Raw genomic sequence first — 51,589 nt, 5'->3', positions numbered from 1 at the left:
GGCGGTGCCGCCGGCCGCTGGCCCCGCATCGCCGCCTGCAGCCGGTCGCGTTCGTCCGCGTCGAGCCCGGCCAGGATCGCGCGGCGATCGCTGCCCGCCAGCGCGGCGAGATCGCGCGCGACCGCGGTGAGCGGGTCAGCCGGCATTGGCCAGGTCCGGATCGCGCAGGGCCGCGCGGATGCGTTCGATCATCGCTTCGCGCTCGCCGGCCGACAGGCGCGGCGTCCGCATCGCGGACCGGACCCCCTGCGCCAGCGCCGCCAGCAGAAGGAGAGCGACGGCGATCAGCACGTACAGCCAGAACCCGCCGAAGCGAGCAGCACCGGCGGGGCTCCCGACAGGCGGAACGGCAGCGACAGGAGCCGCCGCCGTTCGCGCCGCCGGGGTGGTCTCGCCGGTCGGGCCGAGCCCGATCTGGAAGGTAAGTTCGTCGCCCGCCGCTTCGTCTAGCCCGACCGCGGCGGCGATCTCGTTGCGCGCCAACCGGCTCTGATCAGGGTCGAGCGGCATGGCGGTCGCGACGATGATGCGCAGACGGAAATTGCGCTTCGGCGCATTGGGCGGGGTCGCAGGCGTCGCGGTGCCGGCCGGGGTCGCGATCGCCACCGGCGTCGCGCTCGCGGCGGGTGCCGGCGCCGGTGCCTCTGGAACATCGACCTCGTCCTTGCCGAGGACGATGACGCGGACGTCGGTCTGCACCCCTGGCAAGGCCGGTTCGACCGCGGCGCGCACCCGCGCGCGATAGTAGCGCTGGACCGCCTGCTGCTCCTCGGCGTCCGGCGCGAGCGTTACCTCGGGCGCGCTCAACTGGCTCAGGACCCGGCCATCCGCGTCGACGATCACGACATCGCCGGGCGCCAGATCGGGCACGGCGAAGGCCACCAGACGCTGGATGCCGGCGACACGGTCGCTGTCGAGCTGGCGCCCTTCCTTGGTGATCAGCTCGACCGCGGCCTTGGACGGGCTGCGTTCGCTGCGGAACAGCGAGCGCTCGGGCATCGCCAGATGGACGCGGGCGGTCTCGACCTCGTCGATCAGCATGATCGTGCGCTCGAGCTCACCCTGGAGCGCGCGCTGGTAATTGATCCGCTGCGCGAAGTCGGTGAGGCCCATGTCGGACTTGTTGAACAGCTCGAAGCCCACGCCTCCCTTGAGCGCGATATCGGATCCGGCGATCAGCAGCCGCGCCTGGTCCGCCTGGTCCGACGGCACCGCGATACTGGCGCCGTTATCGCCGAGTCGGTATGCGATATTCTTGGCGTCGAGCTGGGCCGCGACCGCCGAAGCCGCGGCGGGACGCAGATTGCTGAACACCGGCACGTAGCCCGGGCGGAGGAACAGGAAATAGCCGAGCGCCAGCAGCCCGAAGACCACGGCGAACACGATCGCGATCAGGCGGACCGGCAATTGCCGCTGGGGGGACGCATCACTCATGGTCGGCGATCCGCGGCTAGAGCTGCATGTTCATGAGTTCCCGGTATCCGTCGAGCAGGCGCCCGCGCACCTGCATCGCCAGTTCGACCGACAGCCGTGCCTGTTCGAGCGCGAAGGTCACCTGATGGATCGGCACATTCGGATCGAGCGTGAACTTGCGTACCATGTCGTCGGCGGTGGCAAGCTTGCCTTCGACCCCCTGCATGCCGGCCGAGAGGATGTCGCCAAAACTCGCCGCCGGTGCCGGCTGCGGCGCGGCGGCCACCGGCCCGAGCGTGGTGAGCGCCGGCGGGGCCGCCAGCACGCTGTCGATCGCGGCGATCGCGCTCATGACGACCGCCCGAGATTGAGTGCGCTGGAGAACATCTGGCGCTCGATCGCGAGCGCGGTCAGATTGGCCTCGTAGGAGCGCGAGGTACGGATCATCAAGGTCATTTCCGAGGCCTGATCGATGGCGGGCAGATTGACGAACCCGTCGGCGCCGGCCGACGGATCGCTGGGATCATAGACCCGGCGTACCCCGCCCGGCATCGCCTCGACCCCGAGCACGCGAACGGGTCCGGGCTGACTGACGGCGCCCTTGCGGGCAAGCGCGTCGGCGAAGCTCGCGTCAGGCCCGGAGATGACGCGCATCGGGCGATAGGGATCGCCCGAGGCGGTGCGGCTCGTGTTCAGATTGGCGAGGTTCTGGGCGATGACCTGCAGCCGCTGCCACTCGACATCGAGCCCCGAGCGGCTGATCGCCATGGCGTTACTCATTACTGGCCTCCCCGGATGACGGTGCGCGAAATGTCGAATTGGCGGCCGAGCAAGTCGATCAGCGCCGAATAGCGCCCGGCCGTGGAAGCGGCGGTATCGAGCTCGAGATCGGTCCGCGGCTCGTCGCCGAACGGCGCCCGCGGCAACGCCTCGATCCTCGGCTCGACCGCGGCGATCGCGTCGGGACCCTTGGCGGCGGCGGCCCTCAGGCTGTCCTCGAAGGTCACGCGCGACGGCGGCCGGTAGGTCCTGGAATTGGCATTGGCGATGTTGGTCGCGGTCACCTCGAGCCGGAGCGCGAGGCCGTCCAACGACTTGGTGATGAGCGCAGCTGAGACAGGATCCACGAGTGGGTACCTTATTGAACGAGGATGGCGGCGTGGAGCGCGCCGGCGGCCTTGATCGCCTGCAGCACGCTGATGATGCCGCGGGTGTCGACCTTGGCCCGCGACAGGCCCTGGACGAGATCGGCGACGGTGGTGTTGGGGAAATTGACGACAGTGTCGCGCTTGCGATCCTCGACGGTCAATTTGGTGTTGGTGACGACGAGGCTCCCGACCGAATCGAGATCGCTGGCGAAGCCGCCGGCGAAATTGGGCTGCGACGCGGTGCGCTCGCCGGTGATCGTGACCTTGAGGTCGCCCTGGGCGATCACCACGCTCGAGATGCGCACGTCGCGGCCCGCGACGATCGTCCCGGTGCGCTCGTTGATCACCACCCGGGCCACGCGGACGGGCTCGACCGGCAGGCTTTCCAGCCGCGCCATGAACCCGGCGAACTGGCTGGCCTCGCCACGAAACGCGATCCGTACCTCATCGGCATTCTTGACCGAGGCGACGCCCGGCCCGAACTGCATGTTGATCGCCTCTGCGATGCGCTCGGCGCCTTCGAAACTCGGCTCGCTCAAGACGAAGCCGACGGTGCCGTCGCTCGCCAGCAATTGCGAGTCGACCGCGGTCTCGACCGTCGCGCCGGCCTCCAGCATCGCGGTCGTCGGATAGTTGCGCTGCTCGCGGTTGAGATCGCTCTTGAAGTCGTAGCCCCCAGCCAGCAGTGGCCCCTGCGCCAAGGCATAGACATGCTGGTCGGGCCCAAGCAGTGGCGTCATCAGCAGGGTGCCGCCCGCCAGGCTGCGGGCGTCGCCGATCGACGAGACCGTGACGGTCAGCCGGTCGCCGACATTGGCCGAGGCGGGCAAGGTCGAGGTGACGATGACGACCGCGACGTTGCGGCTGTTGATCTCGTCATCGGTGACGCTGGTCCCGAGCCGGCTGAGCACGTTGCGCAAGGCCTGGCGGGTGACCCCGTTACGCCGCGTATCGCCCGATCCCGCCAGCCCGGTCACCAGGCCGTAGCCAATCAGCGCATTGTCACGCCATCCCTGGAACCGACCGATGCCCGACAGCGGAACGCCGGCCGTCGCAGGCCGCGCGCCCGCGCTCGCGGGCACGGCAAGGCCGGCAAGAAGCAGCGCCAGCAGTGGGAATGCCCCCCGATGCCGCATCACCCCAGCCCCAGGAAGCGAAATACACGGGCGACCAGCCCAGGCTTGGCGCTACGCGCGACGAACCCCTTGCCGTCATAGATGATCTTCGCGTCGGCGATCCGGCTCGACAGGATGCGGTTGTCGGCCTCGATGTCCTCGGGGCGGATGCGCCCCTCGATCCCGATCAGCGTGTTCTCGCCGTTGAGCTTCATCGTCTGCTGGCCCGACACCATAAGGTCGCCATTGGGCAGCACCGACCGGACGGTCACCGTGATCTGCGCGACCAGCTTATCGCTGCGCGTGACCGCGCCGCCGCCCGAATAGCCGCCGCCGAACTGAAGGCTGCCGCTCTCGCTGAGCTTCCCGCCGGAGACGGATCCGCCGACCTGCGTGCTGCGCTTGGAATCGGTCTTCGTCGTATTGGTCGATTCCGCATTCTCGTAAACCACGACGGTCAACAGATCGCCGACCGCGGTGGCGCGGCGATCGGCGCTCATCGCCGACCAGTTGCTGCGCTTGTAGAGATCGTCGGCATGCGCCGCGCCGACAGGCAGCGCGATTAGGGCGAGGAGCGTGATCAGAATCCTCATGGCGTCACCGTCGCGACCGGCGCGGCGAATACATGACCGCGGCTGTCGCGGACGAACACCCGCCTGCCGACGCTGCCCGACTGCAACGCGATCACTGGACGTTCGACCGTGACCGGGCCGGCACGCGACACCAAGGTCATGGAGTCTCCCTTTGCGACGGTCGCAGGTGGCGGCACCACCAGATGGCCGAGCGGGCTTCCAGCAGGAAGATCGCGCCGCGCGACGAGATAACCGCGCGCGGCGCCGTAGCGGATCGCTGCCGCCGCCGTGCACGGCCCTGCCGCAATCTTGTCGCGCGTGATGGCGGTGCCCGCCGCGATTGCGGCGCTGGTCACCTGACACCCGCCTGCGCCCACCTCGGCCCGGCGAACATACCGAAACGTCACGATCCGGGCGTCGCCGCCCTCCACCACCATCCCGGGCACCGCGCGGCGCACCAGGGTGGCGATCGCGCGTCGCGACAGCGACAGGCGATCGCGGCCGACCGGCAGCCGCGCAATCTCCACTACACCAAGGCGCCCGAGACCGCCCCGCCCAGCAACGTCGGCAAGCGTCACCGCCGGCCGCGATAAGACGATCTCGCCACGATCGGCCAACACCAGGGAGCCGCCGCCGGCGAACGCGGCGGCCAGGACGAATGCCATCATCTCAGCGCCGGAGGTCGTTGGCGATCGACATCAGCTGATCAGCTGCCTGGACGATCTGCGCGTTGGCGGCATAAGCGCGCTGGACGAGCATCAGCTCGACCATTTCGCCGGTCATCTCGACGTTCGAACGCTCGACCGACCCCTGCACCAGGGTCCCTGCCCCGTCTTCGCCGGCGACCGCCTCGCGCATCCGACTCTCGTCGCCGATTGAATAGAGGCCGCCGTCAAGCGCGGTCAGTCCGCTCGTATCGTCAGCGGTCACCAGCGAGATCTTGCCGATCTCGACCGGCGCCGCATCGGCAGAGGTGACCGCGTTCACCGAGCCATCGGCGGCGATGGTGAACGACGTCGCGTCGGTCGGCATGCTGATCGCCGCCTTGAGCGGCAGCCCGCTGTCCGCCGCTGCCAGCATGCCGTCATCGCCGACCTTGAGCGCGCCGCCGCGCCACAACAAGGTCTGGCCGCCGGGACCCATCAGTTCGATGAACCCCCGCCCGTTGATCGCGAGATCGTTCGCCTTGCCGGTCGATTGCAGGTCGCCCGGCTCGTCAAGCGAGGGCGCGGCCGAGGCCATCACGCCCGCGGCGGAGAACAGATCGGCCGCATTGGCCGCGGGCACGTCCGGATCATTGCGCGACGCCAGCACCGTCGAGAAGCGGACGTCCGAGCGCTTGAACGCCGGCGTGTTGATATTGGCGATGTTGTTCGAGACGATGGCGAGCGCGCGCTCCTGCGCCTGCAGGCCGACCGCGCCGACATAGAAGGCGCCGTTCATCGACCGACCTGCCCGAAGGTGGAGATCGCCTTGCCCATTAGATCGTCATAAACCTGGACGAGTTTCGCCCCGGTCTCAGCGCCCCGCAGCGCTCCCATCATCGATATCATCTCGTCCCCCAGCGATACGTTCGACGCCTCGACCGCGCCCTGACGCAGCGACGGCGTGGCGATCGCCTCGGCATCGTCGTCGGCGAGCGTGAACAGCGATCCGTCGAGCGGCGTCGCGGACGCCCCTTCGCGGATCGAATAAACCGCGATCTGACCAAGCGGCTTGTCGCCGTCGAGAATGGTGCCATCGGCCGCGATCTTGGCCACTCCGGCGTCGAGCACCAGATCGCCGCCGCCGGCCTGCTGCAGCGTATAACCCTGCGGCGTGATGACCCGCCCATCGCTCGCCAGGGAGAAATTGCCCTGCCGCGAATAGACCAGCTTATCGCCCGCCTTCAGCTGGAAGAAGCCGCTACCGTTGATGGCGAGATCGAGCGGACGCCCGGTCTCGACGAGCTTGCCGGCCTGCATGTCGACGCGCAGCCGCGAGAGCGTCGCAGCGAAGTCGCCATTGACCTGATCACTCGATTGCAACTGCCGCTTGAAGCCCGGCGTCGATACGTTCGCCACGTTCACCGCGGCCCGATCCACGCGCGCCGAGGACGCACGCATCACCGCTGTGGCAGAATCCACTAAACCCGACATTGCCCCGTCCCCTTGTCCCTATATGGGACACATCTCGGGCGAGTCGGTCAACCCTCTCCGGCAAATAAATTCACATTGGATCAAATTCATACACGTCTGAGGGGGCGATCGCAGCGCCCGCGCCGTGGCAAGCGCACGGGCATTAGTTGCCTAATAAACTGAGGATCGACCGGCACCATGGCTTGTTCCGACGATGAAGCATAACGGGCGCTGCCGCGTATGACAGCCGGCCGTTCGAAGGGTTGCTTGACTCGAATAACACCGTCTCGCCGGTCTGGGTCGACGCCGCCTATCGCGCGAGGGCAACGAAACTGCCGCGGCAAATGGCAGGCCTCTCCCCCGCATCCATTTCCGCAAGCCGAGGGACAAGGACCTACCAAAACATCATGCCCTAGCTAATTCCGCAAGATCCCCGGCGCGTTCGGCCATCGAGCATGTCTTTGCCGGGCAGAAGTTGAGGTGAAGACCGGCATGGTCAACCTCGCCTATAACTTCAATCAACTCGCCTAACTCGAAGCCCGACCTGAGCCCGCCCGACCGAGTTTACGCCCCGTTAGGTACCTGAGTAGCGGCGAAACCGCCAACGATCCCGCGATTTCGATGCGGGAGCGATTCAGCGCCGGCCGCTCCGTAACGACCGGCAAAGTCGCATTTTTCGAGGTTGTCCGACCGTTGTTAAATACAACGGACACTTCACTCACTGCGGCTCACACCTCGAATTGCGCCGGCTTTTTAGTGAGAAACGTCTGAATAGCAGTTCTGAAATGGACATTCGGTGTCTCAAAGCAGAAATTATCAGAACTCCCGCTTCCTCCGAGCATGGGGCTCACCAATGGTGCGTAATGCATCCCGGTCTTCAATGGACCAAGTTTATCAAAAACAGCTCTATAGCGATCCTCATCAACCAAGCTGTAGCGATCCGTCATTAATTCTTCAAAGAACTCATCGTCGTTTGTTGCGATAACAAACGACTCAAATGTATCAACCAGAAAAAGTATATAGATGGGCTTTCCATCACTCCATCTAAAACCAATCTGATCTCCAAAGCAATTTTCAGCAAAAAAAACTGGCCCCCCTTGTGCAGGTGGCGGGTACACAGCCTCCCAAAAATCTTTCGTATTCCAGGCAAGCAGCGAATCTCTGGCAGCAGAATCTGAAGCGCCACCAAAAAAGTAAATCATTCTTTCGCCGAAATACCCTACTCCTACATCTTCCCAAAATTGAGCAAGCTTTTTCGGCACAGGGACATGCAATTCCCGCTCAATTAAATCAGAGATATCGGCAAAATCTTCAAGCCCTTCTCCATTTATTTCTTTTGGAAACGCTTGGATGAATCTCTCGAACATTCCAGTCACCCTACCTCGCGCGCCAGTTAACATAGAATCCGTCTAACTTCGTACCGACAGGTAGCCCTTTCGCCGCATTAAATTCCAGCGGGCCCATAAGTTGATTCGGTCGACTCGGTGCCAGATTCTGATTTTCTAGCACTTGTCGCCCCCCCCATTGCCGGGACACAAACTCATCTACATTCATTCCAGGCGCGACATCTCCTATTCTCACGCTTGATATCGTCTGCCCAGGGACTAGCGTGTCCCTAGCAAATTTTTGGCTCAAACGATACGAATACGGCACTCCAGCCCCTACTTCGCTCACTTCGGCGCCGCTTATCGCGCGCACCTCGGCGATCTGATATTTGTAGTTTATCCACGCAACCTCTTCTGGGGTAAAGTCGGCTGGATTCAAGTTAATTTGGGGCCTTATGCTCACCTGAAGCGCTCTCCCCGTCGACACCACGGGCACCTCTGCGGCAGAACTCAATAGAGCCGTCTTCTCTGCGGTCCGCCCGAGCGCCCTTTCACCGATCCCGAAAACGGCTTTTCCGGCGGCTTTACCGAACGGGATAAGGCTGAGCGCCAGTGCTCCACCTTCGACCCAGCGATTGATATGCTCGCCGGTGATGACATCGCGGCCGGTATAGAGCTGCGTGGCGGTCTTGGCCGTGCCCACGAGCGGAACGTTGTCGTATACGAACGAACCGGCTCTGAGGAACGGCGCCTTGATCAGATAATCCAGCGCCGTCGCTCGTTCGGTGGGCAGGATTTCGCGCGTATACCCTGGGTGGCTGTCTTCATAAGCGTCGCGGTCGGCCTGAAGCTTGATATCCCAAGCAGTGAACCGGTCCTTAGTGGCCGTGTCCATCTGATCCATAAAGCTCATCAAGATGCGATCGGCCTTGATCACGATATCGCTGGGTTCGCCCGACCCAGGCTGTATCGACGGTTGCGGAGCGGCGTCCGGCGCCGCAGCCAGCAGCCGCCCCTCGCTTTCGGCGATCCGGCGGGCGATGACGCTCGAACTGTCGCCGCCAGCTTGCCGCTCGATCAGCTTGACGGTCGTCTTGTAATCGCTGCGGAACGACGCGAAGCGCTGCGGGTCGTCCAGGATCGTCGGATCGATCGTTGCCGCCAGCGCTTTTGCTCGCTCGGTCAGCTGTCCCGATGCCGCAATGCGATCGGCCACGAAACCGCCGATGGTATTGGCGATGACGGAGGGCAGCGAAGCAAGCACATTGTCGCCGAAGTCGGTGCCCTGGATGGCGCTACGCGTCGCCGCTTGGGCGATACCATCGGTTGTATTTCGCAGCACCATGCCGCCAAAGCCACCCAGGGGAATCGAATTCGATGCGACCGCGCCGATGCCCGCCGCCGCGACGCCGGTCCAATCGAACTTCGATTGCAGCCCCGTCGCAACGCCGATGCCCTGCGACACCGCGCTGCCGACCGCGCCGTTCAGGCCAGCTTGCAGTACCTTGCTACCGACGCCCAGGCTGCCGGCGAGCCCCGCTTTTCCAAATAGGCCGCCCGCGCCGATCCCAGCGCTGACCCCTCCGCCGATCGCTGCAAGCGCAACGCCCTTCCAATTCAGTTTATCCTGTATCCCCGTCGCCACGCCAAAGACCTGGCTGGCGAGACTACTGGCTGCGCCTACTACTATGCCGCCAACGATCGCCCCGGCGGCGATCGCACCTTTCGCGGTTCCGGCAGTGATCGCCGCCGCTCCTGCCGCCGCGATAGCGCCGGCACTACCAGTAGCACCAGTAAACACGCCGGTGAGGAAATTGGTGACCGGCGCGTGAAGGACCGCGATGACCGCGACGGCGACCACGAGCATCAATATCTGCCCGAACGCGCCGCAGCCGCCTTTCGATGCCGCCGCCGGCGGCGCAGGTTGCGGCGGGAGGGTGGGGAGGGTGTCGCCGATCGCCTCGCCGGGATTGTAGACCCGGTAGGTATTGGCGTTGTTGTGGAAATTGGTGACCTTGTTGGGGATCTGCAGGGTTTGTCCTGCGACCAGCGAAGTGCTTGCGGTCAGCCCGTTGGCATCTGCGATCAGGTACCACAGGCTCGAATCGCCCCATGCCGTCTGGGCGATGGTCTGGAGCGTGTCGCCGGTGCGCACGGTGTAGGTCGTCCCCGACTGGTCGGGATAGCTGCCATTGATCGGCTGGAAGTTCTGGTCGAAATCGGCGCTTGCGACCGGCTTGCCGTACCGGAACCCGTTCTTGCTCGGCGCCGCGTTGCGATCGACCGCCAGTGCCTGCGCGTAATCGGTCAGGCTCGGGGCGGGTCCGTTATTGCCGACATCGCCGATACGATGGCCATCGAAATAATAATAAAGCTGGCGCGGGCCGAGGGTGGTACCGAGCTTCTCCTCGCGCACCAGTACCTGGCCATAGGCATCGTTCTGATAGGTCATCACGCGATTGCCGGCATTGTCGATCGCCTGCGCCAGATGACCGTTCACGTCATAGCTGAGCTGGGTATAGCCCTTGCCCCATTGGCCGGTATTGGGATTGGCGGGATTGGTCGCGCCGATCACGATCCCGATCTGCTTGGCGTCATCCCACCATTGATAGCTGTAATCGGTCTGGGTGGTGACGCCCTGCTTGACCGCCTGGGTGTGGGTGAGCGCGCCCTGGTCGGCACCGCTATAGCCCGACCCCGCGACATAGAGCCGATAGTCGTTGTGGAGCGTCGTCGTGACGTTGCCATTGGTATAGTCGACGTCGGTTTCGTCGGTGACCCGGTTGGCACGATCATAGGTCATCGACCGCGACAGATCGTTGGCGCTGCTGGCGGTATATTGGTTGTAGGCGGTCACCCGACCAAGCGTGTCGTTGGTGCGCTTGGCGCGCAGCACGCCATCTATCGTCGTGTTCTCGAGAAAGCCGTCGGTCGTGTAGCTGTAGACGTCGGTATGCCCGCCATAGCTCGCGGTCTGGCGATTGCCTGCCGCATCATAGCCGATGGCAACGCCGACAGCGCCGGTCGTGATAACACCCCCGGACAGCGCCCCCATGGTCAGGGTGAAACGGTCCATGCTGTCATATTTGTACCAATAGTCCTGGGTCTGCAGCCCGCCGCCCACACCATCATTATAGACGCTCTTCACCTCGCGGCGATTGCCGTTGGCGTCATATTTGTAGCTGATATCGGCCTTGGCGTCCTTGAACTCCTTCACGCGCCCCAGGGCGTCGTAGCTAACGGTCGCGTTCTGATAGAAACGTGGTGCCGCATCGGTGCTGTTATAGGTTTCGAGCGTGCGGTTGCCTTCGCTGTCATATTCGAAGGTCGACTTCATCTTCAGGGCATTGTCAGTGATGCTCGATATATAGCCGTTGGTGTAATAAGTGTAGGAGACCGATTGCCCGGTTGAGCCGGTCTGCTGGACGAGATGGCCAGCGAGATCATAGCCGTAGCCAAAGGTGTGGCCGCCGAAATCCTGGCGCCACGTCACGTGCCCGAAGATGTCGTCATTCTCATAAGAGGTCAGGCCAGCGACGTTGGTGGTGATGGTCTGCCAGCCACCGAAATTGCCGAGGCCCGAGGTGGCGATCAGACCGCTCGCAATGGTGACCCAATTGTAGGAATAGCTCGTCGTGCGACCAGCAAAGTCGGTGGTTGCCGTGACGCGCCCCTTATTGTCGTAATCGGTCTTCTCAACAACCGAGGCGCCATAGAGCGAATTGGTGTGGGTGATGCGCTGGCCGAGACCATCATAGCCGTAATAGTCCTTGAGCTGGACGCCCGCGGAATTGCCGCCGACCCGCATGGGGTGGTCGACCTCGATGAGCCGGCTGGCCTTGTCGTAGCTGTTGTTGGTGACCGCGTTCAGTTCGTCGGTCGAGGTCCGCAGATCGCCGAAGACGTCATAGCCGAAGCTCTTCCTGGTACCGTCGGGATTATATTGAATGAGCGTCAGCGGATCGGCCCCGCCGTGCCCGCTTCCGGCCAGCAGCGTTGCGCGCGCGATCGGGCCGTTGGCGAGATTGCTGTTGGCGTCGCGCTTGCCGATGAGGCGGCCCGAAACATCGTAATAATAGGTCTCGGTCGGATTTTGCAGGCTGGTGTTGCCGGCCTCATCGGTGACATTGACCTGCGGGCTGACCTTCTTGGTGAGCTTGCCGAGCGTGTTGTAGTAAAGGCTCGTGATCGCAGATTTGCCGTCGACCTCCGATGATATCTCGCCGAACGCATTATAGTTCTGCGCGCGATAGATGGAGTATGTCGTCGTTGTCGTTGAGGCAGGGGCAGACCAGAAGATTTCTCGATTCTGCGGATTGGTGTAACTGTCGCTACCCAGCGTCAAAGTACCCTGAACATGGTCATCGCCGTTGAGCGGCGGCAACTTACTGCCGTCACTCGCATAGGCATCGTAATAATATTCGAGGGCGCGCGTGCCGTTTGCCGGTCGCGGATGAGCGGGATCGGCATCTATGTTCCAGACGAACACGCCGTCACTGCCTTTGGTGACGGTCGAGGCGTTGAACGGGCCAGTCGTGCCCTTATCGCGCCAATAGAGTTGAAGCGAGGTCGCGTTTGTCTGCTGTGGGTTGAAGACCACCTTGGCCGGCGTGCCCACCGTATTGGTGAAACCGCTGACGCTCTGGCCAGTATAGCCCAGCTTTAGCGTGCCGGTGCCCTGCGAAACGAGCGTTGAGCCGTTATAGGTTTCGTATTGGATCTGATAGCTGCGATCGCTGTAGAAATCCGCCAATGCGGACGCGTCATACGTCCAACTGCCTCCTCCGGCATGAGTGAACCACTGCGACCAGACGCCGTTCTGTTGATAGCGGAATTGCTGGTTAGTGACCGTGACGCCAGAAGGCGGATTCAGCTGCACGGCGCGCGATCCGTCGGCATATTGCGTCAGGACCGACGGCTGTCCGCCAACCGTAAACGTCCCGTTGAGCTTGGTACCATTGGCCAGTTCGACCCAATATTCGATAGGTCCTCCGAGTCCGGTGACGTCGACCGACTTCAGACCTTGTTGTCCGAATGGCGCGTCGGCGATTCCGATAGTCGTCCAGGCGTTCGCGCTGCCCGCCGTCCGATACAGGAAGCGCGTCGCGTTCGATGGCAGGCCCGACAGGACTAGCAGGTCGCGGCCACCTCCATTAGTCAGCATCGCCTGACCGGGACCGCCTACTGCAACAGGGTCAAACCGCTCGCTTGGGTTGCCGCTCGCGTCGACCGACAAATTCCCCTGCTTGGAATCGTAAATATTTCCCGCTGCATCCATTGCGAGATATTTGATGTCCCAGCTGCTGTTCGCCGCTAACCCGTTGAACGGCGACTGTGTAAGGTCGAGGCTGAACCAGCCGACGACATTCTGTCCGGCCGCGTTTTGTAACTGCGTCGCGTTCAGTTCGGTATAGGCGCCAGTGGAACCATTCGACCGCACGAACACGCGAACCGCAGTGGCGTTTGCGCTTTCGTTCTTGAGTAACAGCGCTGCCGGCGTCGAGACCGTCGCATTCAGGGTTTTCGTCTGATAAGCACCATATATGAAATCAGCCGCCACCTGGGGACTTGCTAACAAAACAAGCGACCCGCCAGTTTCAGGGACTTCTTGGTAAACAGAAAAATTCTGATTTACTGTGCCGCTAACCTCTGGAAATTCGAATCCGCTCAACGGAGATATTTTTAGTGATCCATCAGAAGATTTTACGATATTTACCTGAATCTCGCTTCCGTTAAGGAAGATGTGTACGGCACCACTTCCTTTTAAAGAAGATGCCGGGACGCTCATATCCCAATTGTCGTAATTTCCGTAACTCTGGTCTTGCCCTTGAGAAAACCAGAATGATTCATACCAGTTGAGTACGACATTCGCGCTAGAACTTACGGTCGCCGAACTTACTGAGCTCAATGTTGAAGCTGGGGCACCCGTCAAAACGGTGTTTGAGGCCGACACCACAGACGCGCTGGAGTTATAGTAAGTCGAGCCGGCCGACCCCGTCGTGTCATTGGGCGTCGCCGTGGCCGGGCTGGCGCCATTATTGGTGCTGGTTGGCTGGATCGTCCCGGTCAGCTGGTTGCGCTGATCGAAGATGCTGATGGTCCGCGTGATCGGGTGGTTGAGACCGGAATCTGCGAAGATTGCGTTGAGATTGGCATAGCTCTTGAGGTTTACGCTGCCGGTGCCCTGGAGCAGCATGGTGGCGTTGCCGCTGCGGTCATAGGCATAGGCCTTGGTCACGCCGTCGTTGAAGTTGGTGCGCCAGACGTGTCCGGCATTGTCATATTCGGCAAATTCCTGGGCATTGGCGATATTGCCGCCCGAGTTGGTGCCGCGCGCGATCACTTCACCAAAGGCGTCATAATATTCGTCAGTGGTGTCGCCATAGGTCCAGCTGCCGTTGAGCACGCCCGACTTGCGGCTGGTCTCGCGGCCGGCGGCGTCATAGGTGATGAACACGCCGTCATTCTCGGTCGAGCCATTGGCCTTGAGGCGGCCATAGGTCTGCGCCACGACATTGCCGGCATTGTCGTAGAAATAGCTGGTGGCAAAGCCGGTGGCGTCGGTGGTGCGCAGGAGGCGGCCGCCCGCGCCATAGAGGTTGGTCGTGATGCGGTCGGGGGCAGAGGCGGTGCCGTCGCCATGGACGGTCGTCGTGACGACCTCGTCCAGGCCATTATAGGTCATGTCGGTCGAGGGCGTGACTGTCACGCCACGATAATCGACGAATGCGTTCTGCTCGGTGTGCTTGACCCGTCCAAGCAGGTCATAGCCCTGTTTGGTATAGTCGCCGTTGGCCTCGGTCTTCTGCAGGACCTGGCCGAGCGCGTTGTAGCTATAGGTGATGGTAGAGGCAGCCGAGCTCGTGCTCAGCGCGCCATTGGCATCGAGCGAGGAGGCTTGAAGGTTGAGCCTGCTTTCCGAGACGCGCCGTCCGGCAAGATCGTAGAGGAAGGTGGTGATCCGGTCGTCGTTCGACGCAGCCGGCGCGGCCGGTGCGGTACTGGTGCCGGGTACACCGGTCAGCTGGGTCGCAAACCGCGTCTCCTTCTTGACGTTGCCGTTGTGATCGAGATCCCAGGTCGTCAGGTAGTTGGCGGCATCGACCTGGGCGGTCTTCTGGCCGAGCTTGTTGTAATAGGTATAGGTGACGTTGCCACGACCATCGGTCTGGGTGATCGCATTGCCCGCCGCATCATAGCTGGTGAACGTCGTGATGTCGGTGGAAGCGTAGACATAATTGCCGCCGACATATTCATAATATTGCACGCTCATGACGAGTGTCGAGGTCAGGCGATTGTTGCGATCATAGTTGAGCCGCGTGTCGCGATGCGCGCCAGCGCCTGTGCCATCGGGGGCCGTGCCACCAAGCGTCGGCGATGTGATGGGGGTCGCGTAGATGCTTTGAAGCTTCACGTTGCCCGACGCATCGAACGTGCGCTTGGTCAGCGTGCCGACCGCGTTGATCTCCGCGACCTTGCGGTCGAGATCGTCATAATAAGTATAGCTGCTGGCGTTGTTGGCGTCGGTCACCTTGATGAGGTTGCCGCGAAGGTCGTATTGATAGCTCTCGACCACCGCTTTGTTGGTGGTGGTGAGATTGTCGGCGTTCTGGACGGGGACCGCATCGCCAGTCTTCTTCGTGACGAGGTTGGCCAACGAATATTCGTAGGTGGTGGTACGCTGCTCGGGCAGACCATAGGCCTCGGTCACGCGGATCTTGTTGCCGCGCGCGTCATAGGCATAGGTGTTGGTGATGGTCGTGCTCGCGTCGACCTGCATGGTCTCGCTCACCAGCAGCCCGCGCTTGTCGTAGACGTTGGTGGTGAGGCTGCCGAGCTTGCTGGTGGCCGTGTCGCGGTCGCCGAACACGTTATAATGGAAATGCTCGAGGATATTGTCCGCGACATTGGTATCGACGATCTGCGTCGTGTCGGTGACGTGGTCGAGCTTGTCGTAGACGAAGCTCGACGCCGCATCGCCGCCGGTGTTCACGCCGGTCGTGGAGACGATGGTTGGACGGGTAGTGACGGTCGGCGTGCCGGTCGGCTTGGCGGCATAGCGGGTGACCGTGTCGATCTTGCCCGACGCGGTATAGCTGGTCGCGGTCGCATAGCCTTCGGGGTCGATCTGCAAGACCAGCCGGTCGAGCGCGTCGTAATAAAAATAGCCGGCATTGTTGCGCGGATCGACCAGCTTCACGACATTGCCGAACGCGTCATAAGTCTTGGTCGTGACCGCGCTGGTGCCGGCGTCGAGCGCGACCGTCGTCGTCACCACATTGCCGGCGGCATCATAGCCATAGGTCGTGCCATAGATGGCATAGACATTGTCGATCTGCGCCTGGGTCGGGTTGGCCCCAAGCGCTGCCAGCTGGAGGCTGCCATTACCGTCGAGCGTGCCGGTCAGCCGGCCAAGCGCATCGTAGCGTGACGTGGTGGTGCTCGCTTCGGGCTGGCCGGCGGCGCGCGTGACCGAGGTGACATGGCCGACCGCGTCGAATGTCCGCGTCGTGACGCTCGCATCCTGGGTGCCGCTCGCCACTTCGGTGGAGACCGCGCGGCCGAGCTTGTCGAGGGTGAGCAACGTCACCATGCCGATCGGGTCGATCGTCTTGTAGAGCCGCCCGGCGCTGTCATATTGGCGCTCGGTCACCGCCGCAGCCGCGCTCGGCGTGACCGCGACATTGGTCAGTGCCTGGGCGAGAGTCGTGCTGTCGGTGAAGGCGGCGTAAGCGACCCCGGCATTGACATGCCCGTCGAACTTGTCGGCATAGCGCGTGGTGAACCGCACGTCGCCGATGGCGTCATAGGTATATTGGGTAACGAACTGCTCGGCATCGATCGCAAAGCGGAGCTGGCCGTCCTGATCGTAGATGGCACGGGTGACGCGATCGTTGGTGCTGCCGTTCGCCGCGACCCAGGTCGCCATCGCCCGATCGGTCGGGTCGTCGGTCGCAGTGTAGGTCGTGAGGAGATGCGCCTCCTTCACCGTATTGCCGAACGCGTCGTAGGTATAAGCGACGACGCCGCCGAGCGCGTCGATCGTGTAGGTGAGTTTCCCACCCGTGCTATAAATGTTGCGGGTGATGCGCGCCGCCGCCTTGGCGGTGCTGCTCATCGCATTGATCTGCGTCTGGATCGCTGACAGCGTGTAGGTCGCAGCTGGGGTGATCGCTGTGGTATAGGCAATGCGGCGGATGACATTGCCGCGCGCATCATAATCATATTCGGTCAGGAAATTGCCGGGATCGACCGTATAGCGCAACCGCCCGATGCCGTCATAGACCGACCGCGTCTGTTCGTCGGCAGTGCTGTTTGAGGTGACCAGCGGCTGGATGTCGCTGACGCTGGGTGCGGTCGGCAGGTTGGTGAGCGAGATCGGTGTCGCATAAGCGCGGGTCGCGATGATCCGCCCATCGCCGTCATAGCTGTTCTGGGTGACGTTCCCGAGCGGATCGACCGTGTAGATCAGCCGGTCGAGCTTGTCGTACGCGCGGCGCGTGATGTTGTTCAGCGCGTCCTTGACCGTGACGAGATTGCCGCGGCGATCATAGGTGTAGAAGGTCGCGTTCGACAGCGCGTCGATCGTCTGGATCACGCGTCCGTCGCGATCATAGACGATCGAGCTGGGATTATTGAGGGCATCGGTCGTTAGGACCTGATGGCCCATCGCATCATAGCTGAAGCTGCTGGTGATCGCCTTGCCGCCGCTCCCGGAATCCACCACCTGGCTCTTGAGCAGCCCGCGGCGATCATAATTATAGGTCGCGACCGTGTTGATCGCATTGGTAGCGGTCTGGCGCTCACCAAAGGCGTTGAGCGTATAGGTCTCGGTCTGGTTGAGCGCGTCCGTCGTCGTCAGGACACGACCGGCCTTGTCGTAGGTGAATTTGGTGGTGGTCGCGACCGAAGCCTGAAGATCAGCCACCACGATCGAATCGCCGGCGACTGCCGTAGAAGTGTTGGTTCCTGCGTAGAGATAGATCGATGCGTTATCGTCAGCATGGAAGGTGCGCGTTACCACGACCAGCGTGGGTTGATTGGCATCAAGACCAGTGATCGACCACAAACCGCTATACTGGCTGATCGTACCGCTACCGCTCAGGACCACCGCGGTGTCGCTGCTGTCGCCCCAGGGAGGATTCGTCGAACCCTTGATCCCGAAGGCGGCGAAGTTGACCGTGCCCTTCTTGATCCAGAACGAGAACGTCACCGACTGGCCATTGGCGACCGGGGTCACCGCCGAAGTCATCGCCCCAGGCGCGCCGCCCGCCGAAACCGCCACAGTATAGGCCGGCGCACCGTTGATCGTGTCGTTGGGCGCCGGCGTTCCCGTTATCGTCGAATTGACATGCGTTACAGCGGCCAGATTGGCCGGCCAAAGGTTGGTCCTGTACCGGGAAACCGACGCGACATCGCCCATCACCGTATAAGCGGTGTCGGTCTCATAGCCGTCGGCATCGACCTTGCGCGCCACGCGGCCCAGGGTGTCGTAATAGAGCTTGGTGACCGCGTCTCGCGCTGTATCCGGCGTCGGCGCATTGTAGGTGGTGGCCGTGCCACTTCCCGGATTGCCGCGCCGGATGACGGAAGTCACCTCGCCAAAAGCGTTGTAGCTGGTCTCGGTCGCGTTGTTCTCGGCATCGAGCGTGGCGACGACCTGGCCTAAGCGATCGTAATAGGTATAGCTTTTATTGCCGACCGGATCGGTGACCGAGGTGACCTGACCGAACGCGTCATAGGTGAACTGGGTCTGGGTGACGTCGCTCGACCCATAGGCGTCGTAGCGCGAGACGACGCGTCCTGCGGCATCATAGACATAATAGGTCTGGACCGCGTCCGACGTGCCATAGCCTTCAGTCTTGGTGCTGAGCGTGCCATTGGCATTGTAGACGTAACTGGTGACCGCTCCGACGCCATCGGTCGTGGTCGCGACACGCCCATCCATGTCGTAGCTGGTGGCGATCGCGGTATAGGTGCCCGAGACGAGCGCTGGAATGTCGGTGACGAGCGTTGTGTCGCTGATCGAGGCGAGTGCGACCGGCGTATCCCAGCGGACCGTCCCGACCTGACGGTCCTCGGCATCATAATCATACCGCGTGACATAACCCTCACCGTCGATCGTGAAGGTGAGATCACCACGCGCGTCGTAATAATTGCGCGTGGTGCGATCGTTGGCGGCGCTCGCATAAGCCGTCACCCAGCTGTCCATGTCGCTGGTGTTCGGAAGCGTGGTGGTCGCCCGGAGTGTTGCATAACGGGTCGTCTTGATGACGTGACCCATGGCGTCATATTTATAGCCGACAACCGCGCCGGTCGCGTCGATCGAATAGGCAAGGTTCTCGTGGGCGTCGTAGATCGCCCAGCTTGAGCGATTGCTGGCGTTGGTCGCCAGCCCGCTGACCGCATTGATGGCGGCTCGGACAGCAGTGACCGTCCAGGCACTCGTCGTCCCGATCGTCCCGGCATATTGAATGGTCTGCCGCGACTTGCCCACGACATCCGCCAAGGCCTGCGCCGGATAGACATATTCGGTGACGTGGTTCTGCGCGTCGACGGTGAAGCAGAGCAGACCCTGATTGTCGTAGACATAATGGGTCGTGCGATCAGACGAACTCGTGCCGGCGGCAAGCGTCGCGAACGAGGCGGTCGCCCCGTTCGCCGGCTTGTTCGCATAGGCCGTCTCGGCAATCTTGAACCCGCCGGCGTCGTAGGTGATCGTCGAGAGATATCCCTCGCCATCGAGCGTGCCGACTATACGACCGGTCTTGTCGTAGAAGATCCGCGATGCAGCATCGTGCGCGCTGTCCGCGGTGGGGAGGGTGACGGCCGTCGTTGGCGAGTGGTAAATCGACGGCGAAGCGAGGATGACGGCGTCACCGGCGGTATCAGCGGCACCGTTCGACGATTTCACATAGAAGAAGCCGTAGACATTCTCCGCCGCCGTGAACGTCCGAGTGATGCGGACTCGCGTCTCGGTCGAGGTCGACAGCCCCGTAACAAAGCTCGGGCCGCCATTCTGGACGGTGATCGAACCTGGACCCGAGACGATGGTCGCAGTGGCCAGGCTGCCGTCGCCCCAACCGCTGGCGGGATTGCCGAGCCCGCCATTGCCATAGAGGCCGAACATATCCTGGAGCGTGGTGCCGACACCCTTGAGCGTCACCTCCCAGGTCAAGGTGTCGCCTGCGGAAACGGCATAGTAACCGGTGGTGAGACCGCCACCGACCCCGGTCGTCTGGGTGGTGAATTGCGTGGCGGGGGCGCCACCGATCGTGCCCGCCGACGATGTCGTGACGCCGGCTTTCACCCATTGCGTGTTGTTCGACAGATCCGGCGCCAGATTGGTGCTCGATGTACTGGCCTTGAGGTTGGCGATCTGGGTGGCGGTCAGCTTGTTGGCATAGGCCGTTGTGCCAGTCAGCTTGCCCGACGCGTCATAGCTATAGGCGGTCGCGTCACCCGCGCCGTCGATCGTCTCGACCCGTTGGCCATCCTTGTCGTAGACATTGAACGTCCACAGATCGCCGGCATTGTCAGCAGGACGGTTGGTCGCCAGATCGAACGACGAGGTCGGGTTCTGGAGCGTGGTCAGCTGGGTCGACGTGAGCGCTGTTGCATAGCGAATTGTCGCGATGATCCGATTGCTGGCGTCATATTTATATTCGGTCAGCTGGCCGTAATGATCGACATCGCCGACCTTTCGTCCGGCATTGTCGTAGATCATGTAGCTGTTGTGTTGGGTCGCGTCGTTGGCGATCCGCAGGCGACCAAGCTGGTCGTAGCCATAGCGCGATACGGCAAGAGTAATCTGAGGGTCGGCGGCGGTCGTCTTGACGATATTGGGCGACGCCAGGATGACCGCATCGCCGGCGACTGCACCGGCGCCTGACGTCTTGACGTAGAAACTGCCGAATACGTTCTCGGCGGCCGTGAAGGTTCGGGTGATGCGGATGCGGGTTGCGGTCGTGGCCGACAGCCCGGTGATAGTGCTCGGGCCCTGATTTTGGACAGTGATCGACCCCGGCCCGGACAGGACCGTGGCGGTCATTAGGCTGCCATCTCCCCAGCCACTCGCCGGATTGCCGAGGCCGCCATTGCCGTAGAAACCAAGCATGTCCTGGAGTGTGGTGCCGACGCCCTGGATGGTGACCTCCCAGGTCAGCGTATCGCCCGCTCCCACGGCGAAGATGCCGGTCGGGTTCAGTCCGCCTCCGGCTGCGGATTGGACAACGTACTTGGTCGCAGGCGCCCCGCCGATCGTTCCGGCGGAGGACGCCACAACGTTACTGAGGGCCCATTGCGCCGCATTCGACAGATCGGGCTTGAGATTAGTGCCGATGGTGGCCGCCGTCGTCTTGACGATATTGGGCGAGGACAGGACGACGCCGTCGGCAGTGGTGCCGGTATTGGGCGCCTTAACGTAGAAGAAGCCGTAGACGGTCTCTGCCGTATTAAACGTACGCGTGATGCGCACGCGCGTCCCGGTCGAGGCGGACAGACCAGAAATCTGGCTCGGGCCACTAGCGTTCTGGACGGTGATCGAGCCCGGCCCAGACAGAATCGTTGCGGTCGCCTGGGTGCCATCGCCCCAGGCGCTGCTGCTGCCGTTAAAACCGAACATGTCGGACAGGCTTCCGGTCACCCCCATCACGGTGACTTCCCAGGTCAGCGTATCACCGGCCGCGACCGTGAATGGGCCAGTTGCCAGACTGCCGTTTGTCGATGAAACCTGGAATTTCGTGGCGGCGATGCCGTCGATCGCCGTCGCGCTCGCATTCAGATTGGACGTCGTCCACTGGCTCGCGTTCGTGAGGTCCGGCTTCAGATTGGCGCTGACAGTGGCCGCCGCCGACTGCGTGGAAGCGATGAGGTCGCCGGCCTTGTTGTAGGTCGAGGTCTGGGTGAGGCCGTTGGCGAGTGTGACGATCGTCTTCGCGTTGGCGTCATCGAACAGCACGCTGGTGGTGCTGCCCTGAAGGTCGACCGACGCGACCACGCGCCCCAGGCCGTCATAAACGAACGTCTCGGCGGTATGCTGATAGTCCCGGCGCGACAGGAGCTGACCGGCCTGATCGTAGACGTAATCCGTGTAGCTGTAGCCGTTAGCGGTGGCACCACTGCCCGGCGAAGTTGACTTGCCATAGTCGATGACATTGGTGATATTGCCGCGCGCATCGTAGGTGATCTGGCGCTGGTTTACCGCGGTCGGGTCGGTGAGTCCCGACACCCAGGAGGTCATCTGGGCAAGCGTCGGTGCCTGGCTCGAGGTCAAACCGCTCAGATTGTAGACTTGTCCGACATAGGTCAGGGTCTGCCATTCGCCGGCCTGGACGTAGCGATGTTCGACGACATTGCCGTCGGCGGTGAGCGAGAATGCGAGGCGATCGTTCGCGTCATAGACGTATCGCGTCGTATGCGACTGGCCGGACCCCGCCTGGTCGTCTCCGGTCACCGTCTCGGTGAGGAGCTCGTTCTTCGAGCCATAGGTGCGCGTGGTGACGTTGCCGAGCGGGTCGGTAATGGTCTGGGCAACACCATTGGCGGTGAAGCTGGAATAGCTGGTCGTATTGCCGAGCGGGTCGACGACGCTGGTGACGTTGCCGCTCCCATCATAGGCAAAGGTCGTCACCTGCGAAGCGAGACCAGCCGAGGCCGCGGGCGCCGTGATCTTGGTCAGGTTGTCGTTGGCGTCATAATCGAGCCGCGTCACCTGGCCGGTGGCATCGGTGACGGTCGAATAGCCCGAATAATAGTCGATTGTGGTGACACGCGTGACGCCGGTCGCGACGGTCTGGGTCAAGGTGTGGACCCGGTTCGAGCCGTCATAACCGATCGTCAGCGACGAGCCGTCGGTCTCGGTGATCGTTGCGACCATCTTGGTCGCGCCGACATAAGTATAGGTCGTCGTATAGACCTTGCCATCGGCGACGCTGTTGTCGTTGGGAGTGAGGTCCACCGTCACCGTCGAGAGGCGGTTGGAGCCGTCGTAAGTGTAGCGCGTGCGGGTCAGCGTCCTGGCAGTCGAGGTGACGAGGTCGGTGTAGCTGGTCGTGATCTGGGTGATGTTGTTGCCCGACCAGCTGTACTGGAGATATTGCGTGCCGCTCCCATCAGCGGTCGTCACCTTGTCGAGATGGCTCGTGCCGGTGACGTAGCTGAAGGTGACCGCATTGCCGCTCGTATCCGTCTGCTTGGTGATCAGATACTGGCTGCCCGACGCCTGGCCATAGGTCTCGGTCAGCTGACTGCTGCCGTCGGTCCACGTCCAGGCCGAGGTACCAGAATTCCAGGTCAACGTGTCGTACGCCCCCGACCCGTCTTTCGCGACATAGGCACTTTTGGTGGTGTCCCAGCCATAGGTGATTTCGGAACCATCGGCCGACACGCGCTTGACCGTGCTGCCGGCCGTGTTGACCGTGCCGGTCAGGCCATAGATCCGCCGGTCGGTCGATTGCCGCCAATTGTCGCCATTCTCGTCGGAGAGATCGCCCAGGGTGTTATAGGTCCGCGCGACCGACGCATCGGGGCCCAACCCGACCAGCATTTCGTCCTTTTGCTGGATCATCAGATTGCCGGTCGCGGCGTTGAGCAGCACCTGCTCCGCCGACCGACCCAGCGAACTTCCACCAAGCAACCCCGCCCCACCCAGCACGTTGCCCGATCCACGCTCGGCACCCGCACCAAGACCCGTGAATATCGCTACCATCTCGCCTGTCCCCAGCTCGCGTCAAACGGGGGCACACCCCGCCTTCATGAGGACTTGTCGAGACAAAAGCCCGATAGTTTAGGAAGAAATTTTCACGCGCCTGAACCGCGCCGATATCATGAACCGTGCTGCGATGACCGGTTTAAATCCGCCCGAGCTTTCGGTCGCTTGGTAAAACATCGGATTGCGCCCATGCGTTGATTGCGGACTCATGCCAGCCACATCAGCGCGTGCTGATCGGGGTGTTCCCCCAGAAGGTGCCGTCGATCATCGAGACTACGTGACCCTTCGAGGCGGGCGCCTTCCTGACCGTGTCCGCCGACGCATGTTCGCTGGGCGCCCCATCGGCAGCGGACGCTTCAAACGGTGCCGGCGAAGCCGGATCGCTTGTCGTATGGTGTATCTCCGCGAGGAGCGCCGGTGTTTCATCGGCGATGGCGCGCGTATTCGGATTGGATAGCCAGGGAATGGCAAGTTCGGTCGCCAGTTCGATCTCGCCCCACTTGAGGTACCTCGCGCTCTTTGATCTGTCTCGATTTGTCGTTGAGCGCCTTCAGCTCGGCATCGAAATCACGCGACTTGCGTATCGTCGCTCCTTTCCGTTGCAGAGGTCGGACGGACAAGGCCCCCGTGCTAGGTCGCTGATCACGTTCCCGAGGCGTCGGCAGACGCTCCACAACCACGCCGATCAAAGCGAGATGGAATCCATTTCGCTCGTTTGCGGATCAGCCTTGTCCCGGCGCGCGCCATCCCGCGACCGACCGGACCCGCGCCGCCATCTCGCCCGGATATCGGTCAACATTGTCAATGGTGAGCCGAAACCGACCGCTATCGATATCACGCAGCAGCCGCGCCATTGCGTCACTCCGTATAAGATGAACGGAGTCGCGATAATTTTCGAGATGACTGGCAATTGCCGTATCGAGGTCTGTGGCGTTGACCCGTACAGCGCTCAACTTGGCCACCACCACGGCGCGGAAGATACATTGGTGGAAATGGACCAGTTGAAGATATCGAGCGCCATTTCCCCACGAACCGAAAAAGACATCGTTCTTCTGCCAGTTCCAGTAAGTCTGGTATGGCATCGGGGGGAAAAATATATCGACCGTGACGCCTTGCACCTGCGCCTCACGACCCACCGGTAACAGGACATCGCGAATAAAGGTGAAGGAATCGCACGGCGGTAACGTGCGCGGTGCGGTAAAGATGTCCGGAGCTGGCCGGCTTACCGCATCATCCAGCGTCATTAGCAAATCAGGCTTATCGATCAGCGATTGAGTATCGGCCGAATTGGATCGCAGCGAGCGCCATTCCGGAGAGTCATAAGTGCCGTCGATGATCCGGTGGATCGACGCCTGAACCGTGGGCGTTTTGAAATCGGGCATGTCGAACCACCGTGCGTTGAGCACCGATAACGCCGTACGGCCAGTAACAAAAGTCGCGCCATCGTTCCGCATCTGACTATGATCGACATCGATCAGTAATCGTCGTAGGCCCGGCGTGCGGACCAATTGGCGCAATACTGGCCCCGTGTCGCGCGGCGTCGGCAGGCTGTACGATAAGTTGGCAACGCGCTTATAGTTCAGCGTGTCCGCAATCAGGCGCGACGGAAACGGCATCGACGTCGAACCACCGAACATGATCGCTTCGTGCTGCTCGGAAGAAAAGGCCTTGATCAGGTTCGGCGTCTCGTCCTGAGGATAGACCCCTTCCGCGTTTCGAGGAGCCATACCCCAAGGACGTACGTCATACGGATCGACAACAAGCGCCACTACGCACATCAACAGCCCACCGACGAAGGGCAGCAATGCTATCGGCAGGAACAAGGGCAACGCGGCCAGCTTGCCGATCGGGCCACGATAATTGCTTCGGGGTGAGCCATAGGCCACCCGCCCGATAATCGCCTGGATCGCTGGGATTAGAGGCCGCAAGTCAATAAACCTGATACACAAACGGAGTCACAGTCGCCATTTCATGCATTGCGAGCATGGCGAGCGCGAACAGCAATCCCGCCCAAATTATATTGGGTCGCCACTTGAATGCGAACCAGCGCGGGGTCGTCGATGGATTGACGAATGAACGGATGGCGGGGCGATATCGGCCTAGCATCTCGTATACATTCGGGGCGAGGCCCGCGATCGCAAACGACAAGACTAGCCGAATCACCGACATCTTATCAAATGGCAAGACGGCGCCCTGGGGCACAGTTGCCGTCGAGCCGAGGCTTTGTAGGATATCGACGAACACAGCGAGCGTAGGGGATCGAAACAGCGCGAAAGTGAGCACAAGCAAAGGGATAGCGATGATCGCTCCGGCAAGTTTGCGGCGCCACTCAGGAATCGTTTTGCGCTTCTTTTTCCACCATCTGGCACTGCGAAACTCGGTCTCGATAACATACCATGTGCCGTGGATCAGTCCGAACACTACGAACGTGAGGCGCGGTCCATGCCACAGGCCGATCACGGTAAAGTTTATGATTAGCGGCAGCCAAAGGGACGGCAGTTTAGCGGCAATACCCTTGAGCCGCCACCTCGCTGCGTAGCGAGTTCCGGCGATCGACAAGGGAGAGAAAAGGAAACGCGAAATTACGCGAGTTAAGGTCATGTGCCAGCGACGATAAAAGTCGATAATTCCAGTAGCGCGCAGGGGCGAATCGAAGTTCATTGGCAGGCGAACACCGATCATCCGCGCCACGCCAATTGCCATGTCCGAATAGCCGGAAAAATCGAAATAAAGTTGTACGTAATAGGCTGCGAGCGCTCCAGCTGCCCGAGCGCTCGTCGTGGCGCCGGTCCGTGCGACATCCAAATAGACTGGATCCACCCAATCCTCGCCTAAAGCGTCGGCCAGGAAGAACTTCTTGAACATGCCCACGATGAGCAAGGTCAGGCCGATTGAAATGTCGATTGCGCGCAACTTTCCGAACGAACGGCGCGCGATCTGTGGAAGAATTTCCGTCAGATACGCAATGGGCCCGATCATCAAATTGGGGAACATTGACGCGAAGCCGAGATAGCGAAGCGGTGGGTCCGCTCGCGATGGCCGTTCGCCTTTGGGCGGCGACTGCAACCCCAAGGCCGTTGCTTTGCAAGCGGTGAAGGCGTCAAGCAGGGCGACCGAGCGCTGGAAGGTCAGGAATGACAGCGTCGTCGGGATCGCCACGCTCAGCCCTAACGACAACGGCCCGATGCCGGGCATCCATTGCAGCCAGACCGAATATTTTGCCAGCACGAGCAGCGCGAGGTTGAACACGATGCCCACCGCCAGCATCGCCCGGCCCCACCGGCCGCCAATTCTAGCGCGTATGATTGCCATCAGTAGGGCGTAGTTGATCGCCAAACTGATCGTCGTGGCAATCAGGAATCCTAATCCCTGCGACGCCGTAAACAACAGCGATGACGCGACCAATACCAGCAGTGCCCCGCGGGGCCCGCCAATCCGGCCGCCAAGCGCAAACAACGCTAGGAAGATCGGCAGAAACGCAAACAGGAAGATAGGATAAACGAGGCTCACTATGCGCCTTTGGTCGCAAAGGGCAGCTGGCGCGGCGCAATATCGTCCAAATTCAATCGATAGCTGCGGCCACCGTTTTTCTGTTCGGCGATCAATTCAAAGCCCAGCGTATCGAACATTTCGCGAACCATGCGGTTCTTATCGGTCGGCAGATAGTGCGCGTAAAGACGCCGTCGGCCAGCATTGCGCACCTGCGTGACCAACGCTTCGAGCATGCCTTCTTCAACTCGTCGCCCCAGTACACGGCAGCTCATCAGCCATGTATCGATGTCATAAGCCTCCGGGTCGCTGTCATGCGGTCGGGCGATGACGACTCCGATCATCCCGAAATCACTGAACTTGTCTTGCAATCGTGCCTGAAGCGTAAGCGCGGCGGGATCCCGCTCGAACGACCGCACGTCGGCCTCGGTGTAGCGGCGGGTCGTTAGGTTGAACTGGTTCGACTTATTAATCAGCTGCGCGATCCGTGCGCGGCCTGGCTCGTCAAACGCGCGAACGTCGAGCGTCATCTCGAGCGCGCGTAAATATTCGCCGAGATCGCGCACCTGCTGCTTGACCTCGGCGCGGCGAGCGTTGGACAGATAGCTGTCCGCACGCGTGGCGTCCTCCTGCGAATATGCAACCGCCTCGAAATACCCCGCGCTCGTCAAATAGAGGGGGTAGTAGGCTGGGTCGGCCGGGAGTTCGGGAACTGCGACCATCGGCAACGCGGCCCTGACTTGCGCGCGCTCGGCGCTATTGTCGTCAAGAAACACAAGAGCATCCAGACCGATATCAAGCGAGGCTGCGATCGCCTCAAGATTGCTCGGTTTGTCCGCCCAATTAGCCTGGAAGACGGCGATGTCGCTCTCGCGCAGCGCCATATCGGGATGCTCGAGGAACGGTCCGCGCGCGATCTCGTCATAATTCTTGGAACAAATCGCCAGGATAACGCCGCGCCGCTTCATCTCGAGGGCCATTTGCTGGACGGCAAGAAAGCTCTCACCCTCTGCATTGCCGGGGCCGATATTGATTCCGGCCAATCCGTCGTCGCCGATCACCCCGCCCCACAACGTGTTATCGCAATCGAGCACGAGGCATTTGCGCACCCTGCCGCGGAGCGCTCCTAATTGGCGTGCGATCAGATCCGCGACGAGCGGGACGCATTCGGCTGCAAAGGGCATTTTGTAGAGGCCCCAGACCACGGGGTCGAACCATGTCGCCGTTCCGACCTGCTCCGCCGCCGCCGCAATGTCGAGAACAAGAGCGCCACATTCCGGCGCCATCACGCGGAGCAACAGGTTGAACGCGGCGATTTGCGCCTTACGCGTTCCCGCGACGCTAGCATCCAACCCGCCGAACAGGCTTTCAGGAGGCACGGCAAGGTTGCTTACGATGATTTGGCCGGTGCGATCGGCGAGCGCGCGCAATACCGTGACGACCCGATCGATCGCGTGATCGACGCGCTCACGCGCGGCGTCAGCGCTGGGTTCGAACCGATCTAGCCCGAGCCACCGGTGGTCGAAATGGACCAAGACAGCGTCGGGGCGTTTAGCGAATATCTCCGAGCTGTCATCGAATGCGGTTTGGATAATTTGATCAAACTCGGCAACGACAACCTCGAGCGCGACGCCATGCCTAGCGCCGGCAGCAGGCAGCGCCGTAGCGACGGCGTCGACCGTGCCGGAAGAAAGCAAGGCGAGGCGGAAGGGCGAAAGCGGCGCCAACGAGATGCCGCGCTTGACCAGGTTTTGCTGGACGTTGGTGAATGATAACGCCTGGGCGGAGTTCAGTCGATGCGTCGCAAGTTGGGCCAGCGCGCTGCCATGTCCGTTCTCAAGGTCGGCCACGCGCTTCACTCGAGCGCGAAAATCCGCCGGCGGCTCGGTCAGCCACGGCATTTTCAGGGGCGCAAACATAGCCTTGTGTCCTAGTCGATGCTTGGCGGCTTATTAAAGCTTCGTCCGGACCAGTGCCACGAGCTCCCCAACATTCTTTAGCGACGTTATTTCGGACGTCTGAAAGCGGATGCCGAATGCCTCTTCGACCCCGATCATGACCCGTACATGCGCCAGACTATCCCAGCCCTCGACCGAACTCGCCAAGGTCGACATGTTCAGGACGATGTCGTCCTCGTCCAACTGATCGCGAATGATCTCGGTTAATTTAGCCAGAATTTCATCGTCGGACATGCAATTTTACATCCCATCACTCGACGTTCCGCAAAGCAAGGCAGAAACGGCATCCTGCTCGGCGGCAAGTCGCGGTTCACGGCGGCCGTCTTCCGCACTGCCGGTCGCAGCGCGGACAGGCGGGGTCACTATAGTTCAACCCAAACATTGGCAATGGCGAAGACGATGGCTGGATTCACCTGCTTGCTTGCCTGCCACAGAAGGTGCCTTTAAGGCGATCGCAATGGCCCTCGCCCTTCCGTCAGAATGGACATTCGACCACATTGGCGTCGTGGTGAAATCGCTTTCCAAGGGGCAGTCGCACTTCACTCATACCCTGGGAGCAGAATGGTGGACCGACCCGCTCGTCGATCAGGTCAACGGCGTCGCCCTGCAGTTTTGCCGCGATCAGTCGGGCATCGTGTACGAATTGCTCAGCCCAATGGGTGCCGACAGCCCGATCGCCAGTGCGCTGGCCGGGCGCAAGAACCTGCTCAATCACGTAGCCTATCGCGTATCCGATTTGACAGCCAGTGCCGCACACCTGCGCGCGGCCGGGTCGATGCCTACCGCTGAACCTAAAATGGCGGTTGCCTTTGGCGGCGCGCTCATCCAGTTCTTCGTTACGCCGATCAACACCATTATCGAACTTATCGAAGCACCAGAATTCACCCACGAATTCAGATGCCGCGCCCAGGTTGATCTTCTATAGGATTATGACATGACCGACAGCGTTTATCCGTCGATCGAGATATTGAAGGATAGGATCACGCATCGCTGGCCCGAGCATGCGACCTTTATTGCCCGCAGCTTTACCCATCGGGACGCGAAGACGATGAGGGTGGGAGAGCAGCTTGCCGGCCTGATCCTGAAGCTTGCTGCGACCGAACCTGGCGGCATCGATAAGTTGAGCGACGATTATCGCTACCTGTGCGAGGAGATCGTTCTGCCCGAGGAAGTGTATTTTCGTCGCAACGGACGCTATCGAGTGTCCAACTTCGCCGACGCAAATGCGGAATGCTACGCGAACGCGCCTTTCATGTCTCGCTACATGAACGGCCTGCTGCTGTCGAACGTCATCTGGGCAAACCACGCCGAGGCGTTCGCCAGTTTCGTCAACGACTATCTTCCGCGGCTGGATGCCGGTGCGCGGCATCTCGAAATTGGACCTGGGCACGGCCTGTTCTTATTCTTCGCTGCAGGCGCTGCCAACGTCGGATCGGTGACAGGGTGGGACATCAGCCCGACCAGCATCGAAAAGACCCGCCACGCGCTGAACGTTCTTGGCGCTCCGCGTCGGCCGACGCTCAAGTTGCGCGATCTGTTTGACGCCAGCGCTGAGGGCGAGCACGAACAGTTCGAAAGCATTGCGATGAGCGAGATACTGGAGCATCTCGAAGACCCCGCCGCGGCGTTGCGCGCTGCGGGACAGCACCTGACGCCGGAAGGGCTGATTTTCGTCAACGTACCCGCCAATAGCCCCGCACCCGACCATATCTATTTGTTTGAAGGACTCGATCACGCCGCCGAGGTCATGGAGAGCGCCGGATTCAAGGTCATCCATTCTGTCGATTTCCCGATGTCGGGCACCACCATCGAGCGTGCGCGCAAGCACAAGCTTGCCGTATCCTGTCTGTTGACCGGTAAGCGTTGTTAATCAGCCAACGCCGCAATCTGTATCTTCGCCCGTCCGGCTAAATCGCCCCAGCAGGAAGATCACGCCGCTTCGCCCCCCTTTAGCAGTCCCCTCACCCAATAGCTGCCCCACCCAAGCTCGGTGCGCGGACCAAGAGCCGTGATATCGCTGTCATCTGCCCGCCCCCAATCTCACATTGGCGCGGGCGTCGCCAATATGAGAACTTCGAGGCGCTAGGCCGATAGTTTAGGAAAGATTTGTCTCCTAAACAAACCACCGAACAGCGTTTGCGCCCGTTATTGGGGGGAGCGGACGGGCCCGCAATTCGGCTAGCGTGGGTCCGAGCGCGGTCACTAGGTCGGAAAAACCCCGCGCTCCCATGCCGCCCTGGCGCCGGGCGCAGCTGGAGCCAGCCCCTGTCGGTTTCCCTCACCGCCACAACGCCATCACTTTTCGCAAGCGGTCCCCATTTACATGTTGGGAATAAACGTTCAGCTTCGAAATACTGACGCAACGCCCGCGACGGTTCAAAAATAGCAGTCCAAGTCAAATCGCCATTTTTTCGGCGTTTTGATGACCCGTGTCTACTTAAGATCGGCAGCCGGCATGTCCCCGCTGCCGAGACGACGCCGCGCGCCTGCTAATCAGTCTATGTGCTACAATATAGGAGCGACAGATGGTTGCCAATCTCGTGGATCTCACAAGAATCTATTCAACCACAACTGGAACCGGGACAATCACGCTGGGGGCGGCAATCCCCGGGTACCGCGGCAGCACGGCCCTCGCCGACGGCCTGACCTATTCTTATTCGATCCAGCAGGGATCGGCGTACGAATATGGCCGTGGCACCTACAGTGCAGCAGGCCAGACCTTCACGCGTTCTCCGATCGGATCGTCGGCGGTGGGCAACGCGCCCATCAGCCTCGCTGCCAACGCTGAAGTGGCATTCGAGCCTCTTGCCGAGGACCTGCCTCTCGGGCTGACCTCGCCCAAATCTCTGGCCGGCAATGGCACGATCGACGATCGCGGCGCCATCGCGGCCTGGGACACGTTCCTCGGCTCCGGCAAGGATTTCTGGTTACCGGCCGGCACTTACCGTATCGCGAGCAACCTCACCATCACCAACCGCGTTCGCTTTGCTCGCGGCGCGGTAGTCAAGCCGGACGCCGGCGTCACCGTCACCTTTTCGGGCGGTGTCGACGCGGACCCCGTCACCACGGTTTTCGACGTGTCGAATAGCGGCGCCTACTGCTGGGCCCTGTCGGGCTCTCTGAGCCAATTTAGCTGGGGTGCAATCGGCAACGGCATTGCCGACGACCATTACGCCTTCCAAATGTTGGCCGACAACCAGCTCTATTTCCAGCATGCGCCAATCCGGCCCTTGCCCGGCACGCACCTGTGGGCGTCTGGCATCATCCTCAATTATGGTTCTGCGGGCGCGGGTGATTTTCGTTCGGTCCCGTGGCTTGGGCCGGCCACCAAATATGGTGGCGGCGGCACTTTTGGCGGTCTTTCGATCACTTACACCGGCTGGGAAAATGCCATCGAAGTGACCGGTTGCCGCGGTTTCATTTTCGAACGCACGTCACTCAAGGGCAATTTCTACAACTGGATTTTGAACAATTATCTCGGCAACGGCTCGGTGATTCCGACGCTCGATCCGTGCTTGCCCGAGAACTGGTTACCAAGCGGCGCCAATCCGCTAGTGCTCAGCCGATTCAAAATGAACGCGGGCATCCATATCGATCCGCGCTGCGGCACCAAGCCGACCGCCACTGCCTGGGCGCCGAACACCGTCTACAATTTTGGCGTAAGCGTCACGAATGGCGGCAACCTCTACGTCAACTATGCCTGGAATCCTGGCAACCTTAGCTGGTCGACCAGCGCTGCGTCGGGTGGTCCCACCGGCACGGGCTCCGCGATCATTACCGACGGCACGTGCCGTTGGCTCTATGCTGGTCCGGATACCACTTCGATAGCCTATACCGACGTCAGCTATCCCGCCTATTCGGGCGGCTCGACACAATATAACAAGCCGCTCAGCAGCCGCGCCACGATCCGCGATGCGGAAGTGGTGGGCTTCGGTTGCAACGTTGCGGTCAAGGGATGCAACGCTTCGTCGAACGGTGACTACATTGCCCTCGAAAACACGCTCTGCACCTATTCGCCCTTCCCCTGGAGTTGGGGCAACATCGAAGCGCGACTGTTCAAGGCCGACCTCGCATTGCTCACCCAATGCTTCTGTGCGGTGTCCAGTTGCGTCGTTGGTCAGCAAAGCGGTTTCGCGCAAGTATCGCTCAGGAATTGCGAGATCGGCAGTAGTCAGCAGATGGTCTGCTTCCCCCAATCGTCTGCCGGCGGCTCGATCGTGCTCGACAATTGCTACGGCGAGGTCTGCAACCGTGTCGGTGACGTATGGAGCCCCGGTCCCAGCGGCGTCGGGCTCAAGGTGGGAGGCGGCAATTTCAGCTTCTATCATGAAGCCTGGAAGCGCATCCCCAATAATATCGTCAACGTGGATGGGGTGTGCCTCGAGATCAGCGCGATGGCGAGGTTCGTCTATATGCGCTCGCCGTTGGTGATCAAGGGCGACCCAAATCTTTGCCGGATCGACGCGGAAATTTCCTCGCCGATGTGGATGTCGGAGATGACCGACGGTCAACCGATCACGCCGATCACCGTTGGCGAAGCCATCATGCTTCGCTCGACCCACGGTGTCGTGTTTCTGAACAAGGATCAGGGACCCTGGGAGGGGCATTTGCGCGACAGCTGGGCCTATAGCGTTACCAACGGTGCCGGCCGTGCCACGTACAATGTCGGCTCCCACGCCATATCGGATATCAACAGCCCGATTCCGTTCTGCGCGAAAACAGCGTCGGGGAGCTATCGAAACGGCAACTATCCGCTGACCGTCGCGCTCGGCGGTTATGCGGCCGGCTTGGCCGGCAATTCGTCGGTAACCAGCTTTTCCGAGACAGGTCGTATCGCCACGATCACCCTCTCGGGCAGCCCCAACGCCGGAACGGCGGCCAACCTCGGGTACGACAAGGGAAGTGTTGTCTATCATTATCAGACCAATTCCCTCTTCGTCGTCACCGATCGTGCCGGCGCGACGTTGACCGCGAAGCGATTGAACGACTGGTATACGAGCGGCGGACCAGTCAGTACGATCGACAGCGTGGGCACAGGCGCCTGGTATTTCGTTCCCTGCGGCCATTTCGTCCCACCGGTCGGGTATGAATTTACCTACACGGCTGGCTCGCCCGCGGTTACCTTCGCTCGACCCGATGGCGCGGCCACGGCCATCACCGACTTCAAGGTGACCGTTGCCGGAACTGACTATTACGCGGTGAAGGCATGTTATGATGCCGCGGACGCTTTGGCCCCAGTTCTGGCGACCAACACGGCCATCGCGACGTCGCCAACACCTGTGAACGGGTCGTTCTCGTTCACCGGCGCCGCGCGACGATCGACCACCGAGCGCGCCGGCCTGTGGCTTGTGCCGAGGCCGCCCATGTGACCTGAATGGTCGTTCATCATTTAGAATCAAAATGTGACGGCTATTTCTAAGACCATTTTGAGGCTGGGCGGCGATGCCGCCCAGCCTCTCCTATTCTTCCGAGCGCCGAACGCGGCAAAAAATGCTGCGCCACAAATTGGCACTCCACGCGGATATGCGAGATTTTAAGGTACTCTCCGCGCAGCCGCTCAGGTGCAAACCTCTCCATCAGTCCTATACCGGTGTTGCGCAGCACCTCCGCTTCGGATGAAGGTGTTGTGCCGTTCGGCGAGATTTCGTGGCGCTTTAACATCGCCCGGTTTCGTAAAGCCACCTACTTCAGGACGGACTGCTCGATTTGACGCCGCGCGCCCAGTGCGCGCGCCGTGAGAGCGCGACCATGGTGGTAAGCCGCCCATTGATCGAGAAATTCGTCCACCGGGATCCAGAATCTATCGGGCGCGCCCATGAACGACATATTGACGATGTTCTCGGTTTATTCCGCACCGTTCACAGCTAAGTCATTGAAAACGCTGGTGACCCCTACGGGAATCGAACCCGTGTTTTCGCCGTGAGAGGGCGACGTCCTAGACCGCTAGACGAAGGGGCCGGCGGTAACGCGAAGCGGCGCCTCTAGGGGCGTTGCCGCGATGCGTCAAGGTGATTGAGCGGGCCGGGCGAGGGCGGTTGCGGGTCCGATCATGTCCCCTCCACATCAGGCAGGAATGTATCTCGATCTGGTTTGCGCCGCGGGGCCCGATGGAACCCGAAGCCGTAACGAACGTCTTTCACCCTGCGGGGCAGGACGGTCGGATACGAGCCTTTCCGCCCGGTCAAAACAGGAAGGACAAGAAATGCTCTGGACAATCGTCGTCATCCTGCTGGTGCTCTGGCTGCTCGGGTTCACCGTGCTCCACGTCGGCAGTCTCATCCACCTGTTGCTGGTGATCGCGCTGGTCGTTGTGGTCGTTCGCCTGATCCAGGGGCGTCGCGCCATTTAGGCTGAAGCATCCTCACCTGGCGACGTCGATCTCGGACGTCGTGCGTACGCGACAGTGCCAAGGTAAGGGTGCACCAAATGCCCGGCGGATGAACGCCGCCGGGCAAACATCGCGGGATTCGCATCGCGTGACAGGCGTTCAATCGGTACTCACCGGCCACCGGTTCCCGCGCGGATCGGCCCTCCAAGAACGTTTTCCGCAACGGTGTTCGTTGCGGAAAAATGATGCTCTCATGAAACAACCGGGCGATCTGGGTGTTTCGACCCCGATCGGTAATGGTCATTGCTCCGACGGAGCAGTGCGCCCTGCCGATACTCGAACCGTTCCAAGAAGGGGATGCGCATGACCAAGAAGTTCCTCGCCGCCGCCGCGGCCCTCACGCTGTTGCCGCTCGGCGCTTGCGGTCACAAGACCGACGCCGCCGAAAATGTCCAGGCAGCCGCCGACAACACCGCCGATGCGATGGATGCCAATGCCTCCGCAATCCGCGATGAAGGCAGCAACATCGCGTCCGACGACAAGGCAGCCGCGGACAATGCGGCGGACGCGCTGAACAACAAGGCCGATGCTGTCCGCGATGCGGGTGAAAACAAGGCGGACGCAATCGACGATAAAGCGAAGAAGTAATTCGCTCGGGCGGCGGAGGGCGCTTCCTCCTTCGCCGCCCATCCCGACGTCAGGCGGCCGCGCGCTCGGTTCGAGCGAGCGCGGTCGTGCTGGCGAGGGCTTTGCGTACCAAGGCGGTGAACCGGCCTCCCTGGCGCAACAGCAGCGCCTTGTCGAAGCACGCAAATGCGCCGCGGTCGACCGCTTCCGCCTCGCTCGGCGACCCAGCGACGGTATGCGACGACACGACCAGCACCGGCGCGTGCGGGTGGCCCGCGAGCTCGTCCAGAAAGGCGAATCCGTCGACGCCCGGCATCGCCAGATCGAGAATGATGATGCTCGGCACGAACTGAGCGATCAGGTCGCGCGCCGCCGGCACGCTCGCCGCCGAGGTGGCCACCCGCATATCCTTCTGCGTTCCCAGCAATTCCTCGATGATCGCCCTGACGGTCAGCGAATCATCGACGACCAGGATGTTGAACGCCATGGCGTGAGAACTCCCCAGATGGTCCGGCAAGGAGCGGATGGAACGAGAAGACACGGAAATCGATCACCTTGGTCCTCCTTGCCGGTTCCCGCTCTATGCGGACGGCATTATTGCGCCGAGGTTCGAAATCCCCTCCGTAGATTTACGACTGGGGAAAGTGCAGAGGCGGGCAGGGGCGCTCGCGGCCCCATGCGACTGCAATTGCCTCGTCGACAAGGGCGGGCGATCGGGCGATTGATCATCGCGCCGGTTGCCGCGATGAAGACGCCGGACCCGATATGGATCGTCTAGGGAGAGCAGAATCACGATGGGTGGCAGAACAGGGGGACGGCGTCGGTCGCATTCGGCAAAGATCAGGCGGCGCAAGATCGCCATCGCGTCGGCCGCTTTGGTCGTCGTCATCAGCCTGGCCGTCTTCGCCGCGAACGGCGGGGTGACAGGACTGTTCGATGCCCAGGGATCGGACATCCCGCCGGTCGACACGCATTGACCCCAATGCCGATACGGTCATCCCGGCTCGGCAAAAAGCGGGCCGGGCATCGATAGGGGATATGCCTGACATCTCCCTTGCCGAGGCGCGACGCATCGTCCTCACCGCTCAGGGCTTTGGCGCGCGCCGCGGCTCTTCCGTCGGCCGCGCGCAGCTCGGACGGCTGATCGATCGGCTGAACCTCCACCAGATCGACAGCGTAAACGTGGTCGCGCGGGCACATTATCTGCCGGCTTTCTCACGCCTGGGATGCTATGACCGCGACCTGCTCGACAAAGCGGCGTGGGGCGGCAAGCGCGACCGCCGATTGTTCGAATATTGGGCGCATGAAGCCTCGCTGCTTCCGCTCGATCTGTTTCCGCTGATGCGCTGGCGCATGGCGCGCGCCGACTGCGGGGAGGCGGGCTATGGTGCGCTGCGCCGTTTCGCGACCGAGCAGCGCCCGCAAGCCGACGCCATCCTCGCCCGGATCGCGGCGGAAGGACCGCTCGCCGCATCGGACTTCCCGCACGGCAAAAGCCGGTCGGGATGGTGGGAATGGGGCGACACCAAGCGGGCGCTCGAATGGCTGTTCTATGCCGGCCACCTTACCACCGCGACACGACGGCGGAGCTTCGAGCGCGTCTATGACCTGACCGAACGCGTCATCCCCGCGGCGATCCTCGCATTGCCGGCGCCAGAGGAACGCGACGCCCGGCGCCAGCTGATCGATCACGCCGCCCGCGCGCTGGGTGTCGCCACCGCGGCCGAACTACGCGATTACTTCCGGCTCAAGCCGGTGGAGAAAGATACGGCTATTGCCGACCTGATCGATGCAGGCGTCTTGCAACCGGTCCGGGTGGAGGGATGGAGCCAGCCTGCTTTCCTGCATCGCGACGCACGATCGCCGCGCCGGATCGCTGCCAGCGCACTCCTGGCGCCGTTCGACCCACTGATCTGGCACCGCGACCGTACCGAGCGCTTGTTCGGCCTGCGCTATCGCATCGAGATTTACATCCCGGCGGCGAGCCGGGTGCATGGCTATTATGTGCTGCCGTTCCTGATGGACGAGCACCTTGTCGCGCGCGTCGATCTGAAGGCGGATCGACAGCATGGGACGTTGCTGGCGAAGGCGCATCTCGAACTGGACGCGCCGCCGGATAGCAGGGAAAGATTGCGGGCCGCGCTCGACGAAATGGCTGCCTGGCTGCAGCTCGACCGAGTCACAATGCGCTGACACGCCCGCGGGTCGCAAAAAGGGGTGGCCCATCACGAGCCACCCCCGTCACATTCAGCGGTGATGGCAGACGCGCACCCAGCGGTGATGCCGCCTCACATTGTGGCAGCGGCGAGCGCCCCAACCCGCGTGACGAACGCTACGGCTGGTCACGCGCCTGGTTTCGACATGGCGCTCGACGCTTCCGCCGTCGCGAGCCCTTTCGGTCGTCGTGGTCGTACGCGTCACGCCCTCACGCCTGTCCTGCGCAGCGGCCGGAACCGCCATGCCGATTAGTGCCGTCGCCAGGCTGGCGGCAATCAAAAGAGATTTCATAGAAGATCCTTTTCAGCCCGGGATGCGGGCCGTAATCGATAGACGGCCGACGGACTCCGAAAGTTCCGCGTCCGCAAGGGAACTGCCACGGTGAGGTCGGCTAACCATCGCCGCCGTGACGACGAATGGATCAGGGGTGCATATCGCGCAGCCTGCCGCCGATCGCGCCGGCAACGGCCCCGATGAACGCTCCGACCAGCAGCGATAGCCCGGTGAACCCGGCGACCGACGTCGCGGCCTTGCGTGCGGCGTCGATCGCGTCCTTGCTCATATCGACGTCGACCGGCGTCGCGGCGATATTGGACAAAGCGGAGGCTGCTGCCGCGACCGCTGCGATCACGACCGTCGCCGTCGCCCAGGTCAGCAGCCCATGCGCGGTGTCGCGAAAGAACACCTCATCGGTGTGCAGCCCGTGCCATCGCACGCGCAGCCGCCCGGCGAGATAGCCACCTGCCGCTGCGGACAGCCATTGGGTGACAATCAGCCACACGCCGGCCGCGATCGTGAACGTGGTAGTGGCGGCACCGACACCCGGCCATGGCGACACCGACGCGAAGCCGAGCGCCGAGCCGATCGCCACCAGGATGAGGGTGAGCGCCACGGCGGCGACGGTGCCAGCGAAAATCGCCGACCATGATACCGCCGAGGTACTGGATTCGCCGGCAATCCCGGATGGATAAAGGTCTGGATCGACCGACGGGGGAATATTCGTCGCCATGATCAGTGCCAGAACAAGAGGAGCAGAATGATGATGGGCAGTGGAATGCCCAACAGCCACAGCAGAATACCTTTACCCATGTTAATCCACTCCCTTCGTCATCGTTAAAGTACGGGTGCGCAACGTTTTGGTCGCGGTGGCGGTTCCAGTATTTCGGTGGAAAGCGGATATCATTGGGCAGCGCTTGATCCATTTCGCGGGATTGATCTTGTTACCGAAGGAAGCCGTGCGGACGGCGATGACAGGCGGCCTGTTGCTTCGACGCGACGCATCCACTCATCCCGCCCAGCGCACAGCCGGGCAGAATCGGGATTGTTGGAGCAGCGCCGCTCGGCTTGGGTCGATGGGCTCGTTAACCATTGGGAAGAGTGTGTGATGTCGGCGTCTGTAACGAAAATGGTCCCTGCGGCCGTGATTTTGTTTGGTGCGATGGGGTTGGGCGGTTGCGCCACCAAGAGCTATGTCCGGGAGCAGATCGCTCCGGTGAGTCAGCGCGTGGATGCGCTCGAAGCGAAATTGAACGAGACCGACGGCACCGCGAAATCGGCCTTGTCGCAGGCGCAGGCCGCGTCGGGTCAGGCGCAGAATAATGGCCAGCGTCTCGACCAGCTCAATGCCCGGGTCGATGGCATCGAACAGCGGATGGCGGAGAGCCAGAAGAAGAAACCGCGCAATTGACGCCACGTGGCCGCATAGGCCGATCGGTCCAGTGCTGATCGGCCGAATTCCGATCGGATCGCAATGTCGAGCGTCGCCCCTTTCTTTGGGGCGACGCCCGTTTCGTGTCGGGCGCCTCCAGCGATGATCGATATCCTGTTGGCGCTCACCGGTCTTGCGCTCGCCATTCCTGCGTCCGCACCAGCGGCGAAGCCCGCTCGACCGGCCGCAACCAAGCCGGCCAAGCCCGCGCGGCGGGCTAGCGATATGGCCAAAATCGAGGTGACCCAGTCGGCTGCGGCGACGCGCGTTTTCGACTGGATCGCCGCATCGGGTGACAATGGCGGGCTGCCCTATATCGTGATCGACAAGAACAATGCCGCCTTGTTCCTGTTCGACGCGAAGGGGCAATTGCTCGGCAAGGCGCCGGTGCTGATCGGGGTGGCCGTCGGCGACGATGCGACGCCGGGTATCGGCAGCAAGAATCTGGCTGAGATCGGCCCCGCCGAGAAGACCACCCCGGCGGGGCGTTTCCTGGCCAGATACGGACTCGCGGCGGGCCGGCAAAAAGTGCTGTGGGTGGATTACGCCACGTCGGTCGCGCTCCACCCGATCCCGACGGGATACAATCCGAAGGAACGCCGTCGCCAGCGCATGGCGTCGCCGACCTCGGACGACAACCGCATCACCTTCGGCTGCATCAACGTACCTTCGGTCTTCTACACCAAGAGCGTGCAGCCCTTGTTCCGGAAGCAGGGTGGCTATGTCTATATCCTGCCCGATACCAAGCCGCTCGAAGCGGTCTTTCCGCTCTTGCTGGGCCAGACGGTCGTGAGCGGCGGCGGGCACTGATCGTCGGGCGCGGATGTCTGACAGAAGGCGGTCCCGATCGGGTGGCAGGAGACGTCGAACGGATGCGATTTCCCGATCACGATCCGCCGGGCAAATACCTACCAATTGCCGCTTCGGAGCCGCTTCGCGGCTTCATTGCCATCCAAGCTGAAGCGAAAAGCCGGCCAATATCGGGCGAGCCCGCGTCCTCACGCACCAAGGGAGAGTCGGAAATCGCCAGGCACATAGTCATCGGTCTCCTCGCTTTCGCGCCACCGACAAGAGCGCTGCTACATTTCATACAGTCTTAGCCGCAACGGCCCATTTTATGCCGCCATTCTTCACCATCCTAATGCCGCTCCTGGTGTTTGCGGCGGTCGGTATCGCCCTGTTGCGGCGAAGGAATGCGTTGCGGGCGATGCCATCCAGGCCGCTCGAGGCTGCGGCGGACGGAATGATCGCCGTGCCAATACGCGGCCTCTATCTGCGTCGCGCGGGTCTTTTTGAGGGTGGTTCGAACAACAGCGTCAATCCGCGCTTTGCCAGCGGACCGGAGGGCATCCGTTATCGCGTGTTTCGAGAGGGCCGGCTGCCCTTTTCGGCGATCGATCATGTAGAGGTTCGCGAGCGGTTCGGATCCGTGCACCTGCTGTTCTTGAATAGCTTCGGGCCCCGCTTGCTTAGCGTCAATGTCGGCGACCGCGATAGCGCGAAGCAGGTGCTGAACGCGCTGCCTCGTAGCGTGCCGCTCACGCCAGAGGCCGCCGTGATCCGCGACGACGTGGCTGGTGCGGGAACAACCGGCCTGCACCTGTATCACGGCCGCTTCGCGTGATGCACGCGCAACGGATATTCGCGGCGGCGGATGCCGATGACGCCGCACAAATCCCAATGCCTGAAATTGGGCGGTCTTCTGCCCGTCCGGTTCCGGCACCGGAAGGTGGGGAAGCCGACATTAGTGCGACCGATCGCCGATGGCGGCGCGTTCGGGGTTGCAGCCAACAAATGCGGAGGCGGATATGACTGAAATCGGACGCTTGTATTCTGCCGTCGGCCTGCAAGGGTGATGGCCGTGTGGAACCCGATCCGTAATGCCCGGCTAATAGGCTCAACCATTGTCATGGTGGCGACTGTCGGCCTGGCCGCCGCATCGGAGCCGGCCGCGCCTGCGCAAGACATCCTCCTTTTCCGCAACGCGACGCTGTTCGACGGCACAGGGCGCTCGCCTACCTACAACATGGATGTCATCGTCGAGGGCGAGCGCATCAAGCAGGTCGTTCCCGATGCCAATCTCGATCCCGGTCTTTTGCAAAAGGCGAAGATCGTCGATGTGCGCGGACGCTTCCTGATGCCGGGCATGATCGATGCCCATGTCCATCTCGCCACGCCGCCGAACCGGCGCCAGGCGGAAGCCGTGCTGCGGCGGGACATCTTTGGCGGGGTAACGGCAGTTCGCGATATGGCCGACGATCTGCGCGCGGTGGGTGACTTGTCGCGTGCCAGCCTTGTGGGTGAGATTGCCGCGCCCGACATCTATTATGCCGCGCTGATGGCTGGCCCCGCTTTCTTCACCGACAAGCGAACCGCCCAAACGTCGGTCGGTGGGGTACCTGGCTATGTTCCCTGGATGCAGGCCGTGACGGAGGGTACCGACCTGCCGCTTGCGGTCGCACAAGCACGCGGAACCTTCGCCACCGGAATCAAGCTTTACGCCGATCTGTCGCCTAATATGGCCGGCAGGATCACCGCCGAAGCGCACCGCCAGCATATGAAGGTGTGGGCGCATGCCACGCTGTATCCAGCCAAGCCGTCGGACGTCGTCGCCGCCGGCGTGGATGCCATCTCGCACGCCTGCCTCCTGATCCGCGAGCCGATGGCGCGCGTTCCCGGATGGACCGAACCGCGCCCGACAGCGACGCTCGCCGAATTTCGCGACGGAAAAAACGCTGCGCTTGCTCGCCTTTTCGCCGAGATGGTGCGACGCGGGACGATCTTGGATGCGACCATCTGGGCCTATAGCGCCGATACGGCCGGCTCGACGACGTTGCCGCCGCTATCACCCGGCAGTTGCGACGACGCGATCGGCGGCGCGATCACTGGTCAAGCGTACCGGGCTGGTGTCGCGATCGATGCCGGAACCGACAATGTCGCCGATTGGACCGATCCCTGGCCCGATCTGTTTCACGAATTGTCCGCTTTGTCAGACAAGGCGGGAATGTCGAATGGGGCCATCCTGCAATCCGCGACGCTGATCGGCGCGCGCGCGTCTGGCCAGGAGCGCGACATGGGCAGTATCGAGCCGGGCAAGCTCGCCAATATGGTCGTGCTAGCGCACGACCCGTTGACCGACCTAAACAATCTCAAATCGGTCGTCATCACGATCAAGCGCGGCCGGCTGTTCGAACGCACCGCGTTCGTCCCGTTGAAAGAGGGCGACATTACCGACCGTTGATCGCTCGGTTTCTCTCAGCTTGGCGGCGCCGAGGCTAATGTGGAAGGGCAAGGCCATCGAGTTCCGATGTTCGCCGTCAATCTCGTCGAGCGCCCGATTCCATGAAATCGATGCTGGCTTCAAACGGTGGCAACTGGGGAGCGTAGTGGGCGAGATTGCTCCGTGTCCGCGCCAAGCGGTCGCTATCGCGGCGCAAGCGGCTCCGGCAGGGCGGGATCCGGCACCGTCGCTTGGGTCGTCAGCCGTTCGAGATAGGCGCATAGCATGTCGGCCAGCGCCTCCGACCAGAGGACGATCTCCGTCTCCGTCCGCGGCGCCTCGGAAAAGCTGCTGCCCACGCCGCTGAGCGTCATCTTGATCAGATCGCCGGCAAGCATCCGCTTATGGTCGGACACGCCGGGCAGCGCCTCATGCAAGAATGTCCGGAAGATCTGGGCGTTTTCCTTCTTCGCTTCGATCGCCTCCGGTGCATCGCGATAGAGCGGTGCCGCGTCGCTTAGGGCGATACGGATCGCCGCTTCCTCGCATTCGGACTGAATGAAGGCATGGACCAGCCGGCGAACGCGGACGTGCGGCAGAGTAGATCTGTCTTCGAGGATGCTCCGCAACAGCGCCGAGGTGCGTTGCCACTCGTCGCTCTGCAGGCGGAACAGGATCGAGGCCTTGTTCGGGAAATATTGGTAGAGCGACCCCACGCTGACGCCGGCGCGCTCGGCGACTCGGGCGGTGGTGAAACGCCGCGCACCTTCCTTCATCAAAACCTGAACAGCCGCGTCGAGCACCGCCTCGACCAACTGGTTCGAGCGTGCCTGCTGAGGCTGTTTCCGCGAGGAGATAGCGGTGCCGCGGTCGGTCGTCATGCGTGCTTCCTGCCAATGCGAATAGTCAAAGCTGACGAACTCGTCGTATTTTCCGTTCCGGCAGGCAAGCCCTGTTCGCACCTGGAGAAAATCCCAATGACCACGCTTTCGAGCGCCCCTGTGGCGCCTCTTCTCGCGCGCCTTTTCGCCGACGCCGACGCCAAGCCGCCGGCGCAAAGCCCGGCCTTTGCCGGCGTGACCAGCGAGGAGCGTAGCCGAATGATGCGCAGCAAGACCGACTATCGCGATTTCTATGCCCAACTCAACGGCTTCGCGCTGCCAGTGTCACGCGAAGTCGGCGGCCTGCTTTACATGCTGGCACGCGCGACCAATGCCCGCTCGATCGTCGAGTTCGGCACGTCGTTCGGCTTGTCGACCCTCCATCTGGCGGCGGCGCTGCGCGACAATGGCGGCGGGCGGCTGATCACCAGCGAGTTCGAGCCTGGCAAGCTGGCGACGGCCAAGGCCAATCTGGCTGAGGGCGGGCTGGCCGACCTCGTCGAGTTCCGTGAAGGCGATGCGCTGGAGACGCTGGCGGTGGATCTGCCCGAGACGATCGACCTTGTGCTGCTGGACGGCGCCAAGGCGCTGTATTCGGATATTCTGGACCGGCTAGAGAGCCGGTTGCGGTCCGGCGCGATCCTGATTGCCGACAATGCGGATTATTGCCCGGAGTATCTCGAGCGGGTCGGCAATATCGCCAATGGCTATATGTCGATGCCGTTCAGCGACGAGGTGGAACTCTCGATCCGGCTCGGCTGATCTCCGGCCGCTTCTCGATGCGATCGACGGCCCGGTTACCGCAAAAGGCACCGGGCCGCCGCGCGCTTCACGCTTATTTCGCGGCGTTGACCCCGCACTGTTTCTGTTCCATCGGAATCTGCTTGGTGATGCGGGTGGCGTTCTCGGCATAGGCCTCGGTCACCGAGCCGCTGTTGACGGTCTTGCCGCGCAACGGGCTCACGCCCTGGCACAGGTGGAAGACGTGCGGCGTCGACGACTTCTTGGCGCCGTTCTCCGGAGCGATCCAATAGACCAGATCCTGACCGGCGGGGTTTGCGGCGGTCTTCGTCGCGTCAGCCACCGTCGCCGAGTCCCTGGCGATATCCTTCGCCTGATCGGCGACCTCGGGCGAACAGGCCGTGGTCGGCTCACCGGCTTTGATCTGGGCCGCGCACTTGTTCATGTCCTGGGTATATTGCTCGGTCGATGGCGGCTTGAAGTCCACCCCGATCACGGTGGCGAGCAGCGCCAGAACGACCCCGATACCGCCGGCGATCTTCTTGTTCTTAGGATCCATGTCCTTGTCCAGGAAGATCAGGGCAATCAGCGGGAGGAAGGCGATCACCGTAATGATCGCGCCGAGCTGGTTCTGGACGAAGAACCGGAATGCGTCCGCTCTAGTGGCCGGATCCTGCCTGTTGGCCGCTTTCCACATCAGGCTGCCGGCAATCGCGAACACTGCGATCACCACCAGAAGGCCGATCAGCAGCGCGAGGTTGCCATGGTCAAACTTGTGCTGCTTGAGCATGACGATACCGGCGATCTCGGTGCCGATGGCGACAATCCAGGCGAGCGCGGCGAACAGGCGAAGTCGCTTGGCGGCAGATTGCTGGCCCTGTGACGCTTGCCAGTCTTTGGTGACGTCGACATCTGCGCCAGGCTTGGTGTCAGGCATGTTCGGAACCCCCCTTATCGACCTTCGACACGGCGGGCAGCGGTCGGGAAACCTGGGCCACCTCGCGCAGCGTCTTCAAGACCTTGTTCGCGAACAACGTAACCGACGTCGCCGGTCGGGACCAGCAATAATCGCCGGTAACAACCGGTTGTCGCCTGTCGGCTCGGATTTCAGTTCTGTCGCCGCAAACGAGCGACCTCCTTTGGCGTAATGTCGGACTTCGCGGCGCCGAAGCGAGCCGTCACATAGTTCGCGACGGACGCGATTTCCGTGTCGGAATAAGAGGCGGCGAAGGCCGGCATATAGGGACGGCCGGTGCCGGGTTTCCCGGCGCCGTTGAGGATCATCGCCGCCACATTTGCCGCCGTCGGATCGTTGACCGCGCGCACGCCGGTCAGCCGCGCCTCCTCGACGATCGCCCCGGCGCCAGTCCAGGCATGGCAAGCGGCGCAACTGCCCTCGAACACCCGTTTGCCGACCGGGTTGTCGATCGATGCGAGTTTGGGCGAGGCGGGAGCCGGGCCGGCGGGTTGCGGCGAGCGGTCGCTGCGAATGGCAGGCACCGTCTTCAGATAGGTGATGATCGCGGCGAGATCGGACCTGGTCAGTTTCGACAGGCTCAGCGCTACCGCTTCGCCCATCGGGCCCGATGCGCCTCCGCGTCCCTGTGAGTGCCCGGTCGACAGATAGGACGCGAGCTCGGCATCGCTCCAGCCGCCAATGCCGCTGACGCGGTCGCCGGTGATGTTATAGGCGTTCCAGCCTTCGGCCACGCCGCCCGCGAATTTGCTACGCTGGTCGAGCGCCTGCATCAGGTTGCGCGGCGTATGACATTCGCCGCAATGGCCGGCAGCCTCCACGAGATAGGCGCCGCGGTTCCACACGGGGCCCTGCTCGCGCACCGGACGGAAGCGCTTGTCGCTGTTGAAGAAGGCCGACCAGATTCCCATCAGCCAGCGCTGATTGAATGGGAAGCCGAACGTATTGGGTTTGTTTGGCTGCTTCACCGGGGGAAGCGAGAACAGATAGGCTTTGATCGCCAGCACGTCGGCGTCGGTCAGCATCGTGTAGGACGCGTAGGGAAAGGCAGGATAGAAACGCGATCCATCGGGCGCGATGCCCTTGTGCACGGCATCGAGGAATTGCGCGTCGGTCCATTTGCCGATCCCGGTTTCCGGATCCGGCGTGATGTTCGGCGTATAGATCGTCCCGAATGGGAGGACGAACGGTCGCCCGCCCGCGAACGGCTTCCCGCCTTTGGCCGTATGGCAGGCCTCGCAATCGGCCATCCGGATGACATAGTCGGCGCGGCTGCGTGGATCGGCGGTGGCGAGCTCGGACGGCACGCCGGTCACCGTCTTGTCCGGATAGCTGGCCAGCTCCACCTGCGTGCCCCCCGCAAAGCTGTAGGGACCGGGCTGAAAGACCATGCGGCCGATGATCGCCGCCGCGAGCACGACGATCGCACCCGCCAGAAGCAACAGGTTCCGCCGCATCCTCAAGCCCCCTTCGCGATCAGCGCGCGGTCGATCGGCATGCGCGTAAGCTGCACCCCGGTTGCCGCATAGACGGCGTTGGCGACGGCGGGTTGCGTGACTACGGTCCCCGGCTCGCCGATCCCGCCCGAATTCTCGCTGCTCGGTACGATATGCACCTCGATCACCGGCATCTCGTCGATGCGGATGATGCGATAGTCGTTGAAATTGCCCTGTTCGACCGCGCCCCCGGCAAAAGTGATCTTGCCGAACAGCACCGCCGACAAGCCAAAGGCTGCCCCGCCCTGGATCTGCGCTTCGAGGATATCGGGGTTGATGACCTTGCCGACATCAGCGGCGATCACCAGGCGAGTGACGCCTACATCTCCCTCGTCGCTCACCGCCACGTCCGCGATAGCGGCGAGATAGCTGCCAAAGGCGTTCATCAGCGCGACGCCGCGTCCCCGCCGCCCCCCGGACGGAAGGGATGGCGCCGGCGTACCCCAGCCGGCCTTGTCCGCTGCGAGGTTCAATACGCCGAGTGCGCGTTGGTTCTTTTCGAGGAGACCCCGTCTGAAAGCGAGCGGATCGACCCCGGTCTTGCGCGCGATCAGATCCATGAAGCATTCGATCGCGAAGATGCTGCCGTTCGGACCGACGCCGCGCCAGAATTGCACCGGCACGGCGCTTTCGTGGCGGATATATTCGACCAGCCGGTCGCCCACCGCATAGGGCACTTCGGCCGCGCCATCGACCGCATCGATATCCACGCCGTCCTTGAATACCGGCGGCAGCCAGTGTGCCATCACCGACCCGCCGGTAACGCGGTGATGCCAGGCCGTGATCCGCCCGTTCTCCAGCCGGGCCTTGATGTGCTCGTGATAGAGCGGGCGGTAGAGCTGCTGGCGGATGTCCTCCTCGCGCGACCAGATTACCTTGACCGGCCCGTCGACCTTGGCCGCGATCCGCACCGCCTTGATCACGCCATCGACCTCGAGCCGGCGGCCGAACCCGCCGCCGATCAGATGATTGTTGACCGTCACCTTGTCGGGCGTGATGCCCAGTGCCGTGGCGGCGCCGGCTTGGGCGAAACCGGGCACTTGCGTCCCGGTCCACAATTCGCAAGCGCCGCCCTGCACATGCACGGTGCAATTGGTCAGCTCCATCGGCGCGTGGGCGAGATAGGGGAGTTCGTAGCTCGCGTCGAACAAGGTGCCGTCCTTGAGCTTGGCGGGCGCGTCTCCCTCCTTCTTGGCGACCGCCCCGGGCCCCTGTGATGCCTTTTCCAGGTCTGACCACAATTTCGCCTGATCGAGCCCGGCATTGGCCCCGTGCGCCCAGTCGATCGCGAGCGCGTCCAGCCCTTGCATCGCCGACCAGGTGCTGTCCGCGACGACCGCGACGAGATCGTCGAGCACGACCACCTGCTTGACGCCGGGGACGGCGAGCGCCGGCGCCTGATCGACACTGCCGACCTTGCCGCCGAGCACGGGCGACGACCGCAAGGTCGCAAACTTCATGCCGGGCAGCATCACGTCGATGCCGTAGACCGTCTTGCCGATCGCTTTGTCCGGCGTGTCGATGCGATGCACCGGCTTGCCGATCAGGCGAAATCGGGCCGGATCCTTGAGCGCGACCTCGGCTGGCGGTTTCAACCGCGAAGCGGCGTCGGCCACCTCGCCATAGCGCAGCGAACGGCCGCTCGAGGCATGCGTGATCATGCCGTTTTCGGTGGTGAGGCTGGCGGGGTCGACCCGCAATCGAGCAGCGGCGGCCGCCACCAGCAGGGCGCGCGCGGTCGCGCCCGCTTTTCGCAGCGGTTCGCTCCACGCCATGGTCGTGGTCGATCCGCCGGTGGCCTGCACGACGAATACCGGGCTGCCGTAATTGGCCTGATCGGGCGGTGCGTGCGCGGCAATCACCTTGTCGAGCGCGACGTCGAGTTCCTCGGCGATGCACTGGCTCTGCGACGTATAGACTCCCTGGCCCATTTCCACCGCCGGCAGCGTGAAGGTCACGCGGTCGTCGGGCGCGATGTGAATGAAGGCGTTGAGGCGCTGGCCGGTCGGCACCGGCTCGGGCGCACTCGCCATGGCCGCGCGCGCGGCACTCCATGGCAGTTCGATCGCGACAAGCAGCCCGGCGGCAAGCGCTCCACCCTGCAGCACCGCGCGGCGCGACAGGCCGATGGCGGCGTCAGGAGCGGGCGGCATGCTTGATCCCCTCGCGGATGCGCACATAGGTGCCGCAGCGGCAGAGATTGCCGGCCATCGCTGCATCGATATCGGCATCGTCGGGCGCGGGATTGCCGGTCAGCAACGCGGCAGCCGACATGATCTGCCCCGGCTGGCAATAACCGCACTGGATGACCTCCAGGTCGATCCACGCTTTCTGGATCTTCGCGCCTGCGGGGGTGTTGCCGACGCCTTCGATCGTCGTGATCGCACGGTTGCCAACGCGTCCCACCGGGAGTTGGCAAGACCGGACGGCGACACCGTCGAGATGAACCGTGCACGCCCCGCATTGGGCGATCCCGCAGCCGAACTTGGTGCCGGTCATCCCCAGCAAGTCGCGCAACATCCAAAGGAGCGGCATATCGGGCGGAACGTCGACGTCGCGCTTTTCGCCATTGATCGTGAACTCGGGCATCGACCTGCCTTTCGCTTATCCTGGTGGATGCGAAATGCCCGGATCAGGAGCCGCCCTGGAACCGGGCACGCACACAACTCCAAATACTGCGGCACGGACTTATCACCCCCGGCCGGGTGTAGCGATAGGCTATTCCGCCATTCGACGCACGAGAAGATCGCCACCTCGACGACCAGACTTGCCTGGCACGCAGCTCAACCGCCTGGCCTGGGCGGCGGCCGATCGTGAGCGAGGCGCGCCACGATCGCGGCGGCTCAGAGGTCTCTCCGTTCCACGACCATCACGAGATTGATAACATTCCCTCCCATATCTGCTGAGCGTCGTCGGGGCCAGCGCCCCGCGCCATGAAGTCTAGCCGTGATCCCGAACCGACTTGCCTGATTTGAATGTCGATGTGAGCGACGCCGGCGAAATGTTGCGGGACGACCAAACTGAATGCCAGTCGCGTCGGCGGGTCGACTATCGTGTATATCCCGTCGTGCGTGATTACCCGACCCGCAGCCTGTTCCGTAATCGAGTATGCCCCGCCGACGCGAGGATCGGCACGCGCACTCAGCTTGTTGTCTGGCGACTTGAAGAGCCACCGTTCCATCAGCGCGGGATCGGTCCAGGCATCGAACACCGATTGGGTGTCGGCGTCGATACTCAACTTCACTCTCGCCCGGATGTCGCTGGCTACCATCAGCTATCTCGAAATCTGCTTATAGATATTTGTTTGCGGGTTATCGGTCGCGCAGTTCCCGGCTTGGAGAATTGGCCCGCTCATCGATCATCCAATCTGTGCATCCGCACGCCCTCGATCGCGTAGCGGGCGAATAGGAAGTCGTGGATCGACACGACCTTTCCGTCGCTGAGCGACAGGGCGACGAAATAGGCCGGTTGGTCGAGCGATACATCGCGGTCGTATACCAGCATGGCGGGACGTCCTTCGACGAAACCTGCCTCGAAAGCCCATTGCGCGCACGCCGCATAGCGCCCGTAATATTCCCCGACCTTGGATTTTCCCCTTCCTGGTCAGTTTGGAAACCAGGTCCAGTTGTACATCGTCGGCGAGCATGGCGCGTGCCGCGTCGAAATCGCTGTTCCTGAAGCCATCGACATAGGCGGCCAGGCGTTGTCGCATTTCGGTCGACCAAGCCGGCTGATCGATGTCGTCGGGCTCGTCGGCGAACGAGCGAAGCGCCGTCTGCCCACGCTGTAGCGCGGATTTCGCCGCTGACGGACTGACGCCATTCACCGCCGCGATTTCCTCCAGCGAATGCCCGAGTGCGGCGCGCGAGATCGGTCGTCAGATTGCGCCCCTCCCCCGCAAAGACCAGCGGCGGATAGCTGGTCAGCTGCTTCGTCGCGGCGGCTGAGAAGACCGGCCAGCGAGCGCCTTCGTCGCCTCGTGCGCTGCGTTGTAGACTTCATTACCGCCCCCTCGCCATAATACGCCATTATCACAACGAGGAATCGAAATGGCGAACCCTGGTGACAAAAAGAAAATACCGTTGCTGCCCAACCCACTCGCCCCAGAAGTCTTTGCCGCTGAGGCGGCAGGGTTCTTTGTTCTGGCCGGGAACATCGTCATCACGCTCGAGTCCGCGCGGCCTGAATATACGAACGGCCCAACTTTGAACCGCGTTGTTGTCGGGCGCGTGGTGATGCCCGTGCAGGGCGCGCAAAATCTTGTGGTCGGGCTGAATGCCTTTCTTGCCAAGCATGACCTCGACCCTTCATCCGCCATCAAGTCCGGCGCGACGCAGAACTGATCGTCACGGGCGTCAACATAACCATTCGCGCAGCCCGATTTTGGCACCGCCGAGGTCCGGCGGCATATCCTGCCAGTTCGACGTCGACACGTTCGAGATGGGAGATTGCGACAAATCGCGTCCGGATTGACGCGACTGGGTGGCGGGCCAGCAGCGCTGATGATACCTGCCTTGGCAGAGGCGGGCGCCCCCCCCCCCGTTCC

At 62.3% G+C, this 51,589-nt stretch carries 40 protein-coding genes and 1 tRNA gene; 14 read left to right on the top strand and 27 right to left on the bottom strand.

Translation table 11 applies throughout. The annotated features are described in order from the left end of the window. Positions 1-135: 135 nt before the first annotated feature. From fliF to SAS01S_RS10175, 15 genes are all read right to left on the bottom strand, one after another. On the bottom strand, positions 136-1,434 hold the full coding sequence (fliF, locus tag SAS01S_RS10240) for a flagellar basal-body MS-ring/collar protein FliF (RefSeq protein WP_084238784.1): 1,299 nt from the start codon (positions 1,432-1,434) through the stop codon (positions 136-138). 16 nt (positions 1,435-1,450) lie between these two features. After that, positions 1,451-1,765 carry a flagellar hook-basal body complex protein FliE gene (gene fliE / locus SAS01S_RS10235; RefSeq protein ID WP_066807588.1) on the bottom strand — a complete coding sequence of 105 codons (315 nt, stop codon included), beginning with the start codon at positions 1,763-1,765 and terminating at the stop codon, positions 1,451-1,453. Beyond that, entirely contained in the window at positions 1,762-2,193 is a 432-nt protein-coding gene (gene flgC / locus SAS01S_RS10230) for a flagellar basal body rod protein FlgC (RefSeq protein ID WP_066807587.1), read from the bottom strand. Before flgC ends, fliE begins: the two co-directional genes overlap by 4 nt. After that, positions 2,193-2,540, bottom strand: coding sequence for a flagellar basal body rod protein FlgB (locus SAS01S_RS10225; RefSeq protein WP_066807586.1), 348 nt, complete (start codon positions 2,538-2,540; stop codon positions 2,193-2,195). Before SAS01S_RS10225 ends, flgC begins: the two co-directional genes overlap by 1 nt. A gap of 11 nt (positions 2,541-2,551) precedes the next feature. Further along, positions 2,552-3,697, bottom strand: coding sequence for a flagellar basal body P-ring protein FlgI (locus SAS01S_RS10220; RefSeq protein WP_066807585.1), 1,146 nt, complete (start codon positions 3,695-3,697; stop codon positions 2,552-2,554). Continuing rightward, the gene (locus SAS01S_RS10215) at positions 3,697-4,269 is read right to left on the bottom strand and encodes a flagellar basal body L-ring protein FlgH (RefSeq protein WP_066807584.1); all 573 of its coding nucleotides are present in this window, start codon (positions 4,267-4,269) and stop codon (positions 3,697-3,699) included. Before SAS01S_RS10215 ends, SAS01S_RS10220 begins: the two co-directional genes overlap by 1 nt. Continuing rightward, complete coding sequence (locus SAS01S_RS10210; RefSeq protein WP_066807583.1) at positions 4,266-4,916, bottom strand: flagella basal body P-ring formation protein FlgA; 651 nt, start codon at positions 4,914-4,916, stop codon at positions 4,266-4,268. Before SAS01S_RS10210 ends, SAS01S_RS10215 begins: the two co-directional genes overlap by 4 nt. A gap of 1 nt (position 4,917) precedes the next feature. Next, on the bottom strand, positions 4,918-5,691 hold the full coding sequence (locus SAS01S_RS10205; protein ID WP_066807582.1) for a flagellar hook-basal body protein: 774 nt from the start codon (positions 5,689-5,691) through the stop codon (positions 4,918-4,920). Next, positions 5,688-6,386, bottom strand: a complete 699-nt coding sequence (locus tag SAS01S_RS23265; RefSeq protein WP_084238782.1) for a flagellar hook-basal body protein — start codon at positions 6,384-6,386, stop codon at positions 5,688-5,690. The genes SAS01S_RS10205 and SAS01S_RS23265 overlap by 4 nt, the downstream gene beginning before the upstream one ends. A 707-nt stretch (positions 6,387-7,093) precedes the next feature. Continuing rightward, positions 7,094-7,732, bottom strand: coding sequence for an SMI1/KNR4 family protein (locus tag SAS01S_RS22520; protein ID WP_157082767.1), 639 nt, complete (start codon positions 7,730-7,732; stop codon positions 7,094-7,096). Between the two features lie 10 nt (positions 7,733-7,742). Further along, positions 7,743-23,399: a pre-toxin TG domain-containing protein gene (locus tag SAS01S_RS10195; protein WP_066807580.1), complete on the bottom strand. Its 15,657-nt coding sequence runs from the start codon at positions 23,397-23,399 to the stop codon at positions 7,743-7,745. Positions 23,400-24,124: 725 nt separating this feature from the next. Beyond that, positions 24,125-25,288: a hypothetical protein gene (locus SAS01S_RS10190; protein ID WP_157082766.1), complete on the bottom strand. Its 1,164-nt coding sequence runs from the start codon at positions 25,286-25,288 to the stop codon at positions 24,125-24,127. A gap of 43 nt (positions 25,289-25,331) precedes the next feature. Next, the gene (locus tag SAS01S_RS10185; protein ID WP_066807578.1) at positions 25,332-26,912 is read right to left on the bottom strand and encodes an MBOAT family O-acyltransferase; all 1,581 of its coding nucleotides are present in this window, start codon (positions 26,910-26,912) and stop codon (positions 25,332-25,334) included. Continuing rightward, positions 26,912-28,810 carry an HAD-IIIC family phosphatase gene (locus tag SAS01S_RS10180; RefSeq protein ID WP_066807577.1) on the bottom strand — a complete coding sequence of 633 codons (1,899 nt, stop codon included), beginning with the start codon at positions 28,808-28,810 and terminating at the stop codon, positions 26,912-26,914. The genes SAS01S_RS10185 and SAS01S_RS10180 overlap by 1 nt, the downstream gene beginning before the upstream one ends. Positions 28,811-28,843: 33 nt before the next feature. Further along, entirely contained in the window at positions 28,844-29,083 is a 240-nt protein-coding gene (locus SAS01S_RS10175) for an acyl carrier protein (RefSeq protein WP_066807576.1), read from the bottom strand. 223 nt (positions 29,084-29,306) lie between these two features. Here SAS01S_RS10175 and SAS01S_RS22785 point away from each other — a divergent pair, with 223 nt between their 5' ends. The 3 genes from SAS01S_RS22785 (at position 29,307) to SAS01S_RS10160 (ending at position 34,218) form a co-directional block, all read left to right on the top strand. Further along, a complete protein-coding gene (locus SAS01S_RS22785; RefSeq protein WP_066807575.1) occupies positions 29,307-29,774 on the top strand; it encodes a VOC family protein in 468 nt (155 codons plus the stop codon). A gap of 9 nt (positions 29,775-29,783) precedes the next feature. Next, positions 29,784-30,719 (top strand): class I SAM-dependent methyltransferase, encoded by a 936-nt coding sequence (locus SAS01S_RS10165; RefSeq protein ID WP_066807574.1) that lies wholly within the window; start codon positions 29,784-29,786, stop codon positions 30,717-30,719. Positions 30,720-31,374: 655 nt separating this feature from the next. Next, the gene (locus SAS01S_RS10160; protein WP_066807573.1) at positions 31,375-34,218 is read left to right on the top strand and encodes a hypothetical protein; all 2,844 of its coding nucleotides are present in this window, start codon (positions 31,375-31,377) and stop codon (positions 34,216-34,218) included. Positions 34,219-34,731: 513 nt separating this feature from the next. Here the strand turns inward: SAS01S_RS10160 and SAS01S_RS10155 are convergent. After that, positions 34,732-34,807 (bottom strand) — tRNA-Glu (locus SAS01S_RS10155). A gap of 244 nt (positions 34,808-35,051) precedes the next feature. Between SAS01S_RS10155 and SAS01S_RS22515 the strand changes: the two genes are divergently transcribed. Then, the gene (locus SAS01S_RS22515; protein WP_157082372.1) at positions 35,052-35,198 is read left to right on the top strand and encodes a lmo0937 family membrane protein; all 147 of its coding nucleotides are present in this window, start codon (positions 35,052-35,054) and stop codon (positions 35,196-35,198) included. 342 nt (positions 35,199-35,540) lie between these two features. Continuing rightward, positions 35,541-35,825 carry a hypothetical protein gene (locus tag SAS01S_RS10150; RefSeq protein WP_084238788.1) on the top strand — a complete coding sequence of 95 codons (285 nt, stop codon included), beginning with the start codon at positions 35,541-35,543 and terminating at the stop codon, positions 35,823-35,825. A 49-nt stretch (positions 35,826-35,874) separates the two neighbouring features. On the opposite strand, the gene SAS01S_RS10145 is transcribed toward SAS01S_RS10150, so the two are convergent. After that, the gene (locus SAS01S_RS10145) at positions 35,875-36,291 is read right to left on the bottom strand and encodes a response regulator (RefSeq protein ID WP_066807571.1); all 417 of its coding nucleotides are present in this window, start codon (positions 36,289-36,291) and stop codon (positions 35,875-35,877) included. A gap of 307 nt (positions 36,292-36,598) precedes the next feature. Between SAS01S_RS10145 and SAS01S_RS10140 the strand changes: the two genes are divergently transcribed. Both SAS01S_RS10140 and SAS01S_RS10135 read left to right on the top strand, forming a co-directional pair. Beyond that, positions 36,599-36,781: a hypothetical protein gene (locus SAS01S_RS10140; protein ID WP_066807570.1), complete on the top strand. Its 183-nt coding sequence runs from the start codon at positions 36,599-36,601 to the stop codon at positions 36,779-36,781. 61 nt (positions 36,782-36,842) lie between these two features. Continuing rightward, positions 36,843-37,997, top strand: a complete 1,155-nt coding sequence (locus tag SAS01S_RS10135; protein ID WP_066807569.1) for a winged helix-turn-helix domain-containing protein — start codon at positions 36,843-36,845, stop codon at positions 37,995-37,997. A 54-nt stretch (positions 37,998-38,051) separates the two neighbouring features. Here SAS01S_RS10135 and SAS01S_RS22510 read toward each other — a convergent pair whose 3' ends face one another. Both SAS01S_RS22510 and SAS01S_RS10130 read right to left on the bottom strand, forming a co-directional pair. Further along, a complete protein-coding gene (locus SAS01S_RS22510) occupies positions 38,052-38,312 on the bottom strand; it encodes a hypothetical protein (protein WP_157082765.1) in 261 nt (86 codons plus the stop codon). A gap of 130 nt (positions 38,313-38,442) precedes the next feature. Continuing rightward, positions 38,443-39,030 carry a hypothetical protein gene (locus SAS01S_RS10130; protein ID WP_066807568.1) on the bottom strand — a complete coding sequence of 196 codons (588 nt, stop codon included), beginning with the start codon at positions 39,028-39,030 and terminating at the stop codon, positions 38,443-38,445. 375 nt (positions 39,031-39,405) lie between these two features. On the opposite strand from SAS01S_RS10130, the gene SAS01S_RS10125 reads away from it, so the two are divergent. From SAS01S_RS10125 to SAS01S_RS10110, 4 genes are all read left to right on the top strand, one after another. Next, positions 39,406-39,708: a hypothetical protein gene (locus SAS01S_RS10125; RefSeq protein ID WP_066807567.1), complete on the top strand. Its 303-nt coding sequence runs from the start codon at positions 39,406-39,408 to the stop codon at positions 39,706-39,708. A gap of 123 nt (positions 39,709-39,831) precedes the next feature. After that, entirely contained in the window at positions 39,832-40,539 is a 708-nt protein-coding gene (locus SAS01S_RS10120) for a hypothetical protein (RefSeq protein ID WP_066807566.1), read from the top strand. A gap of 307 nt (positions 40,540-40,846) precedes the next feature. Beyond that, entirely contained in the window at positions 40,847-41,353 is a 507-nt protein-coding gene (locus SAS01S_RS10115) for a hypothetical protein (RefSeq protein WP_066807565.1), read from the top strand. 285 nt (positions 41,354-41,638) lie between these two features. Beyond that, entirely contained in the window at positions 41,639-42,970 is a 1,332-nt protein-coding gene (locus tag SAS01S_RS10110) for an amidohydrolase family protein (RefSeq protein ID WP_066807564.1), read from the top strand. Positions 42,971-43,152: 182 nt separating this feature from the next. On the opposite strand, the gene SAS01S_RS10105 is transcribed toward SAS01S_RS10110, so the two are convergent. Continuing rightward, positions 43,153-43,830 carry a TetR/AcrR family transcriptional regulator gene (locus SAS01S_RS10105; protein WP_066807563.1) on the bottom strand — a complete coding sequence of 226 codons (678 nt, stop codon included), beginning with the start codon at positions 43,828-43,830 and terminating at the stop codon, positions 43,153-43,155. Between the two features lie 96 nt (positions 43,831-43,926). Here SAS01S_RS10105 and SAS01S_RS10100 point away from each other — a divergent pair, with 96 nt between their 5' ends. Next, positions 43,927-44,592 carry an O-methyltransferase gene (locus tag SAS01S_RS10100; protein ID WP_066807562.1) on the top strand — a complete coding sequence of 222 codons (666 nt, stop codon included), beginning with the start codon at positions 43,927-43,929 and terminating at the stop codon, positions 44,590-44,592. A gap of 73 nt (positions 44,593-44,665) precedes the next feature. On the opposite strand, the gene SAS01S_RS10095 is transcribed toward SAS01S_RS10100, so the two are convergent. From SAS01S_RS10095 to SAS01S_RS22505, 6 genes are all read right to left on the bottom strand, one after another. Further along, positions 44,666-45,508 (bottom strand): DUF485 domain-containing protein, encoded by an 843-nt coding sequence (locus SAS01S_RS10095; protein ID WP_066807561.1) that lies wholly within the window; start codon positions 45,506-45,508, stop codon positions 44,666-44,668. Between the two features lie 170 nt (positions 45,509-45,678). Continuing rightward, the gene (locus tag SAS01S_RS10090; protein ID WP_066807560.1) at positions 45,679-47,004 is read right to left on the bottom strand and encodes a cytochrome c; all 1,326 of its coding nucleotides are present in this window, start codon (positions 47,002-47,004) and stop codon (positions 45,679-45,681) included. Positions 47,005-47,006: 2 nt separating this feature from the next. Further along, positions 47,007-49,196 carry a xanthine dehydrogenase family protein molybdopterin-binding subunit gene (locus SAS01S_RS10085; protein WP_066807559.1) on the bottom strand — a complete coding sequence of 730 codons (2,190 nt, stop codon included), beginning with the start codon at positions 49,194-49,196 and terminating at the stop codon, positions 47,007-47,009. Further along, complete coding sequence (locus SAS01S_RS10080; RefSeq protein ID WP_066807558.1) at positions 49,180-49,632, bottom strand: (2Fe-2S)-binding protein; 453 nt, start codon at positions 49,630-49,632, stop codon at positions 49,180-49,182. The genes SAS01S_RS10085 and SAS01S_RS10080 overlap by 17 nt, the downstream gene beginning before the upstream one ends. Before the next feature lie 280 nt (positions 49,633-49,912). Next, on the bottom strand, positions 49,913-50,314 hold the full coding sequence (locus tag SAS01S_RS10075; RefSeq protein ID WP_066807557.1) for an SRPBCC family protein: 402 nt from the start codon (positions 50,312-50,314) through the stop codon (positions 49,913-49,915). Between the two features lie 80 nt (positions 50,315-50,394). Beyond that, a complete protein-coding gene (locus SAS01S_RS22505) occupies positions 50,395-50,547 on the bottom strand; it encodes a hypothetical protein (protein WP_157082764.1) in 153 nt (50 codons plus the stop codon). Positions 50,548-50,668: 121 nt separating this feature from the next. Here SAS01S_RS22505 and SAS01S_RS22500 point away from each other — a divergent pair, with 121 nt between their 5' ends. Together SAS01S_RS22500 and SAS01S_RS10070 are read left to right on the top strand one after the other, a co-directional pair. Beyond that, positions 50,669-50,833: a hypothetical protein gene (locus tag SAS01S_RS22500; RefSeq protein ID WP_157082763.1), complete on the top strand. Its 165-nt coding sequence runs from the start codon at positions 50,669-50,671 to the stop codon at positions 50,831-50,833. 259 nt (positions 50,834-51,092) lie between these two features. Beyond that, positions 51,093-51,386 carry a hypothetical protein gene (locus tag SAS01S_RS10070; protein WP_066807556.1) on the top strand — a complete coding sequence of 98 codons (294 nt, stop codon included), beginning with the start codon at positions 51,093-51,095 and terminating at the stop codon, positions 51,384-51,386. A gap of 12 nt (positions 51,387-51,398) precedes the next feature. Here the strand turns inward: SAS01S_RS10070 and SAS01S_RS23050 are convergent. Beyond that, positions 51,399-51,589: hypothetical protein (locus tag SAS01S_RS23050; protein ID WP_218016282.1), on the bottom strand; the 191-nt coding region annotated here is incomplete at its 5' end.

Source organism: Sphingomonas asaccharolytica NBRC 15499 (assembly GCF_001598355.1).
In the GTDB taxonomy this organism is placed as follows: Bacteria; Pseudomonadota; Alphaproteobacteria; order Sphingomonadales; family Sphingomonadaceae; genus Sphingomonas; species Sphingomonas asaccharolytica.
Note: the sequence above shows the minus strand (reverse complement) of the source record. Positions and strands in the feature narration are given on the sequence as shown.

Bases quoted from the DNA above. Each gene is read 5' to 3' on its own strand.
- fliF (WP_084238784.1), bottom strand. From the start codon at position 1,434: ATGAGTGATGCGTCCCCCCAGCGGCAATTGCCGGTCCGCCTGATCGCG.
- fliE (WP_066807588.1), bottom strand. From the start codon at position 1,765: ATGAGCGCGATCGCCGCGATCGACAGCGTGCTGGCGGCCCCGCCGGCG.
- flgC (WP_066807587.1), bottom strand. From the start codon at position 2,193: ATGAGTAACGCCATGGCGATCAGCCGCTCGGGGCTCGATGTCGAGTGG.
- SAS01S_RS10220 (WP_066807585.1), bottom strand. From the start codon at position 3,697: ATGCGGCATCGGGGGGCATTCCCACTGCTGGCGCTGCTTCTTGCCGGC.
- SAS01S_RS10215 (WP_066807584.1), bottom strand. From the start codon at position 4,269: ATGAGGATTCTGATCACGCTCCTCGCCCTAATCGCGCTGCCTGTCGGC.
- SAS01S_RS10210 (WP_066807583.1), bottom strand. From the start codon at position 4,916: ATGATGGCATTCGTCCTGGCCGCCGCGTTCGCCGGCGGCGGCTCCCTG.
- SAS01S_RS10205 (WP_066807582.1), bottom strand. From the start codon at position 5,691: ATGAACGGCGCCTTCTATGTCGGCGCGGTCGGCCTGCAGGCGCAGGAG.
- SAS01S_RS23265 (WP_084238782.1), bottom strand. From the start codon at position 6,386: ATGTCGGGTTTAGTGGATTCTGCCACAGCGGTGATGCGTGCGTCCTCG.
- SAS01S_RS22520 (WP_157082767.1), bottom strand. From the start codon at position 7,732: ATGTTCGAGAGATTCATCCAAGCGTTTCCAAAAGAAATAAATGGAGAA.
- SAS01S_RS10195 (WP_066807580.1), bottom strand. From the start codon at position 23,399: ATGGTAGCGATATTCACGGGTCTTGGTGCGGGTGCCGAGCGTGGATCG.
- SAS01S_RS10180 (WP_066807577.1), bottom strand. From the start codon at position 28,810: ATGTTTGCGCCCCTGAAAATGCCGTGGCTGACCGAGCCGCCGGCGGAT.
- SAS01S_RS10175 (WP_066807576.1), bottom strand. From the start codon at position 29,083: ATGTCCGACGATGAAATTCTGGCTAAATTAACCGAGATCATTCGCGAT.
- SAS01S_RS22785 (WP_066807575.1), top strand. From the start codon at position 29,307: ATGGCCCTCGCCCTTCCGTCAGAATGGACATTCGACCACATTGGCGTC.
- SAS01S_RS10165 (WP_066807574.1), top strand. From the start codon at position 29,784: ATGACCGACAGCGTTTATCCGTCGATCGAGATATTGAAGGATAGGATC.
- SAS01S_RS10160 (WP_066807573.1), top strand. From the start codon at position 31,375: ATGGTTGCCAATCTCGTGGATCTCACAAGAATCTATTCAACCACAACT.
- SAS01S_RS22515 (WP_157082372.1), top strand. From the start codon at position 35,052: ATGCTCTGGACAATCGTCGTCATCCTGCTGGTGCTCTGGCTGCTCGGG.
- SAS01S_RS10150 (WP_084238788.1), top strand. From the start codon at position 35,541: ATGACCAAGAAGTTCCTCGCCGCCGCCGCGGCCCTCACGCTGTTGCCG.
- SAS01S_RS10145 (WP_066807571.1), bottom strand. From the start codon at position 36,291: ATGGCGTTCAACATCCTGGTCGTCGATGATTCGCTGACCGTCAGGGCG.
- SAS01S_RS10140 (WP_066807570.1), top strand. From the start codon at position 36,599: ATGGGTGGCAGAACAGGGGGACGGCGTCGGTCGCATTCGGCAAAGATC.
- SAS01S_RS10135 (WP_066807569.1), top strand. From the start codon at position 36,843: ATGCCTGACATCTCCCTTGCCGAGGCGCGACGCATCGTCCTCACCGCT.
- SAS01S_RS22510 (WP_157082765.1), bottom strand. From the start codon at position 38,312: ATGAAATCTCTTTTGATTGCCGCCAGCCTGGCGACGGCACTAATCGGC.
- SAS01S_RS10130 (WP_066807568.1), bottom strand. From the start codon at position 39,030: ATGGCGACGAATATTCCCCCGTCGGTCGATCCAGACCTTTATCCATCC.
- SAS01S_RS10125 (WP_066807567.1), top strand. From the start codon at position 39,406: ATGTCGGCGTCTGTAACGAAAATGGTCCCTGCGGCCGTGATTTTGTTT.
- SAS01S_RS10120 (WP_066807566.1), top strand. From the start codon at position 39,832: ATGATCGATATCCTGTTGGCGCTCACCGGTCTTGCGCTCGCCATTCCT.
- SAS01S_RS10115 (WP_066807565.1), top strand. From the start codon at position 40,847: ATGCCGCCATTCTTCACCATCCTAATGCCGCTCCTGGTGTTTGCGGCG.
- SAS01S_RS10110 (WP_066807564.1), top strand. From the start codon at position 41,639: ATGGTGGCGACTGTCGGCCTGGCCGCCGCATCGGAGCCGGCCGCGCCT.
- SAS01S_RS10105 (WP_066807563.1), bottom strand. From the start codon at position 43,830: ATGACGACCGACCGCGGCACCGCTATCTCCTCGCGGAAACAGCCTCAG.
- SAS01S_RS10100 (WP_066807562.1), top strand. From the start codon at position 43,927: ATGACCACGCTTTCGAGCGCCCCTGTGGCGCCTCTTCTCGCGCGCCTT.
- SAS01S_RS10095 (WP_066807561.1), bottom strand. From the start codon at position 45,508: ATGCCTGACACCAAGCCTGGCGCAGATGTCGACGTCACCAAAGACTGG.
- SAS01S_RS10090 (WP_066807560.1), bottom strand. From the start codon at position 47,004: ATGCGGCGGAACCTGTTGCTTCTGGCGGGTGCGATCGTCGTGCTCGCG.
- SAS01S_RS10085 (WP_066807559.1), bottom strand. From the start codon at position 49,196: ATGCCGCCCGCTCCTGACGCCGCCATCGGCCTGTCGCGCCGCGCGGTG.
- SAS01S_RS10080 (WP_066807558.1), bottom strand. From the start codon at position 49,632: ATGCCCGAGTTCACGATCAATGGCGAAAAGCGCGACGTCGACGTTCCG.
- SAS01S_RS10075 (WP_066807557.1), bottom strand. From the start codon at position 50,314: ATGGTAGCCAGCGACATCCGGGCGAGAGTGAAGTTGAGTATCGACGCC.
- SAS01S_RS22505 (WP_157082764.1), bottom strand. From the start codon at position 50,547: ATGCTGGTATACGACCGCGATGTATCGCTCGACCAACCGGCCTATTTC.
- SAS01S_RS10070 (WP_066807556.1), top strand. From the start codon at position 51,093: ATGGCGAACCCTGGTGACAAAAAGAAAATACCGTTGCTGCCCAACCCA.